Raw genomic sequence first — 56,460 nt, 5'->3', positions numbered from 1 at the left:
GCGGTCGCCGTGTTCATCGGTCTGGTACGGCTGGGTTCGGGGCTGCTGCGGCGCCATCGCGGCAACCGGCTGCTGCCCGTGGTGGTGTGCGAGGACCGGGGTCTGCTCGGCGGCCCCGGCAACGGCCATCGCGGCAACGGCGGCGGCCGGGTGTCCCCGACCACGGCCACGAGTGCGCGGCCACCGCCGAACTGGCCGCGTACATCACGGAGCACATGGCCGCCGACGCGCTCGGCCCGAACGTCCTCACCCCCGGCAGCGGCACGACCATCGGGCCCGATCCCGCGCCCGAGACGGCCTCCTCCCCGCACGGCTGGGTGGACGTGATGAAGCGGCTCGCGTTCTTCCGCCCCCGGGCCTACCACGTGATGCTGCACCGCCTGTCGACGGGCGACCAGCCGGCCCGCTTCTCGGTGCGGATCCTGTACATGCCGAAGAACACGGTGGTGGCGGCGACCCTCATGGAGGGCCGCGAGGCCGAGCCCGGCGCCTCCGACCGGGACAGACGCGAGGCCGACCGGGAGCTGTACGAGCGCATCGCCTGCTACTGCACCGTCAAGATCCTCGCCGACCCGCGCTCGCAGGACCGCATCCCCCGCTGGGAGAGCTGGGGCGACGACCCCGACGCGTACCTCCTCTACCGCCTGGGCACCAAGGCTCAGGAGGACGCGCTGGCGGCGAACAAGCGCCGGGACGTGGGCGGCGAACGGGCCGGGCACGAAAGGGCCCTGAGGCACTTCGAGGAGGCGGCGGCGCTGGTGCCGGGCAACCTCACGGTCCGGCTGCACCAGGCGGGCGTACGGGAACTGATGGGCCAGTTCCCCGGTGTCACCGACCCCGGTGACCACATCCGGCAGGCCGTCGAGATCTACACGTACTGCGTCCAGCTGTGGCCCGAGCACATCGAGACGGCCTACCGGCTCTCCATCGCCCGCGCCGAGGAGAGCCGCCACCCGGCGCACCGGGACCAGCGGGCGAGCCGCCGCGAACCCGGTTCGCGGGAGCACCTGGACCTGCTGCTCGGGCGCCTGTCGCGGCGCGCCATCCTGCGGCGGTACGCCCGCACCCTGCTCCCCGGCCGCCGCAACCTCGGGGAACGCCGCTACTGGCGGCAGTGGTGGGCCATGGAGCGGCCCCGTCCCTCCCTGCGCACCCGCCGCCGGTCCTTCCGCGGGGCGGTGCGGATCGCCAGCGCCGCCGAGGTGCTGCGCGCGAACGGCTCGCCCCCTCCCGGGGAACTGCGCACGGCGTTCCGGGACGTGGCGCGGGAGGTCACCGGTGGCTGGGCACGCTGGGGCCGGCTGTGGGGCGGCCCCGACTGGGGGATGCGCAGGCTGCTCTACGCCGACCACCACTCGGGAGCCGACCACGTCGGCGGGGACACCCACAGCCGGGCGGGCATCTCCGGTTCCGCGCCCCGGCACCGCGGTTCGAACCGGGCCGCCGCCGGATACCTCGTCAACTACAACGCGGCGTGCTTCCTCAGCCTGGCGCTCGCCACGCGGCCCCCTGCGGGCTCCGCCGCCTGGACGGACGACGAGTGGCGCGAGGACTGCGCACGGGCTGCCGTCGTCCAGCTCAACACCAGCCTGCGGGTGACCCGCAGCCAGTTCTCCGCCGCCTGGGCGGAACGCGACACCGACCTGCGCCCGCTGTTCACCGGCCGGCTGGGCGGCGGGCCGGTGACGGCGTGGGGCGAGATCGGGCGCAACTGGGCCCGGTTCACGGGCATCGACGTCACCGAGGAGGCGGCCGCGGCCCAGCCGTGAGGCACCAGGTGCCGCGCGCACGGAAGGGCGGCGTCCTCCACTCCCGCCCGTGGCGTGGTTAAGGTCGCGGCATGTTAGCTGTGTTGGTCAACGGACTGCCCGGCGCCGGGAAGACGACCCTCGCCCGGATGCTCGCCCGCGAACTGGAACTCCCGCTGTTCAGCAAGGACTCCGTCAAGGAGACCCTGGCCGACGCGCTGGCCGCGCTGCGCCCCGCCGGGAGCGGCACGCGGGAGTGGAGCCGCAGCCTGGGGGCCGCGGCGGGCGAGACGTTGTGGACGCTGCTGGCGGACGCGCCCGTCGGGGCCGTGCTGGAGAGCCCGTGGCTGGCGCACATGCGCCCCGTCGTGGCCGCGGGCCTGGCCCGGGCGGGCGCGTCCGAGGTGCACGAGGTGTGGTGCGCCGTGCCGCCGGACACCGCGCGCCGCAGGTTCCGGGAGCGGGCGGCGGCGCGGCACCCGGTGCACACGGAGGGCGCGCGGTTCCCCGAGGAGGAGTGGCGGTTCTGGACGGAGATGGCCGAACCGCTGGGCCTGGGCAGTGTGCACCGGGTGGACACCACCCGCCCGGTGGACGTCGTACAGCTCGCGCTGCGGATCGCGGGCGGCCCGTTCCCGGCGCTGTGACGCACGGCGGGGTGTGCGCGAAGCGCTTGTCCGCCTCCCGCCCGGCGCCCTGGCGTGAGGACCCGTCGGCGCGGGCGGCGGCACGGCACCGCCCCCGTCACGCGGAGGGCGGTGTGGTGCTGCTCGGGCCCGGCACCTTCGACGCGGCCACCGGCGAACTGCGGCTGCTCGACGGCTTCGCCCCCGCCGGCCCCGGGCTGGACGTGTGGCGCCCCCCGACGGACAACGACCTCGGCGCCCCCTGACAGTCCGAACCGCACCACGGCCTGCTGTGGCGGGAGGCCGGCCCGCACCGGATGCGGCACCGGGTGCCGCGGTGGAGTGGAGGGGCGGGCGCGGGTGGGCGCCCACCCCTCGTCGCTCACGCCGGGGCGCTGTCCGGCTGCGGGGCGGGCGGCCGCGCGTCGTCGGTGAGGGCGGGCCAGGTCCGGGCGGCGGCGCCGTGCGCGATCGCCCGCCACCAGGGGTCGAGCGGGAGCCCGGCCGCGGGCTCGAAGGGCTCGCCGGGGCGCGGTACGGCGACCCGGGCCCCCACGGCCAGCGCCGCGGCGACGGTGCCCTCCGCGGGCTCCTCCCACGGGTGCGGGGCCAGATTGAACGTGCCCCAGTGGATGGGGAGCATGATCGCGCCGCGCAGGTCCTGATGGGCGCGGACGCCTTCCTCGGGGGTCATGTGGATGTCCGGCCAGAAGTCGCTGTAGGCGCCGATCTGCACCATGGTGGCGTCGAACGGCCCGTACGCCTCGCCGATCTCCGCGAAACCGGGGAAGTAGCCGGTGTCCCCGCTGTGGTAGACGCGGTGCTCCGGCCCCGCGACGACCCAGGACGCCCACAGGGTGTGCTGGGTGTTGCGGATCGCGCGGCCGCAGAAGTGCCGCGCGGGGGTCGCGGTGAGGGTGAGGCCGGCCACCTGCGTCGACTCGTGCCAGTCCAGCTCGGTCGTCCGGTCCGCGGGGACGCCCCAGCGTTCCAGGTGCGCACCGACGCCCAGCGGCACCACGAAGCGGGTGCCGGTACCGGCCAGCGCCTTGATCGTGGGCATGTCGAGGTGGTCGTAGTGGTCGTGCGAGATGACGATCACGTCGGCCTCGCCCAGCTCCTTCAGCGCCGCCGGCGGCCGGTGGAGGCGCTTGGGGCCGACGAAGGAGAAGGGAGAGCACCGCTCGCCCCAGACCGGGTCGAACAGGACGCGGCGCCCGTCGATCTCGGCCAGGACGGTGGAGTGACCCATCCAGGTGAGTCGCAGGCCCGAAGCGGGCGGGGCGGCCAGATCGGCGAGGGTCGTGGTGTGCAGCGGGATGGCCCCGGCCGGGGCCCTGCGGATCCGCTCCTCCTTGCGGAAGTACGTCCGGGCGAACCGCAGCATCGATCCGGAGGGCGCCGTACGTGCGCCGACGGGGTTGGTGAACACCCCGTCGGCGAAGTTCGGCGAGCGCCGGATGCGCTCCATCCTCTCCCCGTAGGGGTTGTCGCCGAAGGCGGGGATGAGGCTGGAGAGCAGGGAACGCTTCGGACTGGAGCCGGACACGGCACCTCCCGTTGGTCGGCGGTCACGAACGTGCCGTGAGCCGTCCGGGCCCCGGCAGAACCAGTATGTACAGCGACAACTCCTACACCGGTCATTCCGGTTCCGCGCCCCTTTGCGGGATCGGCCGGCGGCAGCCCGCCCCCACCCGCCCGCAACCGGCGGCACGACGGTGACCAGGCTGTTCGCCGGAGCGGGAGATCGTCGCCCGCACTTTTGATGGTGCCACCGTCACGGGCCGGGTGCCGCCCGCCCCACCGGGTGCGAGCGGCGGACCGCGCCGGAGGGGCCCCTACGCGGGTCGGGGCTGGCCGTAGGCGCGCTCGACGTGCAGCTTCAGCACGAGGCGCCTGTCCTCCACCATGGCCCGGCGGTAGTCGTCCCAGTCCGGGTGCTCGCCCTGCACGGCACGGAAGAGGTCGACGAGCTCCTCGACCGTGGCATCGTCCCGCTCCGCGGCGACGGGGGTGAGTTCCGCCGTGCCCTCCGCGACGGTCCAGGCCCAGCGGTCGGCCGTGGTGACGTGGTAGCTGGCCCGGGGGTCGCGCCGCAGGTTGCGGGTCTTGGCCCGGTCGTCGGTGAGGGAGACCCGCAGGACTGCGGTCTCCGGGTCGTAGTGGTGGTTGACGTTGGACATCTGGGGGCGGCCGTCGCGCTTGAGGGTGACGAGCACGCCCCCGTTGGTGTCGGCGAGCAGGCGGAGAAGGTCTTTGTCGCTCATGCCAGCCTCAACGACCCTTTGGGGGCGGGGATTCCACGACAGCGTCCGCCGGGGCCGGCGATCTCCGTGCGACGCTCCCCCTCCACCGTGGGCGCCGCCCGGAACCTCTCAGCCCCCTGCCGACGTCCCGCGTCCCAGGTACGTCAGGGGGCCCGGGTCCGGGACGGGGAGCTCACAAAAGCCCATCCGGTCGTAGAAGGCACGGGCCGGGGTGTTCGCGGTCACCATGGCGAGGTACACGGCCTCGACGCCCCGGCCGGCCAGAGCCGCGAGAAAACGTCCCATCAGTTCCCGCCCGTAGCCGTGTCGTTGGTACTCCAGCAGCAGGTCGATGTGCAGGTGCGCGGGGTATCCGGCGAGTTCGGGCACGATCATGTGCTCGGGGCGGTGCAGGAGTTCGGCCATCTCCTCGTCCGGGGTGGCAGGCGGTCCGGACGGCTTCGGATGGCGGTGTTCGAGCCGGGGAAGCCACTCGGCGCGGAAGCGCCGCACGAAGGCGGCGGTGTCCGCGGTGCCGACGATGTAACCGACGGCGCGTGTGCCGTCGTCGACGACGAAGGCGAGTTCGGGTTCGAGGTGCGCGTAGGGCCCCGCGAAGATGTCCGGCAGCAGATCGTGGTCGGTGTAGAGGTGCCGCGCGTCCCCGCCTTCGTGGCCGGTGCGCACGCAGATGTCGTAGACGGCCGCCCGGTCCTCCGGGCGGTACGGGCGGATCACGGCGCGTGGGGTCATGCGGGCATCATGCGCCCATGGGAGCGCTCCCACAACCCCCGCGGCACACCGCGTTAGGCTGAACCACACGGGGGCCCACAGGCCGAGGGAGGTCGCCATGGCCCCGGCCACCGAGGCACTGGCCGTGTCGCACGGCCCGTACCGGCTGCACGCCGAGATCACCCCGGGCCCCGGGGCGCCCGCCGTGCTGATGCACGGCTTCCCCGACAGCAGCCGCCTGTACGACCGCCTCGTCCCCCACCTCGCGGGCAGACTCCCGGTGGTGCGCTTCGACTTCCTGGGGTGGGGGCGCTCCGACAAGCCCTCCGGCCACGCCTACACCGTCGCCCAGCAGGTGGACGACCTCGCAGCGGTCGCCGACGCCCTCGCGGCGGGCCGCACGAGGCGCCTGGTCCTGGTGGCGCACGACGCCTCGGGACCGCCCGCCATCGACTGGGCGCTGGACCACCCCGAACGCGTGGCCCGGCTGGTGCTGCTCAACACCTACTACCACTGGACCCCCGCGCTGCGCCGCCCTCCGGCGATCGCCCTCTACTCCACCCCGCTGCTGCGCTCGGCGGCCCGCGCGGTCGCCAGGCGCCTGCCCGACCTGGACCGCAGGCTCTACGTCTGGCAGGTGGGCGGATTCATCCGCGACCCCCAGGTGCGCGAGGCGTACGTGGAGCGGCTCTACGCACAGTTCCCCGCGGCGCGTCCGGCGTTCTGGGCGCTCAACGACGAGTTGCCGCACGCGGTGCTGAGCCGACGCCGGCGGATTCCGGAGATGCGCGAGTTCCAGCCGCCGGTCCGGGTGGTGTTCGGCACCCTGGACCGCTGGCTCAACACCCGTGTCGCCCGGCAGTTCTCCGTGATCTTCCCGCACAGCGAACTGCGCCTCCTGATGCGCGCCGGGCACTACGTCCAGGTCGACGAGCCGGAGCGGGTCGCCGACGCCATCGCCGCCCCCTAGTGCGACGGGGCCGGGCCGGGCCCCCGACCGGGCGTCGCGCGCCGCCCGCGCACACGACACCATGCGTCACGACTCACGCGCAGAATCCCCCGGTGCCCCGCACGAGTGACCGACCCCCGTAATCCCGGACGCGGAAGTGCCTTAGAGGTCGCGCAGATAGACGCGGTGGGGGACCCCGGCAACAGAACGGGCACAGGCCTTGGTGATCATGGAGTTGCGACGCTCTGTGATCACTGAGGAGACCTGTGCCCGCGCTGCCATCATGGCTCACCGAACCGCTCTGGGACCAATTCGCGGCCCTGCTGCCCGATCGGCCGGAGTACCACCCGGACCATCCGCTCGGCTGCCACCGCCAACGCATCAGCGACCGGATCATCTTCGACAAGATGCTGCAACTGCTGCGCTTCGGCTGTTCTTACGAGGCGATCGCCGACACGACGTGCTCGGCCACCACGATCCGCAACCGCCGTGACGAGTGGATACGGCAGGGTCTCTTCGTCCGGCTCAAGCAGATCGCGTTGGAGTCCTACGACCGGATCGTCGGTCTCGTCCTCGACCAGATCGCCGTGGACGGCTCCATCACCAAGGCTCCCGGAGGCGGCGAGGTCGCAGGGCGCTCACCGGTCGACCGTGGCAAACAGGGTACGGGCCGGGCGGTTGCGGTCAGCGGCCGGCTTCCGTGACGCTCACCGAGCCGTCGCCGGTAGCCTGAAACGCTCGGGCATGACGGATGGATACGGCATTCCGCTGGGTCGTGTCCTGGCCGGCGCCAACCGCCACGACTCCCCGCTGCTCGCACCGACCCTGGACCGCCCGGACGACCTGGGCTGGCTGCCGGTGGATCCAGGAAGACCGTGCGTCCGCCTGTCCGGTCTCGGACCGGACAGGCGGACGCACGGCCGGATTCGTCACGCTTCGCACCCTGAGCCTCCTTCAGCACACATGCGGTGTCGGCGGTTCCTGAGCGAAGACCTCCATTGACGCGTTTTCGGGCAGCACCGATCTCCTGCCTGACCGCGATCCGCAACGGTGCCTGCCTCCACGACGGCCCCCATTTCGGATGAAGACCATTGCCGTGCGCTGCTCCTGAACGAGGTCCGTCGAAACCCCCTCGCCCGCCCGGGGAAGTGGAATTTCCGCGCCAGGATATCGAATAGTGGCGTCAGTTACCTTGCTTTCTCCGCCCGTGCTCCCTCAACGGGCCTAGGATCTTGCTTCGCGGTGCGAGACGCCTGCGGTATCACCTGCGATTTCCATCGCAATTACCTCCTGTCGCGGCCGGCGGTCGCCGTGCCCGCGCGAGGGGTTTCGGAATGAGTTCCCCGGCCTCCCGGCCGGGCGGGACAAAGGAGGACGATGAATCATCCGAGACCGCGGTCGGCGGGCCGGGGCTGGCACATGGCCTGGTCCGCGACGGCGGGGAGCCTGGTGGCGCTGGCCACCTCCCTCCTCGTCGTGCAGGCCGCCTTGAGGTTCGTGATCGCCAATAGCGACAAGTACTTCGACGTCCTCGTGGCGCGCATGCTCGCCCCGGACTTCGCCGGAACGGCGACCGGCCTCGCCGCCGGCAGCGGCGTGCCGGTCACATGGCACATGACCCCTTTTAGCGGCCACATTTCGGCGACCTGGCTCCTCGGCCAGCGGTCGGAGCTGCTGCTGATCGGAGCCGGCCCGGTGGCCGGCTCTCTTGTGCTCGGGCTGTGTGTCGTGCTCGCGGCGAGCCGGCTCGGACTGCCGCGGTGGCCGCTGCTGCTGGCCGCCGTCGCGTCGTACACAGCGCTGAGCGGCGCGATCCAGGGCGTCGTGACCGAGTGGGGCGCGGGGCGATCAGAGTTCGAGATAACGATGTCATCGTCCGCGGCCGTCGCCATGGCGGGAGCGTGGACGCTGGTGTTCGGAGGGTTGGTCGTGGCGCTGACGTGCCGTACGGCCGGACGCGCGTCCTCCACCGCGGTCGCGGGCGCCCGGCGCCGCAGTATCGGGCGCGTGGCGGTGATGACGGCGACGGCGCTGGTTGCGTCCCTGGCTTCGGCGGGAGTCGCGACGGCCGTGCCCGTCACGGGCGTCGCACACGGCCAGGGCAAGTGGCGGGCTCCAGGTGTGGACGCGGCGGTCGCGGAACTGCAGCGTGTACCAGGCGTCAGCTACCGGGACGCGGAGAACGACGCGACGGGGACCCCGTCGATGCTGGTGGGGTTGCGCAGCAAGCTGGGCGGCGACGATGTGCCGGGCTGGTTGCACTCCCACGCCCGGGTCTTCGGAGTCGCAGGCACCCGCGGCATCCTCAAGGGCGACACCCAGCGGCTGCAACTGAAGGACCCCAGCGGCGCCCTGCACGTCTGGTACGACCAGGTCATCGACCAGATACCGGTGTACGGAGCCCGCGTCGGCGTGCATCTCGACAAGAGCGGCACGACCGTCACGGCCGTGACCAACGGGCTGCGCCCCGACCTGCTCCCGCCGGCATCCACCACTGCGAGGATCAGCGCCGAGGAGGCCGTCACTGTCGCCGCCCCGGTGGTGCCCGGCGGGCGCAGCTGGCACACCCCGGTGCTGACGATCTACGCCGGACCGGCGCATGCCGGTCTCCGGGCCCCCGCCCACCTCGCCTGGCAGGTTGACATCGGGGACGACGAAGGCAATGCCGAGCGCGTCTTCGTCGACGCCGTCAAGGGCGACCGGTTCGTCGGCGTCGAACAGCTCAGCAAGACGGCACTGAACCGGACCATCTACAACAGGTACGAGTCCGGCACAAAAGTGAGGGTCGAGGGACAAGCGGCGACCGGTGACCGGGACACGGACCGCGCGTACGACCAGACCGGTGCCGTGTACGGCTACTACAAGACCTGGTTCGGCAGGGACAGCATCGACAACAAGGGCCTCGCCTTGCGGTCCGTGGTTCACGACCCCAGCAACGTCCAGAATGCGAGCTGGAACCCCAACACCCACGCCATGGGATTCGGTGACGGCATGGTGTCGCAGGACATCACCGGCCATGAGATGGCCCACGGCGTCACCGAATTCACTGCGGGTCTGCAGTACTCCTTTCAGTCCGGCGCACTGGACGAGAGTCTTTCCGATTTCTTCGGAGAGATGACGGAGCGTTACGTCAGGGGCCGCAACGACTGGCTCCTAGGTTCGGACCTGGTGGGAATGGCCCCGTTCCGCAACATGAGCGATCCACGTGCCTTCGGCCAGCCGCAGACCATGTCCGAGTACGTGGCGGGGTGCAATGACCACGGCGGTGTACACACCAACAGCGGTATTCCCAACTATGCGTTCTACCGAATGGTCTATAAGCTCGGCTACGGGACCACCGAACAGCTCGTCTACGCGGCGCTGACGCAGTACCTGGCGCCGGCTTCGACCTTCAAGGACATGTACACCGCGCTGATGGAGGTGGCCGCAGAGATATACGGCCCGTACGACATCATCACGTCGACGGTCAACTCCATCTGGCAGAAGGAGGTGGGGGTCAACGCGTTCACGCCGAACCCGGTGCCGTCCGGGTGCGGGGGCACCGTCACGTGTTCCACTCTGGGCGCCCTGTATGACCACGCTTCGGCGCTGGACTCCGACGGCGCTTCCCTGGCGGAGGTCGCCGGTTCTCTGGTGCACCTGTACAACCTCAGTACGGTTGCCCAGGACGCCGCGGTCGTCTACTACTCCAATCTCTTCCTCAGCAACCGGGACGGCTTCAACGCGGTCATCAAGTTGCAAGGAGATCTGCTGGACAGGTTCACCCAGGCGCTTCAGCTCTGGCAGCCCGTGCTGGACGCGGTGGGCACCGATCAGGCCGACCGCGTCATCGTGACGCAGCAGCAGATCGACAGCGCCAACGCCTTCGCCGACGGTGTGATCGCGGCGGCCAAGGCGCAGGGCGCTGCGGGCGACCACCTCGTGGAGGTCATCACCACCGAGCGCGCCCGCATCAACGCCCAGAGCGTCGTCGGGCAGACCGTCCAGAAGGGCCAGGAGTACCTTGACTCCGTCGTCGCGGCGACCCCGCCGGCCGTCCCCGGACCGGCGGCGGCCTTGGTGACCGCCTTCGACAACACGGCAGTCTCCCAGGACACGAACACCGACAAGGCCGACCTGGACGGGCACGGCCTGAGCATGTCCGCGCAGGCGCTCGCCACGGCCGGCGTCACGCCGGGAAGCACGATCACCCGCGGAGGCATTGCCTTCCGCTGGCCGACCCAATCAGGCACCGGCGCGGCTGACAACGTCGTCGCCAAGGGACAGAACATCGCAGTCAGTGGCACCGGCGACACCTTGGGTTTCCTCGCCTCCTCCAGCCTCGGGATCTCTGCCGGCGCCCCCCTCTCCGGCAAGGGCACGATCCACTACTCCGACGGCACCTCGCAGCGCTACGTGATCACCACCCCGGACTGGCACAGCACAGCGGCCGGCCCCGCCCTCACCTCGGCATACACCAACGCACCGGGTAACACAAAGCAGAACACCCCGGCCGGCGTCTGGTACACCGGCGTGACCCTGATTCCGGGCAAGACACCGGTCAGCGTGGAACTGCCGGGCGCCAAGCCCTTGACGGCGGACGTCACACCGAGGCTGCACGTGTTCGCCATGGCCATCGGCACGGCGGCACCTGAGCTGACGGACACTTTCAGCAACGTCAGCGTCACCCAGGACACCGCCACCGGCTACGGCGACATGGACGGCTGGGGCAGCAGCATGTCGGCGCAGGCACTGGCCGTGAGCGGAGCGAAGCCGGGAAGCACCGTCACCCACGGAGGGCTGTCCTTCATCTGGCCCACCACCGCAGGTGTCACGGACGCGGGGACGTCGACAGGGACGAGCTACGGCGAGCCCGACAACACCCTGGCCGCCGGCCAGACAGTCGCCGTCAGCGGAACCCGCGGCGGCACGCTCGGCTTCCTCGTCGCGGGAGCCAACGGTGCGGCCTCGGGTACGGCCACCATCCACTACTCCGACGGCACCGCCCAGCAGTTCACCCTGACCGGTCCGGACTGGTTCAAGACCAGTGGCGACGTGGCGGTCACCGCCGCGTATGGGAACAAACTGAACAACCAACGATACCAGCACGTCACCTATGTCCACTATGTCGGCGTGACGCTCCAGAGCGGCCGGACGCCGGTCAGCGTGACATTGCCCGACGTCACCTCGGTGCCGGCTCAGGGCAGTCCGATCCTGCACGTCTACGCGATGGCGCGCGGCTGAGGCAGCACGCCCGATCGACAGGCAAGCGAATCGCGGTGGAGCCGGCGTCCCGTCGGCTCCACCGCGCACCTCCATCCGCGCCGTGTTCACACGGCCGAGAACACCGAAGAAGGACATGTCTGCGCGCGCATCCCGCTGGGGTGTACTCCGCCACCCCGGAATCCGGAAGAGCATCGACACGAAACTGCGGGAAGTCCAGGCCGTCCTGCACGACGCCACGAAGAGCCACGTGCCCGGCCTCCAGGCTCCGGCACAGCATCTGGTCGCGGCGGGCGGAAAGGGGTTCCGCCCCGTCATGACGCTCGTGGCCGCCCATTTCGGCGACCCGGACGCACCCGAGGTCGTACAGGCGGCCGCGGCCGTGGAACTTCTCCATCTCGCCTCCTTGCACCACGACGACGTCATCGACGAGGCGGCGCTGCGCCGCGGTGTGCCGAGCGTCAACGCCCGCTGGGGCAACCTGGTGGCCATCAGATCAGGCAACTTCCTCCTCGCCCGTTCCGCTCGGATCATCGCCGGGCTGGGGGATGACGTGGTGGACGCGCACCGCGAGCTCCTGCCCCGCCTGATCAGGGGACAGGCCTTGGAACTGGCCGGACCGGCTGCCCAACGAGACCCCGTGGAGCACTACTTCGACGTCATAGCCGACAAGACCGGCGTGCTCGTCGCCGGCGCCGGACGGATCGGCGCCCTCGCCGCGGGCGCGGACCGGGAGACGGTCGCGACCATCGGGTCGTTCGGGGAGCGGATCGGCGCTGCCTTCCAGATCGCCGACGACATCCTCGACATCACCGGCGCCCCGGAGGAGTTCGGCAAGACTCCCGGCACCGACCTGCGCGGAGGCGTACAGACCCTGCCCCTGCTCATCCTCCACGCAACGCCGCCCGACCCCGACGACCGGAACGACACACTGCTGCGCGCGCTGCTCGCCGGGGGACTGCACAACGACGACCTCGTCGATGAGGCCCTGGTGCTCCTGCGCGGCCACCGGGCCCTGGCCGAGGCGCGGACGCGGCTCGCCCGGCTGGTGGCGCAGGCCGCGGACCAGCTTGCCGGCCTGCGCAGGTGTCCTGCCCGTGCCGCCATGGAGGAGCTGTGCGCGTCCCTGCTGCGCCGAGTCTGACCCTCGCCGCTCATCCGGACGAGTGACGTGCGCTCCCGGAGCCGGGGCGCCGCACGAACGGTTTGCCTTCGCGCTACCGGCACCTCACACAATCCCGCCGGCGAAGCGCGTGCCTCCGCCGCGCCCACGACGGCGTGGCCGAAGCGCCGCTCACCGGCACCACCGACCGGGCCCCGCGGTCAGCCGACGGCTACTTTGCGTGACACTCGAAAGGTACGACCCATGACGGCGCCCTCCCGATGACCGTGGGGGCCGGTCGGACACGGCCGCGACATCGACGATGTTCGAGCAGGTCAGCGGACATCTGATCCCGGCTTGTGGCCCACACCCGCGCGACGTCCATCAAACGACAATGTCATGTCGATGGTCGTTGGAGAGGGTCCAATGGTCACGCACCGGCAGGTGCGGGCACCAAGGACTCCGTCGACCGTCACATTGGACCACCTCATGGGCGCCCCACGTCCCCCTCCGGGACCCGCATGGGTCGGCGCGTCTGCGCCACACGTGATCGAGTTGCCCGATTCAGGCCGGCAGGCCGCCCGGGAGGGCGGACCGGGCCGGCGATCGCCGCCGGTCCAGCGCGGTCGGTCCCGAAGCGCTCTTCGCCCCTGACTGCTTCGGGGCAGGCCGCTCTCGGAAGTGATGCGGCGGCCCATCGGTACCGTCGCGTCGCGGGGACCGACGGTGCCCAGGGCACCACGCGGCACGGAAACGGGCGAGATCTCGCTTCGGCCGACGCCGACGGGAACGCAGCGTTCAGACGCGGCCGACTTTTCACCGACGGCAACCGCGTGGCGGTAGCCGGATATTTCGAGGGAACACCAGAGCGGCCAGGGGCGACCTGGCGGCCATCGGATCCGGCACTTCCTCCTCGCCGCCCGGCAGTGCCGACCACCGTCGTAGTACCGGAGCGAAACAAGATCGGCACTTTTGTTCTATCCCGGAATGGCCCCCTTGCCGATAGTGAGAGCAAAGGGTTTCCGCAGGCCGTAGGCGTGAGGGACTGCCGACGGTCCGTGCGGCCGTCCCCGTGGGCCGGCACGCCGGAGAGGCGGTTTCCGATGGGCGGTCCGTGCGCCCCCTCGACCCCGCCGCACGCGTGGATCCTCCCCGGCGAGGTGTGCCGCACCGCGGACGGCCACGCTCCGCCCGACGCCATGGCGCTGGGGGTGCGGACGTGGGGCGACCGGCCGGACGGCCGCGACGTCGTGCTGGTCGGCACCTACCTCCTGGACGGCGCGGTCGGCCGGCGGCTGCTGGACGCGCTGCCCCCGCTGCTGGTGCTCCCGGCGCGCGAGGCCCCCTGCTGCCGCTGCTGGCCGAGGAGATCGTCAGGGACGAGCCAGGGCAGGAGGCGGTGCTGGACCGGCTGCTGGACCTGCTGCTGATCTCGGTGCTGCGGACGTGGTTCGCCCGGCGCGGCGAGGCCGCCCCCGCCTGGTACCGGGCCTTCGCCGACCCGGTGGTGGGCCGGGCGGTGCGGCTGCTGCAGAACAACCCGGCCCACCCGTGGACGGTGGCCGGGCTCGCCGCCGAGGCGGGCGTGTCCCGGGCGGCGCTGGCCCGGTGCTTCGGCGAGTTGGTGGGCGAGCCGCCGATGGCGTACCTGACCGGCTGGCGCCTGGCGCTCGCCGCCGATCTGCTGCTGGAGCCGGACGCGACGCTCGGCGCGGTCGCCCGCCGGGTCGGCTACGGCAGTCCGTTCGCGCTGAGCGCCGCCTTCAAGCGGGTGCGGGGGGTGAGCCCCCAGGAGCACCGTGCCGGAGCGGTCCGGGCCGAGTGACACTGGAGAGAGGAGTCATGAACGGTTCGGTCCAGGTCGGACGCGTGTTCGGGGTCCCGCTCCGGATGCACTGGAGTGTCCCCGTCCTCGTCGTGCTGCTCGCCTACGGGCTCGGCCGCGAGACGTTGCCCGCCCGCGTCCCGGGGCTGTCGGCGACCGTCTACACCGTCGCGGCGGCCGCCGGCGCGGTCCTGCTGATGGCGAGCCTGCTCGCGCACGAGGTCGCCCACGCGGCGACGGCACGGCGCGAGCACCTGTCGGTCGAGGACGTCACCTTGTGGGCCATGGGCGGTATGACGCGCATGGGGCGGCCGGGCTCCGCGGGCGCGGCCTTCCTGGTGGCGGTCAGCGGCCCGCTCGCCAGTCTGGTCATCGCCGGCGCCGCGCTGGGCGCCGGTGCCGGCCTGGACGCGGCGGCCCACCGCTCGGTACCGGGGGCACTGCTGACGTGGCTGGGCTGGGCGAACCTGCTGCTCGGCGTCTTCAACCTGCTGCCCGCCGCGCCCCTGGACGGCGGGCGCGTGCTGCAGGCGCTGCTGTGGTGGCGGACCGGGGACCGCGACCGCGCCGACCGGGTCGCCGGGCGTGGTGGGCAGGTCCTCGGCTTCGTGTTCGTCGTGGTGGGCTGGCTGGTCTTCGCGCGCGGTGTGCCCAGTGGGCTGTGGCTCGCCCTGGTCGGGCTCTTCATGGCGCTCACGGCGGGCGCCGAGCGCCGCAGCGCGGTCATCAGCGCCGCCCTGCGCGGCGTACGGCTCGGGGAGGCCATGTCCGCCCCCGTCGTGACGGGCCCCGACTGGCTGCCGGTGGACCGCTTCATCGACGAGGTCGCGGTGGCCGCCCGCCATTCCACCCTGCCCCTGGTCGACTTCGACGGCCGCCTCAGCGGGGTGGTGCAGTTGCGGCGGCTCACGTCCGTCCCGGCCGATCGCCGGGCCGAGGTACGGGTCCGCGACGTCGCCGTACCGCTGTCGCAGACCACCACCGGCACCCCCGAGGAGTTCGTCAACGACGCCCTCGACCGCCTCCGTCCCGGCGCCGGCGGTGTCCGCGTGGTCGTCGTCGACGGCGGGCGGCCGGTCGGCATCGTGACCGGCGGCGACATCTCCCGGCTCGTCCAGCGCCGCCGCCTGACGGGCGGACGGCCCCCGGTCTGACCCGTCCGACGGCTGCGCGCACGCCCCGGGCGGTCCACGATGGAGCCATGTTGCTCGCGGAGCTCGCACGGACGTCCCGGGAGGTGGCGGCCACGTCCGCCCGGTCGGAGAAGGTGGCGGCGCTGGCCCGGTTGCTGCGTACCGCGGAGCCCGACGAGGCGTCCGTGGTGGTCACGTACCTGGCGGGCCGGCTGCCCCAGCGGCGCACCGGGGTCGGCTGGAGCACCCTGAGGAAGCGGGTGGAGCCCGCGCCGGCGCCCCGGCTGACCGTGCGCGAGGTCCACGGGGCGCTGGACCGGATCGCGGCGGTCACCGGCAAGGGGGCGGCGGCCGAACGCAGACGGCTGGTGGCGGAGCTGATGGGCGCAGCCACACGGGACGAGCAGGCGTTCCTGCTCGGGCTGATCGGCGGGGAGTTGCGGCAGGGGGCGCTGGACGCGCTCGCGGTCGAGGGGCTGGCCGTGGCGGCGGGGGCGCCTCCGGAAGGGGTGCGCCGCGCCGTGATGCTGGGCGGTTCGCTCGGCGCCGTCGCACGGGCGCTGCTGGCCGGGGGCCCGGAGGCGCTCGCGGCGTTCCGTCTGGAGGTGGGCCGGCCGGTGCAGCCGATGCTCGCGCAGACCGCCAAGGACGTGGACGAGGCCCTGGACCGGCTGGGCCCGTGCGCGCTGGAGGAGAAACTGGACGGCATCCGCGTCCAGGTGCACCGCAAGGCCGAGGGCGTCCGCGTGTACACCCGCACGCTGGACGAGATCACCGACAGGCTGCCGGAAGTCGTTTCCGCGGCGCGGGAGTTGGCCGTTGACGAGGCCGTGCTCGACGGGGAGGTCATCTCCTTCGGCGAGGACGGCCGCCCCCGCGCGTTCCAGGAGACCTCCTCCCGGGTGGGGTCGCGTCTGGACGTCGCGGCCGCCCGGGAGTCGCTGCCCGTGGCCCCGGTCTTCTTCGACCTGCTGTCGGTCGACGGCCGCGACCTGCTGGAGATGTCCACCGCCGAACGCCACGAGGAACTGGCCCGGGTCGCCCCCGCGCCGCGCCGGGTGCGACGGCTGGTGGCCGCGGATCCCGGCGACCCGGCCGTCCGCCGGGCGGCCCGCGACTTCGCCGGGGAGGTGCTGGAGCGGGGACACGAGGGGATCGTGGCCAAGGCGCTCGACGCCCCCTACAGCGCCGGGCGGCGCGGGGCGGCCTGGCTCAAGGTGAAGCCGGTGCACACCCTCGACCTGGTCGTCCTCGCCGCCGAGTGGGGCCACGGCCGGCGCACCGGCAAGCTGTCCAACCTCCACCTCGGCGCGCGCCGCCCCGACGGCACCTTCGCGATGCTGGGCAAGACGTTCAAGGGCCTGACCGACGCCATGCTCGCCTGGCAGACCGAGCGCCTGCGGGAACTGGCGGTCAGTGACGACGGATGGGTGGTCCGGGTCCGCCCGGAACTCGTCGTGGAGATCGCCTTCGACGGCCTGCAGCGCTCCACCCGCTACCCGGCGGGTGTCACGCTCCGCTTCGCCCGCGTCCTGCGCTACCGCGAGGACAAGACGGCCGCCGAGGCGGACACCGTGGACGCGGTGCTGGCGCTGCGACACTGAGCGGCGGGGCTCACACCGTCCTCCCCGGTTCTCACCGCCCACCCGGCCCTGCCTCGGGCAGTCGCGCGGCGAACGCGGCGTAGGCCGCCTCGTCGAAGAGGACGAAGCGGACCTCCTCGACCCCCGTCTCGGTGTCCTGGACGGTCCCGACGGCGATGCGTGCGGCGTCCTCGACGGGCCAGCGGTAGACGCCGGTGGAGATCGCGGGGAAGGCGACGGTCCTGGCGCCGAGCTCGTCGGCGACGCGCAGGGCCTCCCGGTGGCAGGAGGCGAGCAGTGCGGAGCGGTCCTCGCCGGCGCTGTGCACCGGGCCGACGGTGTGGATCACCCAGCGTGCGGGGAGGCGGCCTGCCGTGGTGGCGACGGCCTGCCCGGTCGGCAGGCCGCGCCCGTACCGCGAGGCCCGCAGCGCACGGCACTCCTCGAGGATCTCCGGGCCGCCGCGGCGGTGGATGGCGCCGTCGACGCCTCCGCCCCCGAGCAGCGAGGAGTTGGCCGCGTTGACGACGGCGTCGACGGATTGCTGCGTGATGTCGCCCCGGACGAGGGTGATGCGTGGCATGACCGTGATCCTGCCACCGCCGGTGCCCGGCCGCCCGGCCGTTCCCGCCTGGTCACCAGTCGCAGGGCACCCGCAGGTCGAGCAGCGAGTCGCAGAACTCGGCGGGGTGCTGCGGCCAGCCCTCGCGGTGCCAGTGCGCGATGCGCCAGCCCAGCCGTTTGGGCCACAGCGGCAGGTGCCGCAGGTCCTCGACGGGTACCCAGACGGGAGCGGCCGTCTCCTCGAGGTCCAGCGAGGAGCGGGGGCCTATCTCGCCGTGCGCCTCGACGAGGAAGTAGTGCCCGGGATGCGAGCCTCGGTGCACCCGGTTCACCCGAGCGATCTCCGGCCCGACGGTGCCGTGGAGCCCGGTCTCCTCCGCGAGTTCGCGCAGGACGGCCGTCTCGGGGGTCTCCCCCGGCTCGACCCCGCCGCCGGGGATCTCGTAGAAGTCCCCGCGCCGGTGGCGGTAGCGGATCAGCAGCATGTGCCCGTCGCGGATGATCACCGCGCCGGCCCGGGTCCGCCTGGGCGGCCGGCCGAGCGGGTCCTCCAGCACGAGGCGGCCCCGCCACCAGGGCGGTCCGTCCCAGGAGCGCAGGATGGCCTCCCACGCCGTCCAGGGCGCGAGCGGCAGGTGCAGCGCCTCGGAGCGGCTGAGCAGCCGGGCGGGCGCGGGGCCGGGCGGCGGTACGGCGGCCCGGTAGTACAGATGGGTGCCGCCGGTCGCGCGCACCTCCAGGCAGGGCCGGGGGTCGGTGCGGACGTCGGCCCCGAGGATGTCGCGGGCTGCCGCACGGGCGGTCCCGGCGGGGTCGCCGCGCGGCGGGACGGGGGCCTGCGGCAGGTTCGAGTCGCTGTTCACGGCGAGGCGTCGGTCGTGGAAGAGGATCACTCCCGCATGCAGTGAGGACATCCCGCCGACGCTAGCAGCGCCCGCCGCGCGGGCCCCGCGATTATTCCGGACCGGAGCACGGCGGTCCGGAAGGTACGCGCCGCCGCGGCCGTCTGGTGGTCGGCCCTCTCGCGTCGCACCCTGGAGGGGAGGAGGCGAGCTGACATGACACGTCCGGTCGGTATTGACCTCGGTACCACCAATTCGGTGGTCTGCGCGCTGGAGGGCGGTGAGCCCACCGTCATCACCAACACGGAGGGTGCGCGGACCACGCCTTCGGTGGTGGCCTTCAGCAAGGGCGGCGAGGTCCTCGTCGGCGAGATCGCCAAGCGCCAGGCCGTGACCAACGTCGAGCGGACCGCCCGCTCGGTCAAGCGGCACATGGGCGACCCCGACTGGCGGTTCCCCGAGTCAGGCACCATCGACGGCAAGCGCTACACGGCCCAGGAGATCTCGGCCCGGGTGCTGCAGAAACTGAAGCGGGACGCGGAGGCGTACCTCGGCGAGGACGTCACGGACGCGGTGATCACGGTGCCCGCGTACTTCGACGACGTCCAGCGCACCGCGACCAAGGAGGCCGGGGAGATCGCCGGCCTGCGGGTGCTGCGGATCATCAACGAGCCCACGGCCGCCGCGCTGGCGTACGGCCTGGACAAGGAGAACGACCAGACGATCCTCGTCTTCGACCTGGGCGGCGGCACCTTCGACGTGTCCCTGCTGGACATCGGCGAGGGCGTGGTGGAGGTCAAGGCCACCAACGGCGACACGGAACTGGGTGGCGACGACTGGGACCAGCGGGTCGTCGACCACCTCGTGGAGCGCTTCAAGAACGCGTACGGGCTGGACCTGGCGAAGGACAAGATGGCGCTGCAGCGGCTGCGCGAGGCGGCCGAGCGGGCGAAGATCGAACTGTCCTCGTCCACCGAGACGACGATCAACCTGCCGTACATCACGGCCTCCGCCGAGGGCCCGCTGCACCTGGACGAGAAGCTCACCCGGGCGCAGTTCGAGCAGCTGACCGCGGACCTGCTGGAGCGCTGCAAGGGCCCCTTCCACCAGGCGGTGAAGGACGCGCGGATCAACGTCGCCGACGTCGACCACGTCATCCTGGTGGGCGGTTCGACCCGGATGCCGGCGGTGACGGATCTGGTGAAGTCGCTGACCGGCAAGGAGCCGCACAAGGGCGTCAACCCGGACGAGGTGGTGGCGATCGGCGCCAGCCTCCAGGCGGGTGTGCTCAAGGGCGAGGTCAAGGACGTCCTGCTGCTGGACGTCACCCCGCTGTCCCTGGGGATCGAGACCAAGGGCGGCATCATGACCAAGCTGATCGAGCGCAACACCACCATCCCCACGAGGCGTTCGGAGATCTTCACGACGGCGGAGGACAACCAGCCGTCGGTGCAGATCCAGGTCTTCCAGGGCGAGCGCGAGATCGCGGCGTACAACAAGAAACTCGGGGTGTTCGAGCTGACCGGGCTGCCCCCGGCGCCACGCGGCATCCCGCAGATCGAGGTCTCCTTCGACATCGACGCCAACGGCATCATGCACGTCGCGGCGAAGGACCTCGGCACCGGCAAGGAACAGAAGATGACCGTGACCGGCGGCTCCGGGCTGGCCAAGAGCGACATCGACCGCATGATGCGCGAGGCCGAGCAGTACGCGGAGGAGGACCACCGGCGCCGCGAGGAGGCCGAGACCCGCAACAACGCGGAGAGCCTGGTCTACTCCACCGAGAAACTGCTGCGGGACAACCCCGACAAGGTCCCCGGCGACCTGAAGTCGGAGGTCGAGTCGGCGGTGGCGGAGCTGAAGGAGCAGTTGAAGGGCGAGGACGCCGCCGGCATCCGCCAGGCGACGGAGCGGCTGACCGCCTCGGCCCAGAGGATCGGTACGGCGATGTACGCCCAGGCCCAGGCGGAACGGTCCGCGGCGGGCGAGGGCGGGGCACCGCACACGGCGCCGCCGGAAGGCGACGAGGACGTGGTGGACGCCGAGATCGTCGACGACGACAAGCGGGAGGGGGGCACGACGTGAACCGTGCCGGTCCGCCTCCGGGCGGCGAGCTGCGGGCGCGGCTCGTCGAACGCACCGCGGACCTGCAGCGGCTCAAGGCCGAGTACGACAACTACCGCAAGCGTGTGCACCGGGACCGGCTGGCGGTGCGGGAGGTGGCCGTCGCGAACGTGCTGCGCGGGCTGCTGCCGGTGCTGGACGCCGTCGACGGTGCGCGGGAGCAGGGCGAGGTGACCGGTGGCTTCCGGGCCGTGGTCGAGGTGCTGGAGACGCGGCTGGCGGAGCTGGGCCTGCGGTCCTTCGGCGAGCCGGGCGAGCCCTTCGACCCGGCCCGTCACGAGGCGGTCGGCACCTCGTGCGCCGCCGGCGCGGACCGCCTCGTCTGCGGCGCGGTCGTCCGGTCCGGTTACCGGGTCGGCGCTCACCTGCTGCGGCCCGCGGAGGTGGTGGTCGGCGGATCTGCGGGGGCGACGGCCGGGGTGCACCCTGGAGGCATGGAGACAACCCACAAGGTCGACGTGGCCCCGCTCGGGTCCGACCACCGCTACCGCCGGGTGCACATCCGCGGTGTGGGGTGGGAGCAGCTGGAGCGCGAGGAGTTCGAACTGCGGGTGCGCCGGGCCTTCCCGGGCATCGACGTCTCGGACCCGGATCAGGTGCACTGGGCCGATCACCCCGGCGAGTGGCCGGACTGGCAGCCGGGCGAGGCCTGAGCCCGGCGGTCCGGGGAGGTACCCGCGCGGTTCAACGGGCGCCGGCCTCCAGCAGCGCGGCGATGCGCTCGACGGCGAAGGCGTAGCCCTGGACGCCGCAGCCCGCGATCACCGCGTCGGCCCGCGCCGAGACGTGGCTGTGGTGGCGGAAGGCCTCGCGCCGGTGGATGTTCGAGATGTGCACCTCGACGACGGGCAGGCCGTCGCAGGCGTTGAGCGCGTCCAGGATCGCCACCGAGGTGTGGGAGTAGGCGCCTGGATTGATCACGATGCCCGCGTGGTGTTCGCGGGCCTCGTGGATCCAGTCGATCAGCTGTCCCTCGTGGTTGCTCTGCCGGCAGTCGGCGGTCCCGCCGTGCCGCGCCGCCGTCGCGGAGCACAGCGCCGCGACGTCGGCGAGGGTCTCGGAGCCGTAGATCTCGGGCTGCCGCTGACCGAGCAGGTTCAGGTTGGGACCGTTGAGGACCATGATCGGCGCGCTCGCGAGGGTACGGGTCATGGCCCCAAGGTCTACCACGCCATCACCCGAAGGTGACGGCGGCGTCCATCTCCCAGACCAGCACCTCGGCGCCCTCGGCGCCGGCGGTGACCCGCTGGCCCTCGGCCCCGGTGACGCGTACGGCGTCGCCCTTGGCGAGCAGTCCGGCACCTTCCAGGGCGACCTCGCCCTTGGCGACGTACAGGTGCGCGAAGGGGGCGGTGGGCAGGGCGAGGGTCTGCTGCGGGCTCATGCGGGCGGCCTGGAGCGCGGCGTGCTTCTGCGCGATGGAGATGGCGCGCTCGTCGCGGTCGCGGTCCATCCCGGAGGCGACGGTGACCCAGCCGCCGCGGGCGAGCTCGTCGTTGATGTCGAGCTGCTCGTAGCCCGGCTTGATGCCCTGCTCGTCGGGGAAGACCCACATCTGCACGAAGTGCACGGGGTCCTTGTGCTCGGGCGCGCCGGTCAGCTTCCAGCTGTCGTTCTTCTCGCTGTGCAGGATGCCGGTGCCCGCGCTCATCCGCTGGGCGAGGCCCGGGTAGATGACGCCGTTGTGGCCCTCGGAGTCCTGGTGGACCAGGCCGCCGTCGAGCACCCAGGTCACGATCTCCATGTCCCGGTGCGGGTGGGTGTCGAAGCCGGTGCCGGGGGCGACGACGTCGTCGTTGGACACCAGCAGCAGCCCGAAGTGGGTGTTCTTCGGGTCGTAGTGGTGGCTGAAGGAGAAGCAGTGGTGCGAGTCGAGCCAGCCGGCGCGGGTGTGGAACCGCTGGCCGGCGCGGCGGACATCCAGCTGGGTGGCCATCGGGGATCTCCTTCTGCGGGGTGTGCTGCCTGTCAGCCAACCTAACATGTTGAATCTCGAACTATATTCCCTGGATGCCGTAACTCCGCAGCTTGCGGTAGACCGTGGCCCGCGCGATGCCCAGCGCCTTCGCCGCCCGCGCCTTGTTGCCCCCGTGGGTGCGCAGCGCCTCCAGGATCGCGTCCCGCTCGGCCCGCTCCAGGCTGCCGAGCCGTCGACCGCCGGCCCCGCCGCGCACGGCGTCCGGCAGTTCCTCCGGGCGCACCGGACCGCTCAGCCGGCGCTCCTCCGCGAGCGCCCTGACGACCGTCGCCAGCTCGGCGACGTTGCCCGGCCAGCTGTGCCGCTCCAGCGTGCGCCGGGCCTCGACGGTCCAGGTCAGCGGCGGATGACCGGGGACAGGGCGCGGGCTGAGGGCGGCCAGCAGCACCGGGAGGTCCTCGGGGCGCTCGCGCAGCGGCGGCAGGGACACCGAGCGCACCGCCAGCCGGCCCATCAGACGGTCCAGGCACGGGTCCGTACGGTCGCCGGGAGTGCGGGTGGCGGTCAGCCGCAGGGCGGGACGCTGCTCCAGGAGCGCCACCAGCGCGGCCGCGGCACCGGCGTCCAGCGCCTCGACGTGGCGGACGAGCACCTGTCCCGGCGCCGGGCGCACGGCCGTCCGCCGCACCCAGTCACGGGCCGCCGCGCCGGTGACCTGCGCCGCGTCGAGCTCCAGGTCGCCCGCCCGGACGGCGCGGGCCAGCGTGGCCTTGCCGGTGCCGGGCTCCCCGGACACCAGCAGGGGACCCTGCTCGCCCCCCAGCCGTACCGCCCGGGCCACCGCGGCGCGCCAGGACAGTGAGACGCCCACGAGCCCGGGCAGCACCGGCTCGGGCACCGCCGGCGGCGTGCCGGCGCCGTCCGCCGAGGCGGACAGCACGGCGACGGCGCCGATGACCTCGCCGGAGTCCAGCACCGGATGGAGCCGGGCACGCCAGCCGCCGTCCGGCAGGGGCAGCTCGTACGCCTCGGTCCGGCCGTCGCGCACCATGCCGCCGGCGCGGCGCTCCAGCAGCGCCAGCGCCTCGTCGGACAGCCGCCGCGCGGCCTCCGCGCTCACGATCCGGGTCCTGCCGTCGGCGGCGACGACCGCCCGGCCGCCCGGCCGCTCGCGCAGGTAGGCGCCGAGCAGCAGCTCTTCGGGGGTTGTATCGGATTGAGACACGCCGGCGGTCTCCCTCTGATCCACGATCGGTTCGTTGCCATTTCAATTATCCGTCAAGGAGCCGCATTGATGGAGACCGTCGAGACCGATGTGCTCATCGTGGGCAGTGGGCCCGCCGGGGCGAGCGCCGCACTCGCGCTGAGCACGTACGGGGTGCCGAACATCGTGGTCACGCGCCACGCCAGGCTGGCCGACACCCCACGGGCCCACATCACCAACCAGCGCACCATGGAGGTGCTGCGCGACCTGGGCGTCGAGCAGGAGGTCGTCGCCCGGGCCACTCCCCAGCACCTGATGGGGAACACCGTCTTCTGCACCAGCCTCGCGGGCGAGGAGCTGGGACGCCTGCGCTCCTGGGGCAACGACCCGCTGGTGCAGGCCGCGCACGACCTCGCGAGCCCCAGCCGCATGTGCGACATGCCGCAGAACTGGATGGAGCCGGTGCTGGTCGAGGCGGCCGTGGCGCGCGGCACCCGGCTGCGCTACAGCACCGTCTACAAGTCCTTCGAGCAGGACGCCGACGGCGTGACCGTCGTCGTGGAGGACCGCCTGCGCGGCGACGAGTACGCGATCCGCGCCAAGTACCTGATCGGCGCCGACGGCGGACGCAGCAAGGTCGCCGAGGACGCCGGGCTGCCCATGGGCGGCAAGATGGGCGTGGCGGGCAGCGTCAACATCGTCTTCGAGGCCGACCTGTCCCGGTACGTCGCGCACCGCCCCAGCACCCTGTACTGGGTGCTCACGCCCGGCGCGACCGTGGGCGGCATCGGCGCGGGCCTGGTGCGCTGCGTACGGCCGTGGAACGAGTGGCTCATCGTGTGGGGCTACGACGTCGAGGGCGCGCCCCCGGACCTCACGGAGGAGTACGCCCTGTCGGTGGTACGGCAGCTCGTCGGGGACGACGACGTCCCGGTGACCATCCGCTCCTCCTCGGCCTGGACGGTCAACGAGATGTACGCGGAGAGCTACTCGAACGGCCGGGTGTTCTGCGCGGGCGACGCCACCCACCGGCACCCGCCGTCCAACGGGCTGGGCTCCAACACCTCCATCCAGGACGCCTACAACCTGGCCTGGAAACTGAAGCTCGTCCTGGACGGCGCGGCCGCGCCCTCACTGCTGGACACCTACACCGACGAGCGGGCGCCGGTCGGCAGGCAGATCGTCACCCGCGCCAACAAGTCGATCGGCGAGACCGCCCCGGTCTTCGACGCCCTGGACCTGCTCACCCCGCAGAGCCCCGAGCAGCTCCTCGCCAACATGGAGTCCCGCAAGGAGGCGACCCCGGCCGGCGAGAAGCGGCGCGCCCGGCTGCGCGAGGCGATCGATTTCAAGCGGTACGAGTTCAACGCGCACGGCGTGGAGCTCAACCAGCGCTACGCCTCGGCGGCGGTCGTCCCGGACGGCACCGCCGACCCGGGCTTCGACCGCGACCCCGAGCTGTACCACCAGCCGAGCAGCCGCCCCGGCGCCAAGCTGCCGCACGCCTGGCTGACGGCGGGCACCCGGACGCTGTCGACCCTCGACCTCGGCGGCGGGGGCCGTTTCACGCTGCTGACCGGCATCGGCGGCGAGGCGTGGGTGGCGGCGGCCCGTACGGCCGGCGCCGAGCTGGGCCTGGACATCGCGACCGCGGTGGTCGGCCCCGGGCGCGAGTACGAGGACCCGTACGGCGACTGGGCGCGGCTGCGCGGCATCGGCGACACGGGCGCGCTGCTCGTGCGGCCGGACCTCTACATCGCTTTCCGGCGCGCCGACGGGGCCGCCGACGACGCCGAGGCGCGGGCCGTGCTCGGCGCCGCGCTGCGGCGCATCCTGGGACGGGACTGACGAGGAGAGAGCATGGACTTCAACGAACTGAGCGCGACCCCCGCCGTGGTGGAGAGCTTCGCCGGGACGCCCGACCCGCGGCTGCGGGAGATCCTCGGCAGTCTGACCCGGCACCTCCACGACTTCGTCCGGGACATCGAGCCCACCATGGAGGAGTGGGAGGCGGCGATCGGCTTCCTCACCCGCACCGGGCACGCCTCCACCGACACGCGGCAGGAGTTCATCCTGCTGTCCGACGTGCTCGGCGTCTCGATGCTGGTCGAGACGATCAACCAGCGGAAGTCGGCCGGCGAGGGCGTGACCGACTCCACCGTGCTGGGCCCGTTCCACATGGTCGACTCCCCGGAGCGTGAGTTCGGCGACGCCATCGACCTGATCGGCTCCGGCGAGCCCTGCGTGGTCACCGGGCGCGTGGTCTCCGTGGACGGCACGCCGCTGCCCGGCGCGAAGGTCGACGTGTGGCAGGCCGACGACCAGGGCTTCTACGACGTCCAGCAGCCGGGCGAGCAGCCCCAGGGCAACGGGCGCGGGCTGTTCGAGACCGACGGGGAGGGCCGCTTCCGGTTCCGCACCGTCGTCCCCGCGCACTACCCGATCCCGACCGACGGCCCGGTCGGCGGGCTGCTGAACGCCACGGGGCGCCACCCGTACCGGCCCGCGCACATCCACTTCATCGCGGCCGCCGAGGGCCACCAGCCGGTCACCACGCACGTCTTCGTGCAGGACAGCCCCTACCTGGAGTCGGACGCGGTCTTCGCGGTGAAGAAGAGTTTGGTCCAGGAGTTCACCGAAGTGGACGACCCGGAGCGGGCGGCCGGGTACGGGGTGGCCAACCCCTTCCGGCTCGCGACCTTCGACATCGTGCTGCAGCGGTCATGAGCCCGGAGTTCGTCCACGAGGCGCTGCCGATGCGGGTCGTCTTCCGCGCCGGTGCCGCCACCACGGCCGTCGCCGGGGAGACCGGGCGCCTCGGTCTGCGCCGCGTGCTGGTCCTCTCCGGCCGCCACGGCGAGGACACCGCGCGCTCGGTCGCCGCCTCGCTCGGCGCCGTCTGCGCGGGCGTCCACCCGGGCGCGGTGATGCACGTGCCGGTGAAGGTGGCGGACGAGGCCGTCTCCGTGGCCCGGGATCTGGACGCCGACGGGCTGGTGGCCGTCGGCGGCGGTTCGGCCGTCGGCCTCGGCAAGGCGGTCGCGCTGCGCACCGGGCTGCCGCTGCTGGCCGTGCCGACGACCTACTCGGGCTCCGAGATGACCCCGATGTGGGGCCTGACGGAGGACGGCGTCAAGCGCACCGGCCGCGACCGCCGTGTGCTGCCACGCAGCGTCGTCTACGACCCGGAGCTCACCCTGTCGATGCCGCCGGCGCTGTCCGGTACCAGCGGCGTCAACGCCCTCGCCCACGCGGTCGAGGCGCTGTACGCCCCCGACGCGACCCCCGTCGTGTCGCTGATGGCCGAGGAGGGGGTGCGCGCCCTTGCGGAGGCGCTGCCCCGTGTCGTCGCCGATCCGGGCGGCCTCGACGCGCGCGGCCGGGCGCTGTACGGGGCCTGGCTGTGCGGGGCGTGCCTGGGGGCCACCACGATGGGGCTGCACCACAAGCTGGCCCATGTGCTCGGCGGCGCCTTCGACCTGCCGCACTCCGCGACCCACACGGTGCTGCTGCCGTACGTGCTCGCCTTCAACGCCCCGGCGGTTCCGGACGCGACGGCCGCACTGCGCCGGGCGCTGGCCACCGAGGACCCGGCGCGCGGACTGTGGGAGCTGGGCGGACGGCTCGGCGCGCCGCGCTCGCTGGCCGAGGTCGGTCTGCCGGCCGACGGCATCGGCCGCGTCGTGGACCTGGTCGCCGCGGCCTCGTACGCCAACCCTCGCCCGGCGGACGCGGACGAGCTGCGCGCGCTGCTGACGAAGGCGTACGAGGGCGCCCCGCCGGCGGGCTGAGCACCGGGCCCGTTCCCGGGCGTTCCCGCCGGGGCCCGGCGGGAACGCCCGGGAACGGTCCGGCGGCGGGCCGTATTCCGCGGACACACTCAAACACCTTTGCGCTTTTCGCACATCCGGCCGAGCGCATTTCCCGGCGGGGCCCGCCTTCCGCCGGCGGGCGGAATACCTCAGCCCTGGCTCCGCGTCTCCCCGTCCGCCGCCACGGGCGGGCCGCCGCCGTAGTCCAGCCGTTCCGCGGTCCTCACCAGCCGGTCAAGCGCGGCACCGTCCCGTTGGCCGCCACCCAGGGCACGGCGGGCCCGCGCCGCAACGCCGTACAGGCGTACGGAAAACAGGCGTTTCGCGTTCCAAAACGCCATCCCCCGCCACCCCTTCCGCCGGTTAGAAATATCTACCAAGGTTGAGCGTATGAGAAATGCGGCACCGAAACAGGCAATGGAGTGGCTGGCCGCCGCCGCGGCGGATCCGCGGGCGTGCAAGCGGGAATGGGAACACGGCGAGAGCGGGACCGTCCTGCTGCCCGCCGGGCGTTTCTGGGACGTGCTCGTCGTGCCCGAGGACCTCGGCCTGCTGGCCCTCGACGCGCTGCTGCGCCTCCCCCGCACGGAGCCCGGGCCCACCCTCGCCGACACGGCCTCCCACCGGGTCGGCTTCTTCCTCCCACCGGACCCCGTCAGCAGATGGGTGGGCACCGGGATCCGCTACGCCGGCCGGGGCGCCTGGATCGCCGTACCGCCCCCGTACCGGGCCGCGGGGGCCCTGCGGTGGCTGGTACCCCCCGACGGGACGGGCACCCTCCACACGCCTACCTCGGTGGAACTTGCCCTGTTCCAGGCGGCAGTTGCGGCAGAGTGCCGCCGCTGAGACCCGCGGCGCGCGGTACGTCCGCCGCCGCGGACCCGGGGACGGCGCGCCCGCGGGCCCGCCAGTCGGCCAGGAGTTCCGTGTAGATCGGCGGGTCCATCCAGTAGGCGCCGGTGAGTTCGGCGAAGGTCCGGTGGTGGTGCTCCGGGTGGTCCTGGAGAAGGCATCCACGGGTCGTGGGTGTGCTGCTGTCCATGTCCCCGTGCAACGCGGCTCGTGCGCCGGTGGTACGTCCTGGGCGGCCGGCGCCACTGGAACGAGTGAGCGCGCCCCCCTCGATAGGGGCCTTGCGCTCAACGTCTCACCCTTTCGTCGGCTCGTCGTCTCATCGGTGTGCGGCGGCAGTGGGCCCCGGCAGCCCGAGCGCACGGGCGAGCAGCGGCCATGCCGTGGCGAACTCCCGTCGCCAGTACGTCCATTCGTGCCGGCCGCCCTCGCAGTAGTGCGTCGTCACCGCGATACCCCGGAGCTCCAGCGCGGCGGGGACGGACCCCCACGGCCGTGCGGTGACACTCGGTCCGGAGCCGCGGCCGGTGATCCCGCCGACGGCCGCGGATTCGCGGCAGCGCCCCGGGGCCCGGCTGCCGCGGCCCGGCTACGACGGGCGCACCGCCCGGGGGCGCTCGCCCGCGGCGGTGGCGGCCGCCACCGCCCAGCCTTCCAGGCTCGTGACGAAGCGCGCCGCGCAGTCCGGCCAGTGCAGCGCGCCCCGGGCGGCGGCATGGCCCCGGGCGCCCATCGCGCGGCGCAGTTCCGGGTCGTCGCGCAGGCGGCGGACGGCGTCGGCGGCGGCCGCGGGGGCCTGGAACGGGACGAGGAGGCCGCAGTCGTGCCCGCGGACCAGTTCCGCGGCGAGGGGGTTGGGGGTGCTCACGACGGGGATGCCGTAGGCCATGTACTCGACCACCTTGGTGGGCCGCGAGTGTCGGTAGTTCGCCTCGTCGCGCAGCAGCGAGACCCCGGCGAGGGCGCCGCGCAGCCGGTCCAGGGCCGCGTCGTTGGGCAGGAAGCCGTGCCAGCGCAGCACGCCGTCGCGGTCGGCCGCCGCCAGCACTGCGCGGACGTCGCCGTCGGCGGCGCCGATGAGCTCCACGCGGACGTCCGGGGCCAGCAGCCGTGCCATGGCCACCAGTTCCTCCGCGCCGCGCGCCCGGGACATCTGCCCGAGGTAGACGACCCGCTCGTCGCCCGCGGGCGGGGGGTCCTCGGGGACGGTGACCAGGTTGGGCACCACGGGGTGCGTACGGCGGAACCGGCGCTGGTAGGCGTGCTCGGCGAGCAGCAGGTGCAGATGCTGCTCGGCGGCGAGTTCCGCCGCACGCACGACGAGGCGCAGCGGCGGGCGCAGCGGCCGCGGCACCCAGCCCTTCATGGCGAGGGCGGCGGCGGTGTCCTCGTGGACGTCCCACACCACGGCGGGCCGCCGGGCACCCGTGCGGTGCCAGTGCCGCAGGGTGCGCGGCAGGGTGAGCAGGAGTTCGGGGTCGTGGAGCACCACGGCGTCGACGGTCGGCCCGCGCAGCGCCAGCAGGCGCCGGGCCTCGCGGACGGCCGCCCGCCGGTCGCGTCCGGTGGCCCGGGGCAGGTCGACGCCCTCGACCCCGGGGCGGGGCGGGGTCGCCCGGGCGGTGAAGGGCGCGGCGTAGGTGACGGTGTGCCCGTGGGCGATGAGGGCGGCTATCTGCCGGTGCAGGATGCGCGCGTCCTCGGGGTGGTGCACGACGGTGACGACCAGTACGTGCATCACAGCACCTCGACGTCCGGCCGGAAGATCCGCCCGCGCGTGTCGAACAGCAGGCGGGCCCGGTCCGCCACCATCTGCAGGTCGTACCCGCTGTGGTCCTGCAGGAGGATCGTCAGGTCGTACTCGCGCAGGGCCGCGGCCAGGTCGCCCGCCCTGGTGACGGGCTCGCCGTCGACCTCCCAGACGTCCACGAAGGGGTCGTGGAAGGAGATCCCGGTGCCCAGCCTGCGCAGCAGCCGCGCCACGGGGACCGCGGGGCTCTCGCGCCGGTCGGCGACGTCGGGCTTGTAGGTGACGCCGAGCAGCAGCACCCGCGAGCCGTGCAGCGCCTTCCCTGCCGTGTTGAGCAGGTCCTGCGCCCGGCGCACCACGTACTCCGGCATCCGGTGGTTGATCTCCCGGGCGAGTTCGACGAAGCGGAACTCGTGGCCGAGCGTGCGGACCTTGTACGACAGGTAGTTGGGGTCGATCGGGATGCAGTGGCCGCCCACGCCGGCACCGGGCCGGAAGGCCTGGAAGCCGAAGGGCTTGGTGGCGGCGCAGTCGATGGCGTTCCAGATGTCCACGCCCAGTTCGCGGCAGAGCACGGCCAGTTCGTTGACGAGCGCGATGTTGACGTGGCGGTAGGTGTTCTCCAGCAGCTTGGCCATCTCGGCCTCGCGGGTGCCCTTGGCCCGGACGACGGTGTCGACGAGCTTGCCGTAGAACGCGACGGCGCGCGCCGCGCAGCCGGGGGTGTGGCCGCCGACGATCTTCGGGGTGTCGCGGAGGCTGTGCGTGTGGTTGCCCGGGTCGATGCGCTCAGGTGAGAAGGCGAGGGCGAAGTCCGTCCCGGCGCGCAGTCCCGAGCCCTCCTCGAGGATGGGCCGGACGACCTCGTCGGTGGTGCCGGGGTAGGTCGTCGACTCCAGCACGACCAGGACGCCGGGACGCAGCCGCGCGGCGACCGCCCCGACGGCCCCGGTGACCGCGGTGAGGTCGGGTCCGCCGTCCGCGGACAGCGGGGTGGGGACGCAGATGACGACGGTCTGCGCCTCCCCCAGGCACTCCTGGCCGGTGGTGGCGGTGAACCCGGCGGCCAGCATGTGCCGCAGATCGGCGTCGGAGACGTCGTCCACGTGCGAGCGCCCGGAGTTGAGGGCGTCCACCACCAGGGGGTCCAGATCGTGTCCGACGACGCTCAGTCCCACCGCCGCGGCTTCCCTGGCGAGGGGCAGACCGACGTACCCGAGGCCTACGACTGCGAGTTGCACCGTCATGCCGCACCATCCAGAGCGCTATACGGCCCCCAGACCGCGGTAGGCGTCGCGCGTCCGCCCCGCGATGTGCGCCCACGTACGGTCGCGGGCCACTCGTGCGCGGGCGGCGTCACCCATCATCCGCCGTCGATTCGGACTATAGAGCAATATTTCGAGCGCATCCGCCCAGGCTTGTACGTCTCCTGGCGGAATCAACCTTCCGTTCACCTGGTCCTCGACCAGTTCACCCATCGCCGTGACGTCGCTCGCGGCGACGGGAAGACCACTGGCCATGGCCTCCACCGGCTTGAGAGGCGTGACGAGCCGGCACACCCGCGCCCCCGTCCGGGGCACCGCGAACACGTCCAGCACGGCGTGGTGGGCCCGCACCCCGGCGTACGGCACACGCCCCGTGAACAAGGCGGCGTCCCCCAGGCCCAGCCCGGCCGCCTGCCGCTGCAGCGCGGGCCGCAGCGGGCCGTCCCCCACGATCAGCAGGCGCAGCGGCACCCCCCGTCGGCGCAGTTCGGCCCCGGCGCGCAGCAGGGTGCCGACGCCCTCGTGGGGCGTGAGCGTGGAGACCGTGCCCACGACCACCTCACCGGGGCCGATGCCGAGGCGGGTGCGCAGGTCACCGGCGTCGGGCAGGGGCTGGAGGAACACGTCGTCCACGGCGTTGGGCACGACCCGCACCCGTTCCTCGGGCACGCCCCGGGAGACGATCTCCTCCTTCATGGCCTCGCCGAGGGTGAGCACCAGGTCGGCGGCCTTCATGCAGTGCGTCTCCAGGGCGCGCCGCTCCCGGTAGGACACGCTGTCACGGCCGCGTCCCGGCCCCTGGGTCAGCCAGGTCTCCTCCAGGAAGCCGCGCACCTCGTAGACCACCGGCAGGCCGAACGATTCGCGCAGCGCGAGGGCCACTCGGCCATTCGGGTGATCGGTGGCCGCGTGCAGCACCGCGGGGCGGAGCCGTTCGACGAGCCGGGCGGCGAGTTCGGCGTTGCGGGCGAGGGCGGCCTCCGGCGTCCCCGGCATCCGCAGGGGCAGCAGGCGGTGGTAGGGCACGCCGTCCACGACCTGCGCGGGCCGTCCGTCCCAGACCCCCTGGGCCACGGGGAAGCCGAGCCGGGTGACGATCTGCGGGTCCAGGCCCGCCTGCCGCTGGGCGCGTGCGATGGCGTGCGTCCTGACGGTGTAACCGGCGTCGCGGTACGGCAGGGAGTTGGTGACCAGGTGCAGCACCCGCCCCGGCACCGCCGTCCCCGGGACCCCGGCCGGGGCGGGCACGCCGCGCGGCCCGTACCGGCGGGCGCCGCCGCGCCCGCGGTGCGGATCGCGCTCGGGGAGCCACGCCAGCGCCCGCCGGGCGGGCCGCCGCGCCGGCCCCGGGGCGACCCGCAGGGCCAGGGACGCGGCGCGCAGCGGGTCGTCCCGCAGATGACGTACCGCCACCGAGGCGGCGAGAATCAGGGCACGAAGAGTACGACGACGCACATTCCCACCCTAAGCACGTCCAGTGAACGGGAGGCACCGTGCTCGGCTCGGTGGTCCACGTGGTCGGCGCCCGGCCCAACTTCGTCAAGGCCGCCCCGGTCGTCGCAGCGCTGCGCGCGGCCGGGCAGCCGCAGTCGGTGGTGCACACCGGACAGCACTACGACGAGCGCATGTCGCACGTCTTCTTCCGGGAGCTCGGCCTGCCCGAGCCGGACGTGGACCTCGGCGTCGGTTCCGGCAGCCACGCCCGGCAGACCGCCGCCCTGCTGACCGCGCTGGAGGACGAGCTGGCGGCCCGCGCCCCCGCCCTGGTCACGGTCTACGGGGACGTCAACTCCACGCTCGCCGCCGCGCTGGTCGCCGCCAAGCTGGGACTGCCCGTGGCGCACGTGGAGGCGGGCCTGCGCAGCTTCGACACGACGATGCCCGAGGAGGTCAATCGCCGGCTGACCGACCAGCTCTCGGACCTCCTCTTCGCCACCAGCCCGGAGGCGGTGGGCCATCTGGCGCACGAGGGCGTGGACACCGCCCGGGTGCACTTCGTCGGCAACCCGATGATCGACACTCTCCTGGCCCATCTGCCGCGCTTCGACCCGCGGGCCGCACGCGCCGCCCACGGTCTGCCCGGGCGCTACGGCGTCGTGACGCTGCACCGGCCCGCCAACGTCGACGACCCGGCCGCCGCGGCCGCCGCCGTGGCGGCGCTGCGGGAGGCGGCGCGGCACCTGGAGCTGGCGGTCCCGCTGCACCCGCGCGGCCGGGCCGCGCTGGAGGCGGCGGGGCTCGGCGACACGCCCGGCATCCGGATCCTGGAGCCGCTCGGCTACCTGGAGTTCATGGGGTTGCTGCGGGGCGCCGCCGCGGTGGTCACCGACTCGGGCGGGGTGCAGGAGGAGACCACCGTCCTGGGTGTGCCCTGCCTGACGCTGCGTCCGAACACCGAGCGGCCGGTGACGGTCACCCACGGCACGAACCGCCTCGTGAGCGCCGACGGGCTGGCCCCGGCCCTGCGCAAGGCACTGGACGGCGACGCCCCCGTCCCCGAAGGCCCCCCGCTGTGGGACGGCCGCTCGGGCCCCCGCATCGCCCGCGTCATCACCGAGTGGCTGGACCACCATGTCTGAGCCGCGCCCGCTCGACCCGCTCGCGTACGGCGACGACCACCCCCGCGGGCACGGGGACCTCGCCCGCGGCGGCCCCACCGACCTCGACCGGCCGGGGAACGAGATCTTCGACGCCCTGCGGGTCGCGCAGGTGCTGCGCATCGCCGGCGACGGCGAGGGCGCCGCCGACCGGCCGCTCGTGCTCGACGCGAGCTGCGCAGAGGGCCGCCTCACGCGGGCCCTGGCCCGCTGCGGCCACCTCGTCGACGCGATCGACGCCCGCCCCTCGGCGGTGGACCGCTGCCGCGCGCTCGGCGGCGGCCCCCGCTACGCGGTGGCGGAGATGTCGCAGTGGCGCAGCCCGTGGCTATACGACGTGGTGCTCGCGGTGGACGTGCTGTTCCGCGTACTCGACGACGCCGCCTGGCGGGCCGCGCTGGTCAACCTCGCCTCCCTCGTCCGGCTGACCGGCCGACTGGTCGTCACGGACGAGGACGCGCCCGGGCGCGTGGCGCGCGGCGACCGCGTCCTGCACCGCCCGGCGGCCGAGTACCGCGCCGCCGTCGAACCGCTCGGTCTGCGCTACGGCGGCTTCACGCCGTACGGTTTCCGGGAGAGCCGGGTCGGTTTCCACGTCTTCACGAGGACCTCCTGATGCGCCTTCTCGATCTGCTCCACCCGCACCTGGACGGGGTGACCGAGGTCGTCGACGCGACCGGCGGCGGCCTCCCGCTCGGCCCTTACCTGCACCTTCCCGAGGGCGTGCGGCTGTGCCCCTCCCCGCCCGGCGACGGCGAACCGGTCGGCGGGGGACGGCTGGCCCTGCTCAGTTACGGCCCCGACCCCGCCCGGCACGGCGACGAGGCCGCGTGCCTGGCGGCGCTGCGTCGCATGCGGCCCGGCGGCAAGGGCCTGATCGTGTTCGGCCACCCCGGCGCCGAACTGCCGTACCACCGGCTGCTCGACTCCCTGGTGGCGCAGCGCTGCCAGGTGCTGCGGGCGGCCGCTCTCGACTATCTGCACCTGCACGGCGGCGCGGTGTTCACCTGCACCGAGGCCCTGCTGCCGCTCCTCGACCCGGCCGGGCGGCCCGTGCCGGACGGGGGCGCCACGGCGCTTCGGCTGGCCGGCGAGTACGTCCTGGCGGAGTTCGTGTCGCGCGCCGAACGGGCCCGGCTGCTGGAGCTGGAGCGGCGGCACGAGGAGGACGGCCGCGCCCTGGAGGCGCTGCGGGACGGCACGGACGGTGAGCGGACGGGGGCCGTCACCCGCGAGCGCGACCGGCTCGCGGCGGAGTTGCGGCGCGCCCGGGAGCGCATCGGGGTGCTGGAGGCCCGCATCGCCATGCTGCAGGGCTCGACGTCACTGAGGGTGGGCCAGGCGCTGGTCTCGGCCGCCCGGTCCCCGGTGCGCGGTTCGAAGCGGCTGCCCGGCGAGCTGTACGGGATGTGGCGCGGCCGCGGCAAGGGCGGCCGTCCGTCGGCCCCACCGGCCGGTGCCGCCGCGCCGGCGGCCGACCCGGCGGCCGACGGGCACCTGCACCTGGCCCACCGGGCGTTCACGGCCGGCCCGCGCGACCGGCTGGTCGTCGCCGGCGTGCTGGACGCCGCGACCGCCGCCGACTTCGGCCACGACGCCGTCGTCAACCGTGCGCTGCCGCACGACGCCCGGCAGGTCGCCGAGCGCACCGACCCGGACGTGCTCGTCGTGCAGCTCAGCGCCTGCCTGTCCGGCCCGTGGGCGCACACCGGCACGGGTGCCGCCCCCGACCTGGACCGGCGGCTGGCCGAACTCCTCGCCGCCGCCCACGCGCTCGGCCGCACCGCCGTGCTGTGGCGGGACGCCCCCGCCTCCGCCGCCCCGGGCCTGGCCCCCTTCCCCTGGGACGCCGTGCTCGACGGGGACACCGGGGTGCAGCCGGCCCGGCTGGACCCGGCGACGGTGGACCGCGCGGGCCTGCGGGAGATCTTCGTCTCCCGGGCCACCCGGGTCCGGCTGTCGGAGCTCGCCAGGATCCCCGGGGCGCCGGACCCGCTGGACGCCCGGCGGGTGGCCGTGCTGTCCGCCCCGCGGGACGACGCCGAGATCTCGCGCCTGGTCGCGCAGGTCATGGCGCAGCGGCACCGTCCCGCCGAGGTGCTGGTGCCCGCACCGGGGCCGGCCTACGCGGAGCTCACCGCGGGCGGGGTCACCGTGCGGGCCGCGGCGGACGGGCCGGGAGCGCCCTGGATCGCGGACTGGTCGGACCTCGCGGAGGAGCGGTCGGCGGTCCACCTGCTGGACCTGATGTGCGCCCAGGAGTGCTCCGGGGCCGACGCGGTGGCTTTCAGCGCGCACACCGCGGGCTTCGTGCCGCACGTCAACGGCTTCCGCCCGGCGCTGGTGCGCAGGACGCTCTGGCCGTCCCCCGGGGCGGGGCGGTTGTTCACGATCCGCCCGGAGGAGGTCCGATGACGGGCACGCGCACGGTCAGGGCCATGGTCTACGGGGACGTCGACCTCAACCTCATCGACGGTTCCGCGGTGTGGGCCCAGTCGACGGTGCAGGCGCTGGCCCGGGCCGGCTGCGCGACGCGGCTGGTGCTGAAGGCACCGTTGCGCACCGGGCGGCTGGTCGATCCGCTGGCGGAGCTGCCGGGGGTGTCCGTCGTACCGTCCGGGCACGTCCTGTCCCCCGTCCAGGCCTCCCGGGTGCTGCGCGAACGGGACGAGCAGGAGCCGTGCGACCTGCTGGTGCTGCGCGGACGGCGGCTGGTGGCGCAGGTCGTCGCCGACGGCGCCTTCGACGGGCGGATCTGGGCGTACCTCACCGACATCCCGCAGTCCGCGGCGCTCATGACGGAGGAGGCCGTGGACGAGCTGACCCGGATCGCCGAGGCCTCGCGCTATCTGCTGTGCCAGACCGAGGAGTTGCGCTGCTTCATCGAGGCCTGGGTACCGGCAGCGTGCGGCAGGTGCGTGCTGTGTCCGCCGAGCGTGCCCGCTCCGGACTTCGCGGTGCCGGAGCACGACGCGGCGGGCGACCCGGTGCGCATGGTGTACACGGGGAAGTTCGCACCGCGCTGGAACACCCTGGAGATGACGGAGCTGCCGGACGCGCTGGCGGCCCGGGGGATCAGGGCCGAACTGCACACCGTCGGCGACAAGATCCACGACGACCCCGGGCACCCCGGCTTCCACGCGGCCATGGAACGCGCGCTGCGCACCGCGAACGGTGTGGTGCACCACGGCGGCACGCCGCGCCAGGAGGCCATGCGGATCGCCGCGGGCTGCGACCTGGGGCTGGGCTGGCGCCGGCCGGAACTGGACGCGAGCCTGGAACTGTCCACCAAGGTGCTGGAGTTCGCGACGCTCGGACTGCCCGTCGTGCTCAACCGCACCCCCGCGCACGAGGCGCTGCTCGGCGCCGACTACCCGCTGTTCGTCCCCGGCCGGGGCACCCTCGACGACGCGGCGGAGGCGGTCGCCACCGCCGTCGGCTCCCCCGAGGCCTACCGTGCGGCCGCTCTGCGCTGCCGCGAGGCCGCCGGCCGCTTCTCACTGGACCGGGCCGCCGAGCGGCTGCGGGGACTGATCGAACGGGCGCTGCCCCCCGTACCGGCCGGGCTCGCCGGACGCGGCCGGCCCCTGCGGGTCGGCGTCGCCGGGCACGACCTGAAGTTCTTCACGCGGCTGCTGGACCACCTCCAGGCCCTGCCCGGGGTCGAGGTGCGGGTCGACGCCTGGGAGGCGCTGGCCCGGCACGACGCGGCCGCCAGCCGCGACCTCGCCGCCTGGGCCGACGTCGTCGTCGTCGAGTGGTGCGGGCCCGCGGCCGTCTGGTACAGCCGTCACAAGCGGCGCGGCTCGCGGCTGCTGGTGCGCCTGCACCGCTTCGAGCTGTACGCCGGCTACCCCTCGCAGGTGGACATCGACGCCGTCGACCGCGTCGTGTGCGTCAGCCCGCACTACAACCGGCTCACCCGGGAACGCACCGGCTGGCCCCAGGAGAAGCTCGTCACCATCCCCAACTGGGTCGACGACCGGCAGCTGGACCGCCCCAAGGTCCCCGACGCCCGGCACCGCCTCGGCATGATCGGCATCGCGCCCTCGCGCAAGCGCCTCGACCTGGGACTGGACGTGCTCGAGGCCCTGCGGTCCAGGGACCCTCGGTGGCGACTGTCGGTGAAGTCCAAGATGCCCTGGGACTACTGGTGGATCTGGAACAAGCCGGAGGAGCGGGCGCACTACGACGCCGTGCTGAGGCGGGTGCAGTCCGGCCCGCTGGAGGACGCCGTGGTCTTCGACGACTTCGGACCCGACGTGGCGAGCTGGCTGCGGCGCATCGGCTTTGTGCTCTCCACCAGCGACGACGAGAGCTTCCACCTCGCCCCCGCCGAGGGCATGGCCTCCGGCGCGGTACCCGCCCTGCTGCCCTGGCCGGGCGCCGACGCGATCTACGAGCGCCGCTGGATCCACGACTCGCCCGAGGCCATGGCGGACGCCATCGCGGCGCTCGCGGCCGACGGCTGGGAGGAAGCGGGCGAGCAGGCCCGCGACCGGCTGCGCGAGACCTTCGGGCTGGACACGGTCCGCGCGGCGTGGACGGAACTGGTCACCGGCTCGGCGCCGTGACGCCCACGACGGCGGCCGGCAGGGGGGCGGTCACCGCGGCGGAGGCGGCGGCCTTCGCGCGGGCGGCCACGGCACGGCTGTAGCGCGTCGTGAAGACCATGGGTAGGGCGAAACCGCGGACGACGTCCCTCGCAAACGTCTGGCCCGCCACCCAGAGCCAGCTCTACACGGAGCTGAACCGGCTCGCCGAGGCCGGGCTGGTGACGGTCGCCGCCGAGGGGCCGCGCGGGCGCAAGGAGTACACCGTCACCGAGGCCGGCCGCGCGGAGCTGCTCCACTGGCTCGTCGAGGTCGAGCCGCAGCGCAACCGCCGCAGCGACGCGCTGCTGCGGGTCTTCTTCCTCAACCACGTCGGCCCCGGGCAGGCCCGCGCCTACGTGGAGCGGGAGGGTGCGCAGGCCGCGGAGCACCACGAGGCCCTGCCGGAGGTCGAACGCTCCGTTGACTGGGACGAAGGCGGTGACCTCGCGTTCTACGGCCGGCTGACCCTGGAGTGGGGTCTGCGCTTCACCAGGATGCAGCAGGAGTGGGCCGCCTGGGCGGCGGAGCACATCGGTGATCGCGCATCGCGGGACACCGCCCGGCCGTAACATGGCGCCGGGGTGGTGACTGGAGGTGCGCATGACCACGGATGAGTCACCGTACGACGTACTCGTCGTCGGCGGTTCCGGGGTGGACACCGTGGTGCGGGTGGACAGCCTGCCCGTACCGCTCGTGGACTCCCTGGGGGTGGAGCCGGTCCGGGAGTGGCCCGGCCAGACGGGCGGCAACGTGGCACTCGGCTGCCGCGCGCTCGGCATGAGCGTGAAGTTCCTCGACTTCGTCGGCGAGGACTGGGTCGGCACCATGCTCCGGGAGCGCCTGGCCAAGGGCGATGTCGACTTCGAGCCGCTGATCTCCCCCGCCGGGACCCGGCGGGCCGTGAACCTCGTGGACGCGACGGGTCACCGGATGTCCTTCTACGACGGACGTGACCCCGCGGACCTGCGGATGCCGCGCGAGTTCTATCTGCCGCACCTGCGCCGAGCCCGGCACGTGCACCTGTCGATCTCGCACTTCACCCGCTTCCTCTACGACGACATCGAGGAACTCGGCCTGCCCGTCTCGACCGACCTGCACGACTGGGACGGACTGGCCGAGCACCAGCGGGAGTTCGCCCGCCGCTCCGACCTGGTCTTCCTCAGCGCGGCGGGAGCGGGCGAGCGCATCGCGGACGTGATGCGCGAAATCCTGCGCGACGGCCGCGCCCAGGCCGTGATCGCCACCGCCGGCGCGGGCGGCGCCTATCTGCTCGCGCGCGACGGGGGCAGCACGCCCCGGCACATCCCGGCCGTCACCCCGCCCGGCCCGGTGGTGGACTCCAACGGGGCGGGCGACGCCTTCCTCTGCGGCTTCCTCCACGGGCGCATGCGCGGGCTGGACTTCGTGTCCTGCGCCCGCCTCGGCGCGAGCGCGGGTGCGTACACCTGCACGGCGGGCGGCAACCTGGCGCTCATCGACGCCGCGACGCTGGAGTCCGCTCAGGTCTCCCTCTCCGGCACGTAGTCGGCCTCCTCCAGTCCGAAGGTCCAGGCGACGCCCTCGCGGGCGGTCCGGGTCCGCGGCGGCACCCGCAGCCAGTAGGTACGGTGGGTGCCGTCCGGCTCCGGCGTGGAGTTGACGACCTCGACCATCACCAGCGGCTCGTCCCCCTCCAGTTCGATCCGCCACAGCACCCCGGCCGCGTCCCGCTGCACGGGCTCGGCGCCGGACTCCTCCAGGTAGCGCTCGTAGCCGTAGTGCTCCAGCATCACCCGGCGCAGCTCGGCGTTCTCCTCCTGGCGTATACGGCCGGGGGTGAGCCTGGCGAGCCCGTCGAGGAACTCGGCGGGGACCGGCATGCCCCGCCAGGCGTGCAGCGCGAAGCCGTCCGCGAAGGCCAGCGCGGGGCCGTCGCCGCGGTCCAGCCGGCCCGCCTCGTCCCGGTGCAGCTCCAGGGGGCGTTCGGCGACGACCGCCGTCCGCTCGTACGGCCACCACCAGCCGGCGTTCCGCGCGACCGCGGCGATCCCGGCCAGCTCCCCCGTGCCCTCCTCGCCGTCGAAGGCGGCCAGCCACGGCGCGTCGTGCTGCCCGAGCACGGCGTCGAGCAGCGCGAGCCGCACGGCCTGCCCGCCCCCGGGCACCCCGGACGCGGCGTCGGCCACGGCCGTCCGTATCCGCTCGGTCAGCGAAACCGTCGTGTCCCACAACTGCGCGCCCGTGACGGCCCAGTGATCCGCCCAGCCGGCCGGGCCGAGCCGGTCGGCGACCCGCTCCCGTGCAACGGCCCACGGTCGCGTGCGCACCGCATCGCGCACGCTGCCGCCCGAGGTGCCGCCCGCCGTCAGGCGCATGGCCAGGGCCACCGCCTCCAGCGGTGAGGCCGCCCACACGATCCGTTCCGGCTCCGCGAGTCCGGCCAGCCGGTAGGCCAGGCGTACCCCGTCCTCCGCGGCCGCCCGGTCCGCCGGTCCCGTCGCCGCCACGACCTCGCGCCACAGCGCCGCCAGGTCCGCTGCCGGCTCCGCCGACGTGCCCGTGCCCGTGCCCGTGTTCGCCACCGTCGTCATCGCTCCGCTCCCCCGTCCTCGTCAGTCCGCCACGACGCGCACCGCGCCGGGCGCGTACTCGCGCTGCCGCACCACCCGGTACCAGCCCTTGGGCAGCGGTATCGCGGCGTGCTCCTCGTGCACCACCCGCCCGCCGTCGGGCAGATGGAGGTACGCCGCCCCGAACGGCCCGGCCTCGCGCACCAGCGTCCCCGGACCGACCACCGCGTGGGCGTGCCCCGTCACCTCGCCGAGGGCCAGCACGAGCCTCCCCCGCACGTCCCTCGGCCGGCGCGGCAGCCGGTCCGTGCCCGGCGGCACAGCCGCCTCCGCTACGGGCACGATCAGGACGTCCCCCTGCCGGTACATGCGTGTCTCCCTTCGCCGTCGGCACCCGCCGACCCGATGTCCACGACGCTACGCGGGGGGTGTGACAACGCCCCCGGACGGCCTGTGCACAGCCCGCGGCAGCCGCTGTCGGAGCGACTTGGTAGAACTCTTCGCGGGCCCGCCACCACCGGCTCGACACACCACCGCACCACCGGCTCACGGCACCACCGGCTCCACAGCGGCACCGCATCCAAGGCACCACCCACAGCACCGCGTCCGTCCACCTCGGGAGACCACCGATGTCCTACGTCGAACATCTGCAGGAACTGAACGGCCTGCCGGCCTTCGACTTCCCCGCGCCCGATGCGCGGCAGGAGCTCCCGGCGGCCGGCGCGGTCGCGTGGCGGCTGGCCGTCAACCCCTGGGAGGACAAGGCGAAGGAGACCTTCGCTCAGCTGTGGGACCGCTTCCTGGAGACGGTGGAGCCCGGCGGGGTGCGGGCCCTGGTCGTGGGGCAGTGGGGCGAGCCGTACGACAACGACTCCGGTGCCGTCGTGGGGCGGCTCGTGGACGCCCGGGAGCGGCTGACCGCCCTGGAGGCCGTGTTCATCGGCGACCTGGAGACGGAGGAGGCCGAGATCTCCTGGATCGAGCAGTCCGACGTGACACCGGTGCTCGAGGCCTACCCGCGGCTGGAGGTGCTGGGCGTCCGCGGCGGCTCGGGGCTGCGCTTCCCCGCGACCCGCCACCAGCGGCTGCGCACGCTCCGCTTCGAGGCGGGCGGTCTTCCCGGCGAGGCCGTCCGCGGTGTCGCCGCCAGCGAACTCCCCGCGCTGGAGCACTTGGAGCTGTGGCTCGGCGTGGAGGAGTACGGCGGGGACGCGACGGTCGCCGACCTCGCACCGGTCCTGGCCGGCGGCCGCTTCCCCGCCCTGCGCCACCTCGGCCTGCGCAACAGCGAGATCCAGGACGAGATCGCCGCCGCCGTCGCAGCGGCCCCAGTCGTCGCCCAGCTCTCCTCGCTCGACCTGTCCCTGGGCGTGCTCACCGACGAGGGCGTGACCGCCCTGCTCGCCGGCCAGCCGCTGACCCACCTGAACTGGCTCGACCTCCACCACAACTTCGTCACCGAGCCGGTCGCCGAACGCGTGCGGGCCGCCCTCGAACCCTCCGGCGTCGAGGTCGACCTCTCGGACCCCGGTGACGAGGACGAGTGGGACGGTGAGATCCACCGCTACACCGCCGTCGCGGAGTGATGCCGTCATGACCGTCACACAGCATCTGGAGACCTTCCACGGGCTGCGCGTGCACACGCTGCCCGAGGCCGGGACGGCCGAGCTGCCCGAGCCCGACACCGTGGCCTGGCGGCTGGACTGCTTCGAGGCCGGCGAGATCCCCTTCCCCGAGGTGTGGGGCCACTTCACCACCGCGGTCGACACCACACGGGTGCGCGCCCTCGTCCTCGGGCCCTGGTGGGACGACGAGTACGCGGAACTGCGTCCCGCGCTGGAACTGGTCCTGGCGGACGCGGAGCGCTTCCCAGCCCTGCGCGCCCTCTTCCTCGCCGACGTCACCTACGAGGAGTGCGAGGTCTCCTGGCTTCAGCTGACCGACGTCACACCCGTACTCGAACGCTTGCCGCTGCTGGAGGAGTTCGGCGTCCGCGGCGGCGACTCTCAGGGCCTGGGCGAGGAGCCGCTGTCCCTGCGGCCCGTCCGCCACGACGCGCTGCGCGTGCTGCGCTTCGAGTCCGGCGGGCTGCCCGGCGCCGTGGTGCGGGCCGTCGCAGCCTGCGAACTGCCCGCACTGGAGCGGCTGGAGCTGTGGCTCGGCGTGGAGGAGTACGGGGGCGACGCGACGGTCGCCGACCTCGCGCCCATCCTCGCGGGCGGCCGCTTCCCCGCCCTGCGCCACCTCGGCCTGCAGGACAGCGAACTGCAGGACGAGATCGCGGCGGCCATCGCCTCGGCGCCCGTCGTCGCCCAGCTGGAGACGCTGAGCCTGTCCATGGGAACGCTCGGCGACACCGGCGCCGAGGCGCTGCTGGGCGGCCAGCCCCTCACCCACCTCAAGCGCCTGGACCTGCACCACCACTTCCTGAGCGAGGCCGTGGCCGAGCGGCTGCGCGCGGCGGTGGGCTCGGCGGGCACCGAGGTCGACCTGTCGGAGCAGCTCGCGTCGCGCCGCCGGCGGGGCGAGGAGTGGCGCTATGTCGCCGTCTCCGAATAGCCGCACCGGGGGTGCGCCGCGGATCACCGTGGTCGGCAACCCCGGCAACCGCAGGACGGGGCTGTTCGCCGACGCGGTGCGCGCCGCGGGGCATCCCGCGCCCCGCGTGCTGGCGTGGCGCGACGTGCTGCGCGGACGGTACGCCTTCGCGCCCGGCGAGTTCGTGCGCGTCGACTCCCCCGGTGAGGACGCCGAGGTCGACCGGCTGCTGCGGGGCGCCGACGACCCGGCCCGGGTCGAGGGCACCGCGCTGTGGCACCGCCGTTTCACCGCCGCGGTGCGCGAGGTGACGCGAGCGGCCCGCCGGGCCGGCGCGGTGCCGTCGGCGGACGCCGGGGAGATCGCCGTCCTGTTCGACAAGCGGCGCTGCCACGCCCGGCTCGCCGCCGAGGGCGTCCCGGTGCCGCCCGCACCCGACGGGCCGCCGGTGCGCGGCTGGGACGAGCTCAAGGACCGCCTGCGCGCCGCCCGGATGCCCAGGGCCTTCCTCAAACCCGCGCACGGCTCCTCCGCCTCCGGGGTGGTGGCGCTGGCGACGGGCCCGGGACGGGTCAAGGCCACGACCTCGGTGGAGACCACCGCCGACGGGCGCCTGTTCAACTCGCTGCGGGTCCGCGAGTACCGCACGGAGCAGGAGGTCGCCGCCCTCGTCGACGCGCTGGCCCCGGACGGGCTGCACGTCGAGCGCTGGCTGCCCAAGGCGTCGCTGCACGGCCGGGCGGCCGACCTGCGGGTGGTGGTGGTCGCCGGCCGCGCCACGCACGCCGTCGTCCGCACCAGCCGGCACCCGATGACGAACCTGCACCTCGGCGGCGTCCGCGGCGACCTGGACGCGGCCCGCGCGGCGATCCGCGCCGCGGGCGGCGACTTCGGCGATGTGCTGGCGACCGCGGAACGGGCGGCCGCCTGCTTCCCCGGCACGCTCTGCGTCGGCGTGGACGTGCTGCCCACGACGGGCTGGCGCCGCTTCGCCGTCGGTGAGGTCAACGCCTTCGGCGATCTGCTGCCCGGGCTCACCGGCATCCCGGGCGGCGGCGCCGAGGGCCTGGACACCTACGCCGCCCAGGTCGCCGCCGTACCGGCCGCGATGGAACGCGCGCGACGCGAGGAGCACCACCATGACGCCACTGCTTGACATGAACCAGATCGTGGGCAGCCACGACATCCTGCTGGTCACGCTGGACACCCTCCGCCACGACGTGGCCGAGGAGCTGGCCGCGGCCGGCCGCATCCCCCATCTGGCCCGCCATCTGCCCGGCGGCCGCTGGGAGCGCCGGCACGCGCCCGGCAGCTTCACCTACGCCTCCCACCAGGCGATCTTCGCGGGCTTCCTGCCCACGCCCACCGCGCCCGGCCCTCACCCCCGGCTCTTCGCGGCGCGCTTCGCGGGCAGCGAGAGCACCGCGGACGGCACCTTCGTGTTCGACACCCCCGACCTGGTGTCGGGCCTGGCCGCGGCCGGATACCGCACGGTGTGCATCGGCGGTGTCGGCTTCTTCAACAAGCAGGCGCCGCTGGGCTCGGTGCTGCCCGGGCTCTTCCAGGAGAGCCACTGGGAGCCGGAGTTCGGCGTGCCCTCGCCCACCTCCTTCGAGGCGCAGGTGACCCGCGCCGAGGAGGTCGTCGCCGCGCTGCCGCCGGAGCAGCGGCTGTTCCTCTTCGTGAACGTGTCCGCACTGCACCAGCCCAACTGGTTCCACCTGCCGGGCGCCACCCGGGAGTCGGGCGACTCGCGCGCCACGCACGCCGCCGCCCTGGAGTACGTCGACCGCCACATCGGCAGGCTCTTCGCCGCCGCCTCGAGCCGCCGCCCGTGCCTGGCCGTCGTCTGCTCGGACCACGGCACGGCGTACGGCGAGGACGGTCACACCGGCCACCGCATCGGCCACGAGGTCGTGTGGACGGTGCCCTACGCCCACTTCCTCCTCGACGGGGCCGCCCGATGACCCTCACCGACGTGACGCTCTCCACGACGCCCCCGGCCACGGCCGCCGTGCGCCCGTACCGGCACTACGTGTACGCGTATCCGCACAAGACGGCCTACCGCGCGCTGCCCCGCGAGCGCGCCGGGCTGCGCGACCTGTGGGCGGACGAGCCGAAGGACGCGCTGTCCCTCTACTTCCACATCCCGTTCTGCGAGGTCCGCTGCGGCTTCTGCAACCTCTTCACCAGGATCGGGGCGCCCGGCGGCCTGGCCACCGCCTACCTGGACGCTCTCGAGCGCCAGGCCGCGGCGGTGCGGGAGGCGCTGGGCGAGGGCGCGCGGTTCGCCAACGCGGCCTTCGGCGGCGGCACTCCGACGTATCTGGAGGCCGCCGAGCTGGAGCGGCTCTGCGAGCTCGCCGAACACGGCCTGGGGGCCGACCTGCGGGCGATACCGCTGTCCGTGGAGGCCTCCCCGGCCACCGCGACCGCCGACCGGCTGTCGGTGCTGGCGGAGCGCGGCACGACCCGGCTGAGCCTGGGGGTGCAGAGCTTCGTCGAGGCCGAGGCGCGCGCCGCCGTCCGCCCCCAGCGGCGGGGCGACGTCGAGGCGGCGCTGGGCAGGATCCGGGAGGCTGGCATCCCCGTCCTCAACATCGACCTGATCTACGGCATCGACGGCCAGACCGAGCTGTCCTGGACGGAATCCCTCGACGCCGCGCTCGCCTGGCGCCCCGAGGAGCTGTATCTGTACCCCCTGTACGTCCGTCCGCTCACCGGGCTCGGCCGGCACACCGCCGGCACCGAGCGGGGCGAGCAGGCGTGGGACGAGCAGCGGCTGCGGCTTTACCGCCACGGCCGCGACCATCTGCTGGCACGCGGCTACGAGCAGGTGTCGATGCGCATGTTCCGCCGTGCGGACGCGCCGACCACCGGCGGCGGGGACTACGCCTGCCAGACCGACGGCATGGTCGGCCTCGGCTGTGGGGCCCGCTCGTACACCTCCACGCTGCACTACTCCTTCGACTACGCCGTCGACATGCACCGCATCCGCGGCATCATCGACGCCTACACCGCGCGCACCACGCGGGAGTTCGGTCACGCCGACTACGGCTGGACGATGGACGACGAGGAGGCCCGCCGCCGTCATCTGCTGCAGTCGCTGCTGCAGGCCGAGGGCCTGTCCGTCGCGGAGTACCGGGCCCGGTTCGGCTCGGCGCCCGGGGAGGACTTCGCCGAGGAGCTGGAGCGCTTCGCGGACCGGGGCTGGCTGGACACGTCCGCGGGGCCGGACGTGCTGCGGCTGTCGCCCGAGGGCCTGGCCCACTCCGACGCGGCCGGTCCCGAGCTGTTCTCCACCGCCGTCCGCCGCCGTATGGCCGCCTACGAGCCCAAGTGAGCACCCACGCCATGGACCTGACGATCCTCTATCGCGGCCCGCTCGCCTCGTGCGACTACGACTGCCCGTACTGCCCGTTCGCCAAGCGCCGCGACAGCCGCGCCCAGCTGACCGCCGACCGCTCCGCCCTGGAGCGCTTCGCCGGCTGGGCGGGCGAACAGACCGGGGACCGACTCTCCCTGCTGTTCACCCCGTGGGGCGAAGGCCTGGTCCGCTCCTGGTACCGGCGCGCCCTGGCGGACCTGAGCCGACTGCCGCACGTCCGCAGGGTGGCGATCCAGACCAACCTGAGCGGCCGCACACAGTGGCTGGACGACGCCGACCGGGACACGATCGCCCTGTGGTGCACCTTCCACCCCGGCCAGACGCCCTACGACCGCTTCCTGGCCACGTGCCGGGACCTGGCGGAGCGCGGGGTCCGCCACAGCGTGGGCGTCGTCGGCCTGCCGGAGCACCTGGAGCAGGCCCGCCGGCTGCGTGACGATCTCCCGGACCACGTCTACCTGTGGGTCAACGCCGCCGAGGGCCACACGTACACCGACGCCGAGGCGGCGCGGTGGACCGCGCTCGACCCGCTCTTCCCGTACAGCCGGCATCCGCACCGCAGCGCGGGCCTGCCGTGCCGCACGGGCGAGTCGGTCGTCTCGGTGGACGGCGAGGGCACTGTACGCCGCTGCCACTTCGTCCGCGAGGAGCTGGGCAACCTCTACGACGGCTCCTACCGCGCGGCGCTGCGCCCGCGCGCGTGCCCGCTGGCCGTCTGCGACTGCCACATCGGCTATGTCCACCTGGAGACGCTGCCGTTGTACGACGTGTTCGCGGGCGGGGTCCTGGAACGGATCCCCGCCGCGGCACCGCCCGGGCGGACACCGCTGCGGCTCCTGACGCCGGCCTCCTCATAGCGGGGCGGCCGGGCGCGCCGGGACCCAGCACGCCCGGACCCAGCACGCCAGGCCCCAGCGCACTGGGCCCGGGCCCGGCGGGTGTCAGCCCTTGCGGCCGACTCCTCCCCAGAAGGCGATGCGGACGTTCTCGCCCTCCTGCACCGGCGGGCCGTCCGGGCGCCACAGCGGTACCTGCACCAGGCCCGGCTCGACGAGGGAGAACCCTTCGAAGAAGGGCTCGATCTCCGGCTTGCCGCGCAGGGTGAGGGTGGAGGTGGCGTTCTTGTACGCCTCGCCGGCGTCGGCGTCGACGTCGCGGTGGAAGTCGGTGGTGCCGTGGCTGAGGATCAGCAGGCTGCCGGCCGGGAGGTTCTTGGTGAGGGTGCGCACGATCCCGGCCGGGTCCTCGTCGTCGCGGACGAAGTGCAGGAGCGCGACGAGCATCAGGGCGACGGGCTGGTCGAAGTCGATCAGCTCCCGGATCGTGGCGTGTTCCAGGATGGTCTCGGGCTCGCGGACGTCGCCGAGGAAGAAGCCGGCGTTGCCGGTGTTGGTGAGCCGCGCGCCGGCGTGGGCGGCGACGATGGGGTCGTTGTCGACGTAGGCGACCCGGGCCTCGGGGACGACGGAGCGGGCGACCTCGTGGGTGTTGGGCGAGGTGGGGATGCCGGTGCCGATGTCGACGAACTGCCGGATGCCCTGTCCCGCCGCGTAACGCACCGCGCGCTGCATGAAGTCCCGGTTGGCGCGCGCGCTCGGGCGCGCGTCGGGGGTCATGTGGATCACCATCTCGGCCGCCTCGCGGTCGGCCTCGTAGTTGTCCTTGCCTCCGAGGTAGTAGTCGTACATCCGGGCCGGGTGCGGCCGGCTGGTGTCGATCTCCTCAGCGGGGAAGCCCTTGTCGGTCAACGCCTGCTCCGTTCGGATTCCGGTGGCCCTTGCGGGTCCGGGTCGGTGCGGTCGGTGGTCTTCCGTTCCGTCCCGCCGCTCACGGCAGCAGGAAGTCGGCCTGGCCGGCCTTGGCGCCCTGGATGAACGACATCATCTCGCTGCCGGTGTAGATCAGGCAGGGCCCGTCCGGGTCGTCGGACTGCCGTAACGCCACCCGGCCGTCGTCCATCCTGAGGGCTTCGACGCACGAGCCGCCGTTGCCCCCGCTCCACGGCTTGCGCCAGCCCTCGTCGGCGAGTTCCCCGGCGGGCATGCCGTTGTAGATCCGCTCCATGGTCATGTCTCCTTGTGGATGCCACCGAGGATCCGCTCGGTGCTCTGGGTCGGCGCGGCTTGTGCGCACATCCGGTCCAGGGCCTCCAGGAAGGTCGAGACGTCGTCGCGGTCGTCGAAGTAGACGGCCCCGACCAGGCTTTCGGAGTAGACGACGTCCGGGAGGTCGTGCGTCTGGAACCGGAAGATGTGGAACGGGCCGTACATGGCGGGGTGCGGTCCGGCCGTGAACGGCATGATCTGCAGTCGTACGTTGGGCAGGGCGCAGGAGTCGATGAGCCTGGCGATCTGGGCCCGCATGACCGCCGGTCGGCCGATGGGTCTTCGCAGGACCGTCTCGTCCATGACGATCCAGACCAGCGGCGCGTCCTCCCGGGTGAGCAGTGCCTGGCGCTCCATCCGCAGCGCGACCCCGCGTTCGACCTCCGCGTCCCCGGCGCCCGGGTTCCCCGCCCGCAGCACCTCGCGCGCGTAGTCCTCGGTCTGCAGCAGTCCGGGGACGTAGTGCGGTTCGTAGGCGCGGATGACGCCGGCCTCGCCCTCCAGGCTCACGAAGGCGCTGAACCAGTCGGGCAGGACGTCGCGGTAGCGGTGCCACCAGCCGGGCTGGTTGGCCTCCCGGGCCAGTGCGAGGAACTCCTCCAGCTCCGCCGGGCCGGTGACCCCGTAGGTGCGCAGGAGCTTCTCGACGTAGGGGATCTTCAGGCCGACCTCGGCCTTCTCCATGCGGCGGATCGTGGCGTGGGTGACGTCGAGGGCCAGGCCGGCCTCCTCGAAGGAGAGCCCCGCCTTCTCGCGCAGATCCTGGAGCCGTTTGCCGAGCACCACCCGGAGGACGGTGGGAGCACCGGCCGACCGTGCGTCCGTCACGACCAACTTCCCCAACTCCCCTCTGCTGTAGGCAGTGTGTCATGCCGTCATCGAAAACCGACAGTGCGCACCGGCCGTTCTGTAAATTACAGATCGCATCTTGCCAACGGTTCGAACGGGACCGCATAGTTGTCGACGTGGCCTCCTCACCAGACGCTCTGCGGTTAGAGCGCCGTGGCACCCCCGACGCCCGTCGCTGCCGGGATCTGTTCCGTTTGCCCGCCCACGGGTCCTCGGTCGCCGACGCACGCCATCGCGTGCGGGCGCGGCTGCGGGAATGGGAGACGGACGAGGGACTGCGCGACGACGCCGAGATGATCGTTTCCGAGCTCTTCACCAACGCCGTCATGCACACCGGCAGTGAGTTCATCACCTGCGGGATGGGGTACGACGGCACCCGGCTGCGGCTCGAAGTCAGCGACCAGGGGCGCGCGCCGACTGCGCCCCGGCCGCGGGCGGCGGGCGTGGACGAGGAGGGCGGACGCGGTCTGCTGCTGGTGGGCGCGCTCTCGCAGGCCTGGGGCGTCCGGCCCACCGACGACGGCGGCGGCCGTGTCGTGTGGGCCGAACTCGGCCCCGGGGCTCCGTCCTTCTGACGCCGCCCCCGCGGCCCCCGCCTGCCGCCCCCTACAGGGGCAGCAGGTCCGGACGCTTGGGTTCCACGTTGTCGCCGGAGGACTCCCCGCGCAGCCGCCGGCCGATCCACGGCACGAGGTACTCGCGGGCCCACTGGATGTTGTCCCGCCGGATCTCGGCGGGCGCGCGGAACCTCTCCGGCGGCCACGCCTGGTCGGGATCGGCCGGCACCTCCAGGCCCAGCACCTGCGCGGCGCGCAGGGCGACCCTGGTGTGCCCCTCGGGCGACAGGTGGAGGCGGTCGGCGTCCCAGGCCCTGCGGTCCTGGACCGAACGCAGCGACCACAGGTCCAGCACCGGGGAGTCGTAGCGGTCGGCGATGGCGCGCACATGGGCCGTGTAGGTGGCGATCTTGCCGCGCAGATGCCGCAGCACGGGAATACCCCGGGTGTCGAAGCCCGTGCACAGCACGACGGTGCCGACCGTCCCGGTGAGGCGGGCGACCGCCGCCTCGTAGCGCTCGGCGACGTCGTCCGGGTCGCTGCCGGGACGGAGGATGTCGTTGCCGCCCGCACAGAAGGTCACGAGGTCGGGCGCGAGTTCCACGGCCCGCGGCACCTGCTCCTCGACGATCTGGTCGAGGAGGCGGCCGCGCACGGCGAGGTTCGCGTACCGGAAGTCGTGCTCGGGGCGGCGGTCGGAGAGGAGGACCGCCAGCCGGTCGGCCCAGCCGATGAACGTCCCGTCGGGACCCGGATCGCCCACACCTTCCGTGAAGCTGTCCCCCACGGCTGCGTACGACCCGATGGCGTCGCTGTTGTCTGTTCTCGAATCGTCTGGCACGTCAGCACATACTTCACCTCCTCAAGTGGCCTACGCCACCGTAACCAGGGGTTGACGGGGGGTGATCTATCCCACCCGGCCGGACCCACCGGAAACGGAATAAGACGGCCTTCCGCCGGCGTCAAAACAGCCCTCCTCCGCGATCACATACCGCGCGGTACGGGCCCGGCCGGGGTGCCGTAGGGTCGGGAGTGGTCCGGCCGCCGGTGACCCGCACCGCCCGGCCCTGAGCGAAGGAGCGCCGGTGACCGAGCAGACGCCGCAGACCGCCCCGTCGGAACCCGAGCTGTCCGGGGTGCGCAACTTCCGCGACGTGGGCGGCCTCCCGACGACCGACGGCCGCCGCCTGCGGTACGGACGGCTCTTCCGCAGCGGCCACCTGGCGCACGCCACCGCGGAGGACGCCGGATTCCTCTCCTCCCTCGGACTGCACACGGTCTTCGACTTCCGCAACGCCTCCGACATGAGGCTGGAGGGCCCCGACGTCGAGCTGCCCGGCGTGCGCAACGTGAACATGCCGCTGAGCGACCCCGCGCAGGGCGCCGAGTTCTGGACCACGGTCCGCGACGGCGACATCGCCGCGCTGCGCGAGATCCTCGGCGAGGGCCGCGCCGCCGCGCGCATGGTGGAGGCGTACCGCCGCATCGTCCTGGACCGCATCGCCGAACACGCCCGCATGCTGGAGCTGCTCGCCGAGGACGAGTCGGTGCCGGCGCTGCTGCACTGCGCCGCGGGCAAGGACCGGGCCGGCACCTCGATCGCCGTCATCCTGCTCGCCCTCGGGGTGGAGCGCGACGCGATCGTGGAGGACTACCTCAAGAGCAACGAGGCCCACCGCCGTTACCGCATCAGGCGCGGCGACGACGCGGAGCCGGCGAGCACCCCGGAGGTCATGGAGCTGCTCGGGCCCCTCTTCGACGCGCGCAAGGAGTACCTGGAGACCGCCTTCGGCACCATCGAGGAGCACTGGGGCTCGGCGGACCGCTACCTGGAGGAGGGGCTCGGCCTCACGCCCGCGCGCCGCGAGCGGCTGCGCGCGCTCTTCCTGGACGGCGCGCAGCCGGCCTGACCCGGGCTGCCGGGGCCGCCCTACTTGGCCCCGGCCAGGTGGAAGATCAGGAAGAAGAACGCGGCGATGACGTGGACCCCCACCAGGTAGATGAAGGCGCGCACCTTGAAGCCCATGGGGGCCTTGTCGCGGGAGTCTGCGGACATGGTCAGTCCTCTCGTCATGCGCCGTGGGGGCGCGGGGAACGGCTGTCGCCCAGGCACAGCTCGGCGACGGAACTCCGCAGCAGTGTGTGGACGAACAGCAGATCGACACCGTTCGGCGAAGCAGCGGCGATGCGGTGCGGGGTGAGCGAGTCGAAGTGGGCGCTGTCGCCGGGCGCCAGCCGGTGCACGGCCTCGCCGAGGGTGAGCCGCAGTTCGCCCTGGAGGACGTACAGCCATTCCTCGCCGACGTGGACGCGGACCAGGCCCTCCTGGGGGCCGGGGGGCACGTGGAGCCGCAGGGCCTGCATGGCCCGCCCGGGGTTCCCAGCCGGCCAGTACGTCCAGCCGCCTGCCTCCGCGGGCGGCACGGAGCCGCCGCGGACGACCGGCTCGCGCTCCGGGGCGGTCTCGCCCAGCAGGTCGGAGACCGTGGTGCCGTAGGTGCGCGCGAGCGCCAGCAGCATGGGGAGCGAGGGCTGCCGCTGGCCGGTCTCCAGCCGGGACAGGTGCGCGGGCGAGAGCCCGGCGCGGGCGGCGGCCGCCTCCAGCGTCAGCCCGCCCCGGCGGCGCAGCGCGCGCAGCTGGGGGGCGACGTCCGGCAGGGGCGCCTCGTCCGCGGATGGTGAGGTCATACCTCAGGTATAGACATGGTTCGCCTCTGAGGCAAAACTTTTGCCTCAGAGGCAAGAACCGTCGGCCGGGCGACGGCCGGGTCAGCGGTGGGCGACCGCCTGCTTCACCAGTGTCCGGCCGAACTCCCACATCAGGCCACCGCCGCCGTGTGCGTCGTCCATCACGGCCGTGAAGGCGTCCACGAAGCGGTCCACCTCCCGCTCGCCGATGACCAGCGGAGGGATCAGCTTGATCACCTCCAGGTGGTCCCCGGACACCTGGGTGAGGATACGGTGCCGCTGCAGCAGCGGCACGACCACCATCTGCGCGAAGAGCCCCTTGCGGGCCGCCTGCAGCATCGTCCAGCGGCTGCGCAGCCCCAGCGACTTCGGCCGGCCGAACTCGATGCCGATCATCAGGCCCCTGCCGCGGACCTCGTACAGCAGCTCGTAGCGGTCGACGAGGGCCTCGAGGCGGGCGCGGAGCAGGTCCCCGGTGGCCCGCGCGTTGGCCACGACCTTCTCGTCCTCCATCACCGCGAGCGTGGCCAGGCCCGCCGCCATGGCCTGGGCGTTGGAGCCGAAGCTCGCCGAGTGCACCAGCACCCGGTCCATGGACGAGTAGACCTTCTTGAAGATCCAGTCCTTGCCGAGGGTGGCGCCCACCGGCACGTAGCCCCCCGACAGTGCCTTGGCCACGCACACCAGGTCCGGCTCGACGCCCTCTTCGTGCTGGTAGGCGAAGAAGTCGCCGGTGCGGCCGAGACCGGTCTGCACCTCGTCGGCGATGAGCAGTGCCCTGTGCCGGTGCAGCAGCTCCTGCGCCGCCCACAGGTAACCGGGCGGCGCGGGGTGCACGCCCTTGCCCTGGATCGGCTCGACGATCAGCGCGGCCACGTCGCCCTTGGACAGCTCGCGCTCCAGGGCCGCGAGGTCGCCCAGGGGCACGGCGGTGTCGGGGAGCAGCGGGTCGAAGCCCTCCCGGAAGCCGCCCTCGCCGTTGACGGACAGCGAGCCGGTGGTCAGCCCGTGGAAGGCGTGGTCGCAGTAGAGCACGCGGGGCCGGCCCGTGGCGTAGCGGGCGAACTTCAGGGCCGTCTCGACCGCCTCGGTGCCGCTGTTGCCGAAGAACACCCGGTCCAGGCCCGGCGCGTACGACAGCAGCTTCTCCGCGAGCAGGCCCGGCAGCGGCTGGCAGTCGAAGCGGGTGAGGTCCGCCAGCCCGGCGTCCAGGACGTCGTGCAGGGCCTTGCGGACGACGGGGTGGTGGCGGCCCAGGCCCATCACCCCGAAGCCGGCGAGCATGTCGAGGTGGTCCCGGCCCTCGTCGTCCCAGAAGTACGCGCCCTCGGCCCGCTCGTAGACCTTGTCGAAGCCGATGGTGTGCAGCATGCGCGGCAACTGGTGGTTGAGGTACTTGGCGTGCAGGTCGTAGCGCTCGGCCCCGCGCTCGGCCAGCAGGGTCGCCAGGTCGAACCCCTTGGGCTCAGGATCGGGCGGTGTCATCGCTCAGACGCCTCTCGTTCGGGTGCTGCTCGTCCGCAGTCAGTCGGGCCAGGGTGGCCCCGATCCGGCCGGCGATCTCCGCGGGGGTGAGCCCGATGTCGGCGAGCACCTCGCCCCGCTTGGCGTGCGCCAGGAACTGCTGCGGGATGCCGAAGTCGCGGACCGGCACATCGGTCTCCGCGTCGCGCAGGGCCTGCGCCACGGCCGAGCCGACGCCCCCGGCGCGGCCGTTGTCCTCGACGACGGCCACCATGCGGTGCCGGGCGGCGAGCGCGGGCAGCTCCGCGTCGAGCGGCTTCACCCAGCGCGGGTCGACGACCGTGACGCCGACGCCGCGTTCGCGCAGCAGGGCGGCCGCGGCCAGGGAGACCGAGCCGAGGGCACCGACGGAGACCATCAGCACGTCGGGCCGGTCGCCGCGGTGCAGCACGTCCATGCCGCCGACCCGGTCGATGGCCGGCAGTGCCTCGCCGACGGTCTCCTTCGGGAAGCGGACGACGGTGGGCGCGTCGTCGACGTCGATCGCCTCGCGGAGCTGGGCGCGCAGTTGGTCGGCGTCGCGCGGGGCGGCGATCCGCAGGCCGGGGACGACCTGCAGGATCGACATGTCCCACATGCCGTTGTGCGAGGCGCCGTCGTCGCCGGTGACGCCGGCCCGGTCCAGCACGAAGGTCACACCGCATTTGTGGAGCGCGACGTCCATCAGCACCTGGTCGAAGGCGCGGTTGAGGAAGGTCGCGTAGACCGCGACCACCGGGTGCAGGCCGCCGGTCGCCAGACCCGCCGCCGAGACCGCCGCGTGCTGCTCGGCGATCCCGACGTCGTACACGCGGCGCGGGAAGGCCTTGGCGAACTTCTCCAGCCCGACCGGCTGCAGCATGGCCGCCGTGATCGCCACGACCTCGGGGCGCTCGGCGCCGATCCGGACCATCTCGTTGCCGAAGACCGAGGTCCACTTCGGGCCGCTCGACGGGGTGAGCGGTTCACAGGTGAGCGGGTCCATGGCGCCCACCGCGTGGAAGCGGTCCGCCTCGTCGCGCTCGGCGAAGGCGTAGCCGCGGCCCTTCTCGGTGAGGCAGTGGACGAGGACGGGACCGTGGAAGCGCCGGGCCCGGCGCAGCGCGGACTCGACCGCGGCGACGTCGTGCCCGTCGATCGGGCCGAGGTACTTCAGGCCCAGGTCCTCGAACATGCCCTGCGGCGCGAAGGCGTCCTTGAAGCCCTTCTTGGCACCGTGCAGGGATTCGTACAGCGGCTTGCCGACGACCGGTGTCCGCTGCAGCACCTGCTTGCCCCAGGCAAGGAAGCGCTCGTAGCCGTCCGTGGTGCGCAGGGTGGCGAGGTGGTTGGCGAGGCCGCCGATGGTGGGAGCGTAGGAGCGCTCGTTGTCGTTGACGACGATGATCAGCGGGCGGTCCTTGGCGGCGGCGATGTTGTTCAGCGCCTCCCAGGCCATGCCGCCGGTCAGTGCGCCGTCGCCGATGACGGCGACGACGTGGTCCTGCCGGCCGAGCACCTGGTTGGCCTTGGCCAGGCCGTCGGCCCAGCCGAGCACCGTGGAGGCGTGGCTGTTCTCGATGACGTCGTGCTCGGACTCGGCGCGCGAGGGGTAGCCGGACAGGCCCCCCTTGC

The 56,460-nt window shown here is 73.4% G+C and carries 49 protein-coding genes and 2 pseudogenes; 30 read left to right on the top strand and 21 right to left on the bottom strand.

All coding sequences use genetic code 11. The features are described 5' to 3' along the window. Positions 1 to 215 precede the first annotated feature (215 nt). The 3 genes from B085_RS0123610 to B085_RS49480 all read left to right on the top strand — a co-directional run bounded on the left by B085_RS0123610 (position 216) and on the right by B085_RS49480 (position 2,640). Entirely contained in the window at positions 216 to 1,769 is a 1,554-nt protein-coding gene (locus B085_RS0123610) for a tetratricopeptide repeat protein (RefSeq protein WP_018561069.1), read from the top strand. Between the two features lie 71 nt (positions 1,770 to 1,840). Continuing rightward, the gene (locus B085_RS0123605) at positions 1,841 to 2,395 is read left to right on the top strand and encodes an AAA family ATPase (RefSeq protein ID WP_037732326.1); all 555 of its coding nucleotides are present in this window, start codon (positions 1,841 to 1,843) and stop codon (positions 2,393 to 2,395) included. A gap of 26 nt (positions 2,396 to 2,421) precedes the next feature. Beyond that, entirely contained in the window at positions 2,422 to 2,640 is a 219-nt protein-coding gene (locus B085_RS49480) for a hypothetical protein (RefSeq protein WP_158689813.1), read from the top strand. Positions 2,641 to 2,756: 116 nt separating this feature from the next. On the opposite strand, the gene B085_RS43590 is transcribed toward B085_RS49480, so the two are convergent. From B085_RS43590 to B085_RS0123585, 3 genes are all read right to left on the bottom strand, one after another. Beyond that, positions 2,757 to 3,923 (bottom strand): MBL fold metallo-hydrolase, encoded by a 1,167-nt coding sequence (locus B085_RS43590; protein WP_018561066.1) that lies wholly within the window; start codon positions 3,921 to 3,923, stop codon positions 2,757 to 2,759. 289 nt (positions 3,924 to 4,212) lie between these two features. Then, complete coding sequence (locus B085_RS0123590; RefSeq protein ID WP_018561065.1) at positions 4,213 to 4,641, bottom strand: PPOX class F420-dependent oxidoreductase; 429 nt, start codon at positions 4,639 to 4,641, stop codon at positions 4,213 to 4,215. 108 nt (positions 4,642 to 4,749) lie between these two features. Continuing rightward, positions 4,750 to 5,373, bottom strand: coding sequence for a GNAT family N-acetyltransferase (locus tag B085_RS0123585; protein WP_018561064.1), 624 nt, complete (start codon positions 5,371 to 5,373; stop codon positions 4,750 to 4,752). Positions 5,374 to 5,470: 97 nt separating this feature from the next. Between B085_RS0123585 and B085_RS0123580 the strand changes: the two genes are divergently transcribed. From B085_RS0123580 to B085_RS0123545, 7 genes and pseudogenes are all read left to right on the top strand, one after another. Beyond that, positions 5,471 to 6,322: an alpha/beta fold hydrolase gene (locus B085_RS0123580; RefSeq protein WP_018561063.1), complete on the top strand. Its 852-nt coding sequence runs from the start codon at positions 5,471 to 5,473 to the stop codon at positions 6,320 to 6,322. Between the two features lie 245 nt (positions 6,323 to 6,567). Continuing rightward, positions 6,568 to 7,153 (top strand): annotated as a pseudogene (locus tag B085_RS43585) (transposase); the annotation flags it as partial. A gap of 525 nt (positions 7,154 to 7,678) precedes the next feature. After that, positions 7,679 to 11,524: a M4 family metallopeptidase gene (locus tag B085_RS45850; RefSeq protein ID WP_086020728.1), complete on the top strand. Its 3,846-nt coding sequence runs from the start codon at positions 7,679 to 7,681 to the stop codon at positions 11,522 to 11,524. A 115-nt stretch (positions 11,525 to 11,639) separates the two neighbouring features. Next, positions 11,640 to 12,647, top strand: coding sequence for a polyprenyl synthetase family protein (locus tag B085_RS0123560; RefSeq protein WP_018561060.1), 1,008 nt, complete (start codon positions 11,640 to 11,642; stop codon positions 12,645 to 12,647). 920 nt (positions 12,648 to 13,567) lie between these two features. Further along, a pseudogene (locus tag B085_RS43575) lies at positions 13,568 to 14,430 on the top strand (AraC family transcriptional regulator). A gap of 17 nt (positions 14,431 to 14,447) precedes the next feature. Then, a complete protein-coding gene (locus tag B085_RS0123550) occupies positions 14,448 to 15,584 on the top strand; it encodes a site-2 protease family protein (RefSeq protein ID WP_018561059.1) in 1,137 nt (378 codons plus the stop codon). Between the two features lie 47 nt (positions 15,585 to 15,631). Continuing rightward, positions 15,632 to 17,167, top strand: coding sequence for an ATP-dependent DNA ligase (locus tag B085_RS0123545; protein WP_018561058.1), 1,536 nt, complete (start codon positions 15,632 to 15,634; stop codon positions 17,165 to 17,167). Between the two features lie 31 nt (positions 17,168 to 17,198). Here B085_RS0123545 and B085_RS0123540 read toward each other — a convergent pair whose 3' ends face one another. After that, a complete protein-coding gene (locus B085_RS0123540) occupies positions 17,199 to 17,729 on the bottom strand; it encodes an O-acetyl-ADP-ribose deacetylase (RefSeq protein ID WP_018561057.1) in 531 nt (176 codons plus the stop codon). Positions 17,730 to 17,781: 52 nt separating this feature from the next. After that, entirely contained in the window at positions 17,782 to 18,624 is an 843-nt protein-coding gene (locus B085_RS50130) for an NUDIX domain-containing protein (RefSeq protein ID WP_199789234.1), read from the bottom strand. A 144-nt stretch (positions 18,625 to 18,768) separates the two neighbouring features. Here B085_RS50130 and dnaK point away from each other — a divergent pair, with 144 nt between their 5' ends. Both dnaK and grpE read left to right on the top strand, forming a co-directional pair. Further along, positions 18,769 to 20,637: a molecular chaperone DnaK gene (gene dnaK, locus B085_RS0123530; protein WP_018561055.1), complete on the top strand. Its 1,869-nt coding sequence runs from the start codon at positions 18,769 to 18,771 to the stop codon at positions 20,635 to 20,637. Next, on the top strand, positions 20,634 to 21,329 hold the full coding sequence (gene grpE / locus B085_RS51705) for a nucleotide exchange factor GrpE (RefSeq protein WP_018561054.1): 696 nt from the start codon (positions 20,634 to 20,636) through the stop codon (positions 21,327 to 21,329). The genes dnaK and grpE overlap by 4 nt, the downstream gene beginning before the upstream one ends. 31 nt (positions 21,330 to 21,360) lie before the next feature. Here the strand turns inward: grpE and aroQ are convergent, their stop codons facing one another. The 3 genes from aroQ to B085_RS43565 all read right to left on the bottom strand — a co-directional run bounded on the left by aroQ (position 21,361) and on the right by B085_RS43565 (position 23,819). Next, positions 21,361 to 21,828 carry a type II 3-dehydroquinate dehydratase gene (aroQ, locus tag B085_RS0123520; protein WP_018561053.1) on the bottom strand — a complete coding sequence of 156 codons (468 nt, stop codon included), beginning with the start codon at positions 21,826 to 21,828 and terminating at the stop codon, positions 21,361 to 21,363. Between the two features lie 22 nt (positions 21,829 to 21,850). After that, positions 21,851 to 22,612, bottom strand: coding sequence for a pirin family protein (locus tag B085_RS0123515; RefSeq protein WP_018561052.1), 762 nt, complete (start codon positions 22,610 to 22,612; stop codon positions 21,851 to 21,853). A gap of 61 nt (positions 22,613 to 22,673) precedes the next feature. Then, the gene (locus B085_RS43565; RefSeq protein WP_158689812.1) at positions 22,674 to 23,819 is read right to left on the bottom strand and encodes a helix-turn-helix domain-containing protein; all 1,146 of its coding nucleotides are present in this window, start codon (positions 23,817 to 23,819) and stop codon (positions 22,674 to 22,676) included. A gap of 69 nt (positions 23,820 to 23,888) precedes the next feature. On the opposite strand from B085_RS43565, the gene B085_RS0123505 reads away from it, so the two are divergent. From B085_RS0123505 to B085_RS0123485, 4 genes are all read left to right on the top strand, one after another. After that, a complete protein-coding gene (locus B085_RS0123505; protein WP_018561050.1) occupies positions 23,889 to 25,646 on the top strand; it encodes an FAD-dependent oxidoreductase in 1,758 nt (585 codons plus the stop codon). 12 nt (positions 25,647 to 25,658) lie between these two features. Next, on the top strand, positions 25,659 to 26,525 hold the full coding sequence (locus B085_RS0123500; RefSeq protein WP_018561049.1) for an intradiol ring-cleavage dioxygenase: 867 nt from the start codon (positions 25,659 to 25,661) through the stop codon (positions 26,523 to 26,525). Next, the gene (locus B085_RS0123495) at positions 26,522 to 27,589 is read left to right on the top strand and encodes a maleylacetate reductase (RefSeq protein WP_018561048.1); all 1,068 of its coding nucleotides are present in this window, start codon (positions 26,522 to 26,524) and stop codon (positions 27,587 to 27,589) included. Before B085_RS0123500 ends, B085_RS0123495 begins: the two co-directional genes overlap by 4 nt. A gap of 411 nt (positions 27,590 to 28,000) precedes the next feature. Beyond that, positions 28,001 to 28,456 (top strand): hypothetical protein, encoded by a 456-nt coding sequence (locus B085_RS0123485; protein WP_037732322.1) that lies wholly within the window; start codon positions 28,001 to 28,003, stop codon positions 28,454 to 28,456. A gap of 595 nt (positions 28,457 to 29,051) precedes the next feature. Here the strand turns inward: B085_RS0123485 and B085_RS43560 are convergent. Genes B085_RS43560 through B085_RS0123470 form a run of 3 tightly spaced genes read right to left on the bottom strand, consistent with a single transcriptional unit; the run spans position 29,052 to position 32,932 of the window. After that, positions 29,052 to 30,200: a glycosyltransferase gene (locus tag B085_RS43560; RefSeq protein ID WP_018561045.1), complete on the bottom strand. Its 1,149-nt coding sequence runs from the start codon at positions 30,198 to 30,200 to the stop codon at positions 29,052 to 29,054. Continuing rightward, a complete protein-coding gene (locus B085_RS0123475; protein ID WP_018561044.1) occupies positions 30,200 to 31,459 on the bottom strand; it encodes a nucleotide sugar dehydrogenase in 1,260 nt (419 codons plus the stop codon). The genes B085_RS43560 and B085_RS0123475 overlap by 1 nt, the downstream gene beginning before the upstream one ends. An 18-nt stretch (positions 31,460 to 31,477) precedes the next feature. After that, a complete protein-coding gene (locus B085_RS0123470) occupies positions 31,478 to 32,932 on the bottom strand; it encodes a glycosyltransferase family 4 protein (RefSeq protein ID WP_106435017.1) in 1,455 nt (484 codons plus the stop codon). Positions 32,933 to 32,970: 38 nt separating this feature from the next. On the opposite strand from B085_RS0123470, the gene wecB reads away from it, so the two are divergent. From wecB to B085_RS0123435, 6 genes are all read left to right on the top strand, one after another. Further along, the gene (gene wecB / locus B085_RS0123465; protein ID WP_018561042.1) at positions 32,971 to 34,056 is read left to right on the top strand and encodes a non-hydrolyzing UDP-N-acetylglucosamine 2-epimerase; all 1,086 of its coding nucleotides are present in this window, start codon (positions 32,971 to 32,973) and stop codon (positions 34,054 to 34,056) included. Continuing rightward, the gene (locus tag B085_RS45845; protein ID WP_018561041.1) at positions 34,049 to 34,690 is read left to right on the top strand and encodes a class I SAM-dependent methyltransferase; all 642 of its coding nucleotides are present in this window, start codon (positions 34,049 to 34,051) and stop codon (positions 34,688 to 34,690) included. Before wecB ends, B085_RS45845 begins: the two co-directional genes overlap by 8 nt. Next, entirely contained in the window at positions 34,690 to 36,489 is a 1,800-nt protein-coding gene (locus B085_RS45840) for a hypothetical protein (RefSeq protein ID WP_018561040.1), read from the top strand. Before B085_RS45845 ends, B085_RS45840 begins: the two co-directional genes overlap by 1 nt. Beyond that, entirely contained in the window at positions 36,486 to 38,648 is a 2,163-nt protein-coding gene (locus B085_RS0123450; protein WP_018561039.1) for a glycosyltransferase, read from the top strand. Before B085_RS45840 ends, B085_RS0123450 begins: the two co-directional genes overlap by 4 nt. Before the next feature lie 98 nt (positions 38,649 to 38,746). After that, positions 38,747 to 39,238 carry a PadR family transcriptional regulator gene (locus B085_RS0123440; protein ID WP_018561037.1) on the top strand — a complete coding sequence of 164 codons (492 nt, stop codon included), beginning with the start codon at positions 38,747 to 38,749 and terminating at the stop codon, positions 39,236 to 39,238. A gap of 31 nt (positions 39,239 to 39,269) precedes the next feature. Further along, the gene (locus tag B085_RS0123435; protein ID WP_018561036.1) at positions 39,270 to 40,193 is read left to right on the top strand and encodes a carbohydrate kinase family protein; all 924 of its coding nucleotides are present in this window, start codon (positions 39,270 to 39,272) and stop codon (positions 40,191 to 40,193) included. Here the strand turns inward: B085_RS0123435 and B085_RS0123430 are convergent. Further along, positions 40,169 to 41,239, bottom strand: a complete 1,071-nt coding sequence (locus B085_RS0123430) for a DUF6745 domain-containing protein (protein WP_018561035.1) — start codon at positions 41,237 to 41,239, stop codon at positions 40,169 to 40,171. The two genes, B085_RS0123435 and B085_RS0123430, sit on opposite strands and share 25 nt — an antisense overlap. A gap of 21 nt (positions 41,240 to 41,260) precedes the next feature. Beyond that, entirely contained in the window at positions 41,261 to 41,587 is a 327-nt protein-coding gene (locus B085_RS0123425) for a hypothetical protein (RefSeq protein ID WP_018561034.1), read from the bottom strand. A 260-nt stretch (positions 41,588 to 41,847) separates the two neighbouring features. Between B085_RS0123425 and B085_RS0123420 the strand changes: the two genes are divergently transcribed. The 6 genes from B085_RS0123420 to B085_RS0123395 are packed head-to-tail and all read left to right on the top strand — an operon-like array spanning position 41,848 to position 48,001. After that, the gene (locus tag B085_RS0123420; protein ID WP_018561033.1) at positions 41,848 to 42,804 is read left to right on the top strand and encodes an STM4015 family protein; all 957 of its coding nucleotides are present in this window, start codon (positions 41,848 to 41,850) and stop codon (positions 42,802 to 42,804) included. Between the two features lie 7 nt (positions 42,805 to 42,811). Beyond that, positions 42,812 to 43,777: an STM4015 family protein gene (locus B085_RS0123415; RefSeq protein WP_018561032.1), complete on the top strand. Its 966-nt coding sequence runs from the start codon at positions 42,812 to 42,814 to the stop codon at positions 43,775 to 43,777. Next, complete coding sequence (locus tag B085_RS0123410) at positions 43,758 to 44,912, top strand: STM4014 family protein (protein WP_026251353.1); 1,155 nt, start codon at positions 43,758 to 43,760, stop codon at positions 44,910 to 44,912. The genes B085_RS0123415 and B085_RS0123410 overlap by 20 nt, the downstream gene beginning before the upstream one ends. A gap of 1 nt (position 44,913) precedes the next feature. After that, a complete protein-coding gene (locus tag B085_RS0123405) occupies positions 44,914 to 45,723 on the top strand; it encodes an STM4013/SEN3800 family hydrolase (protein ID WP_018561030.1) in 810 nt (269 codons plus the stop codon). Further along, positions 45,720 to 47,099: an STM4012 family radical SAM protein gene (locus tag B085_RS0123400; RefSeq protein WP_018561029.1), complete on the top strand. Its 1,380-nt coding sequence runs from the start codon at positions 45,720 to 45,722 to the stop codon at positions 47,097 to 47,099. The genes B085_RS0123405 and B085_RS0123400 overlap by 4 nt, the downstream gene beginning before the upstream one ends. A gap of 11 nt (positions 47,100 to 47,110) precedes the next feature. Then, on the top strand, positions 47,111 to 48,001 hold the full coding sequence (locus tag B085_RS0123395; RefSeq protein WP_037732334.1) for an STM4011 family radical SAM protein: 891 nt from the start codon (positions 47,111 to 47,113) through the stop codon (positions 47,999 to 48,001). Positions 48,002 to 48,085: 84 nt separating this feature from the next. Here the strand turns inward: B085_RS0123395 and B085_RS0123390 are convergent, their stop codons facing one another. The 3 genes from B085_RS0123390 to B085_RS0123380 form a co-directional block, all read right to left on the bottom strand. After that, positions 48,086 to 48,892: an SAM-dependent methyltransferase gene (locus tag B085_RS0123390; RefSeq protein ID WP_018561027.1), complete on the bottom strand. Its 807-nt coding sequence runs from the start codon at positions 48,890 to 48,892 to the stop codon at positions 48,086 to 48,088. Between the two features lie 79 nt (positions 48,893 to 48,971). Then, on the bottom strand, positions 48,972 to 49,214 hold the full coding sequence (locus B085_RS0123385; RefSeq protein WP_018561026.1) for a DUF397 domain-containing protein: 243 nt from the start codon (positions 49,212 to 49,214) through the stop codon (positions 48,972 to 48,974). Further along, positions 49,211 to 50,077, bottom strand: coding sequence for a helix-turn-helix domain-containing protein (locus B085_RS0123380; RefSeq protein ID WP_018561025.1), 867 nt, complete (start codon positions 50,075 to 50,077; stop codon positions 49,211 to 49,213). Before B085_RS0123380 ends, B085_RS0123385 begins: the two co-directional genes overlap by 4 nt. A gap of 215 nt (positions 50,078 to 50,292) precedes the next feature. Between B085_RS0123380 and B085_RS0123375 the strand changes: the two genes are divergently transcribed. Continuing rightward, complete coding sequence (locus tag B085_RS0123375) at positions 50,293 to 50,673, top strand: ATP-binding protein (RefSeq protein ID WP_018561024.1); 381 nt, start codon at positions 50,293 to 50,295, stop codon at positions 50,671 to 50,673. Between the two features lie 31 nt (positions 50,674 to 50,704). Here the strand turns inward: B085_RS0123375 and B085_RS0123370 are convergent, their stop codons facing one another. After that, on the bottom strand, positions 50,705 to 51,496 hold the full coding sequence (locus tag B085_RS0123370) for an SGNH/GDSL hydrolase family protein (protein ID WP_026251352.1): 792 nt from the start codon (positions 51,494 to 51,496) through the stop codon (positions 50,705 to 50,707). Between the two features lie 244 nt (positions 51,497 to 51,740). On the opposite strand from B085_RS0123370, the gene B085_RS0123365 reads away from it, so the two are divergent. Then, positions 51,741 to 52,565, top strand: a complete 825-nt coding sequence (locus tag B085_RS0123365; RefSeq protein ID WP_018561022.1) for a tyrosine-protein phosphatase — start codon at positions 51,741 to 51,743, stop codon at positions 52,563 to 52,565. 20 nt (positions 52,566 to 52,585) lie between these two features. Here B085_RS0123365 and B085_RS48805 read toward each other — a convergent pair whose 3' ends face one another. The 4 genes from B085_RS48805 to dxs all read right to left on the bottom strand — a co-directional run. Continuing rightward, complete coding sequence (locus tag B085_RS48805) at positions 52,586 to 52,711, bottom strand: DUF6126 family protein (RefSeq protein ID WP_018561021.1); 126 nt, start codon at positions 52,709 to 52,711, stop codon at positions 52,586 to 52,588. A 14-nt stretch (positions 52,712 to 52,725) separates the two neighbouring features. After that, on the bottom strand, positions 52,726 to 53,343 hold the full coding sequence (locus B085_RS0123355) for a helix-turn-helix domain-containing protein (protein WP_018561020.1): 618 nt from the start codon (positions 53,341 to 53,343) through the stop codon (positions 52,726 to 52,728). An 81-nt stretch (positions 53,344 to 53,424) separates the two neighbouring features. Beyond that, positions 53,425 to 54,828: an aspartate aminotransferase family protein gene (locus B085_RS0123350; protein WP_018561019.1), complete on the bottom strand. Its 1,404-nt coding sequence runs from the start codon at positions 54,826 to 54,828 to the stop codon at positions 53,425 to 53,427. Continuing rightward, on the bottom strand, positions 54,809 to 56,460 hold a 1,652-nt coding region (gene dxs, locus B085_RS43545; protein WP_018561018.1), incomplete at its 5' end, for a 1-deoxy-D-xylulose-5-phosphate synthase. The genes B085_RS0123350 and dxs, both read right to left, overlap by 20 nt.

The organism is Streptomyces sp. BoleA5, assembly GCF_000373665.1.
Lineage (GTDB): Bacteria > Actinomycetota > Actinomycetes > Streptomycetales > Streptomycetaceae > Actinacidiphila.
This window is presented reverse-complemented; position numbering and strand designations above follow the sequence as displayed.

Bases quoted from the DNA above. Each gene is read 5' to 3' on its own strand.
- B085_RS0123610 (WP_018561069.1), top strand. From the start codon at position 216: ATGGCCGCCGACGCGCTCGGCCCGAACGTCCTCACCCCCGGCAGCGGC.
- B085_RS0123605 (WP_037732326.1), top strand. From the start codon at position 1,841: ATGTTAGCTGTGTTGGTCAACGGACTGCCCGGCGCCGGGAAGACGACC.
- B085_RS0123590 (WP_018561065.1), bottom strand. From the start codon at position 4,641: ATGAGCGACAAAGACCTTCTCCGCCTGCTCGCCGACACCAACGGGGGC.
- B085_RS0123585 (WP_018561064.1), bottom strand. From the start codon at position 5,373: ATGACCCCACGCGCCGTGATCCGCCCGTACCGCCCGGAGGACCGGGCG.
- B085_RS0123580 (WP_018561063.1), top strand. From the start codon at position 5,471: ATGGCCCCGGCCACCGAGGCACTGGCCGTGTCGCACGGCCCGTACCGG.
- B085_RS45850 (WP_086020728.1), top strand. From the start codon at position 7,679: ATGAATCATCCGAGACCGCGGTCGGCGGGCCGGGGCTGGCACATGGCC.
- B085_RS0123560 (WP_018561060.1), top strand. From the start codon at position 11,640: ATGTCTGCGCGCGCATCCCGCTGGGGTGTACTCCGCCACCCCGGAATC.
- B085_RS0123550 (WP_018561059.1), top strand. From the start codon at position 14,448: ATGAACGGTTCGGTCCAGGTCGGACGCGTGTTCGGGGTCCCGCTCCGG.
- B085_RS0123545 (WP_018561058.1), top strand. From the start codon at position 15,632: ATGTTGCTCGCGGAGCTCGCACGGACGTCCCGGGAGGTGGCGGCCACG.
- B085_RS0123540 (WP_018561057.1), bottom strand. From the start codon at position 17,729: ATGCCACGCATCACCCTCGTCCGGGGCGACATCACGCAGCAATCCGTC.
- B085_RS50130 (WP_199789234.1), bottom strand. From the start codon at position 18,624: ATGTCCTCACTGCATGCGGGAGTGATCCTCTTCCACGACCGACGCCTC.
- dnaK (WP_018561055.1), top strand. From the start codon at position 18,769: ATGACACGTCCGGTCGGTATTGACCTCGGTACCACCAATTCGGTGGTC.
- aroQ (WP_018561053.1), bottom strand. From the start codon at position 21,828: ATGACCCGTACCCTCGCGAGCGCGCCGATCATGGTCCTCAACGGTCCC.
- B085_RS0123515 (WP_018561052.1), bottom strand. From the start codon at position 22,612: ATGGCCACCCAGCTGGATGTCCGCCGCGCCGGCCAGCGGTTCCACACC.
- B085_RS0123505 (WP_018561050.1), top strand. From the start codon at position 23,889: ATGGAGACCGTCGAGACCGATGTGCTCATCGTGGGCAGTGGGCCCGCC.
- B085_RS0123500 (WP_018561049.1), top strand. From the start codon at position 25,659: ATGGACTTCAACGAACTGAGCGCGACCCCCGCCGTGGTGGAGAGCTTC.
- B085_RS0123495 (WP_018561048.1), top strand. From the start codon at position 26,522: ATGAGCCCGGAGTTCGTCCACGAGGCGCTGCCGATGCGGGTCGTCTTC.
- B085_RS0123485 (WP_037732322.1), top strand. From the start codon at position 28,001: ATGAGAAATGCGGCACCGAAACAGGCAATGGAGTGGCTGGCCGCCGCC.
- B085_RS43560 (WP_018561045.1), bottom strand. From the start codon at position 30,200: ATGCACGTACTGGTCGTCACCGTCGTGCACCACCCCGAGGACGCGCGC.
- B085_RS0123475 (WP_018561044.1), bottom strand. From the start codon at position 31,459: ATGACGGTGCAACTCGCAGTCGTAGGCCTCGGGTACGTCGGTCTGCCC.
- B085_RS45845 (WP_018561041.1), top strand. From the start codon at position 34,049: ATGTCTGAGCCGCGCCCGCTCGACCCGCTCGCGTACGGCGACGACCAC.
- B085_RS45840 (WP_018561040.1), top strand. From the start codon at position 34,690: ATGCGCCTTCTCGATCTGCTCCACCCGCACCTGGACGGGGTGACCGAG.
- B085_RS0123450 (WP_018561039.1), top strand. From the start codon at position 36,486: ATGACGGGCACGCGCACGGTCAGGGCCATGGTCTACGGGGACGTCGAC.
- B085_RS0123440 (WP_018561037.1), top strand. From the start codon at position 38,747: ATGGGTAGGGCGAAACCGCGGACGACGTCCCTCGCAAACGTCTGGCCC.
- B085_RS0123435 (WP_018561036.1), top strand. From the start codon at position 39,270: ATGACCACGGATGAGTCACCGTACGACGTACTCGTCGTCGGCGGTTCC.
- B085_RS0123430 (WP_018561035.1), bottom strand. From the start codon at position 41,239: ATGACGACGGTGGCGAACACGGGCACGGGCACGGGCACGTCGGCGGAG.
- B085_RS0123425 (WP_018561034.1), bottom strand. From the start codon at position 41,587: ATGTACCGGCAGGGGGACGTCCTGATCGTGCCCGTAGCGGAGGCGGCT.
- B085_RS0123420 (WP_018561033.1), top strand. From the start codon at position 41,848: ATGTCCTACGTCGAACATCTGCAGGAACTGAACGGCCTGCCGGCCTTC.
- B085_RS0123415 (WP_018561032.1), top strand. From the start codon at position 42,812: ATGACCGTCACACAGCATCTGGAGACCTTCCACGGGCTGCGCGTGCAC.
- B085_RS0123410 (WP_026251353.1), top strand. From the start codon at position 43,758: ATGTCGCCGTCTCCGAATAGCCGCACCGGGGGTGCGCCGCGGATCACC.
- B085_RS0123405 (WP_018561030.1), top strand. From the start codon at position 44,914: ATGAACCAGATCGTGGGCAGCCACGACATCCTGCTGGTCACGCTGGAC.
- B085_RS0123400 (WP_018561029.1), top strand. From the start codon at position 45,720: ATGACCCTCACCGACGTGACGCTCTCCACGACGCCCCCGGCCACGGCC.
- B085_RS0123395 (WP_037732334.1), top strand. From the start codon at position 47,111: ATGGACCTGACGATCCTCTATCGCGGCCCGCTCGCCTCGTGCGACTAC.
- B085_RS0123385 (WP_018561026.1), bottom strand. From the start codon at position 49,214: ATGACCATGGAGCGGATCTACAACGGCATGCCCGCCGGGGAACTCGCC.
- B085_RS48805 (WP_018561021.1), bottom strand. From the start codon at position 52,711: ATGTCCGCAGACTCCCGCGACAAGGCCCCCATGGGCTTCAAGGTGCGC.
- B085_RS0123355 (WP_018561020.1), bottom strand. From the start codon at position 53,343: ATGACCTCACCATCCGCGGACGAGGCGCCCCTGCCGGACGTCGCCCCC.
- B085_RS0123350 (WP_018561019.1), bottom strand. From the start codon at position 54,828: ATGACACCGCCCGATCCTGAGCCCAAGGGGTTCGACCTGGCGACCCTG.